We start from the raw sequence: 55,337 nt of genomic DNA, 5'->3' as shown, positions 1-55,337 counted from the left end.
TCGGTTCGCAGCTCGAACGGAACGTTCGGGCTGAGCATAAGGATGTTCCGAGACCTCCAGGAACGCGGATGGATCGGTTCGTTGGTCGGGGAGCTGACGACCACCCTGGTTGGCGTGGCGCTTATCGTCGCTGCGGTGCTACTTTCGGTCTCGGGGGGTGGCCCCCAGCTCGCCCCGACGTCGCACTCCTACCGTTCCTAGGGGCGGGGTGGTCGGCCTCGCGGGCAGGCTCCTCGTGCTGAGGCCGCTGCGCACCTCCTTGATGCGCACCACGCTGATCGCCGGATCCTGGCAAACTATCCCGCGACGCGAATTCGCAGGGGGTGTCGGCGCGACTTTCGATCGACGTACAGTGCCGTCCGTTAACAAACGATCGGTTCGTGCGACCGAACTGTCGAACGCCTGTGCATCGCTGCGGCGAGTTCCTCATGGCGCAGTACCTGGGTTTCGCTTCCGGAAGAAGATTTCACGAACCCCAGCGACACGGTGTTGCGGTGACGTTCGACGAAAGAGAAGAAGGATGGCCCGGCGAATCCCAATCGCGCGAAGTCTCGCCTTCGAAATGACAGAAGCGCTCCTGTGCTCGCGCGTCGGTTACTTCGCACCTTCTAGGTGTGACGTTATCAATTAGGGTGATGACGACCGGTGACGGGTACCGGTACCTGCTGAACTCTGTCGTGTCCGGTGACGGCGACCGCGACGCCTCGTCTGTGTTGACGCGGTATTACGCGGAGGCCGGGACTCCTGGCTCGATGTAGCGCCGAGGGGGTCGCTACTGGTCGGTTCCGACGTTGTGTTCAACCCAGTCGCGCAGATGCTTCAACGGGGCGGCTGCGCTGTGTCCGAGGTCAGTAAGTTCGTACTCCACGCGAGCGGGAACCTCGGGGTAGACGGTGCGAGTGAGCAGGCCGTGGTCTTCGAGACGCTTGAGGGTCTGGGACAGCACCTTGGGGCTGACGCCTTCCAAGCGTCGTTTGAGTTGCCCGTTGCGTTGCGGCCCGTCTTCGAGCGCACCGATGGCCAGGGCGCTCCACTTGTTGGCGAGCAGGTCGAGCATGTCGCGGCACGGACACATGGCCGCGTACACGTCGTTCCGGTCGCACTCATCCACGGTCTGACTCATACGTTCATGGTATCCGATGGGTACTAGGTTGCCTTGACGGTAACCAGTAGGTCTGGGGAACCATAATTGGCATGACGGCTACGACTGCGATCGGATACGAGAAGAACCTCCCCGCCACCGACCCCGAGGCGCTGACCGCCCGCGAGGTCGAGGTGCCCGAACTTGGACCGCATGACTTGTTGGTCGAGGTCGAGGCGGTCTCGGTGAACCCGGTCGATGTGAAACTGCGGGAAGGCGCTCCTGCGAACGGGTTCAAGGTGCTCGGCTTCGACGCCGCCGGTACGGTGCGCGAGGTCGGCTCAGCGGTGACGCTGTTCGCTCCGGGTGACGAGGTGTACTACGCGGGCAGCATCGACCGGCCAGGTACGAACCAGCGCCTGCATGTTGTGGATGAGCGGATTACGGGGCGCAAGCCGCAGGTGCTGTCGTTTGCCGACGCTGCTGCGCTGCCGCTGACGGCGATCACCGCCTGGGAGACCCTGTTCGAGCGGCTCGCCCTTACCGAGGACTCGACCGGCACCCTGCTGGTGATCGGCGCGACCGGCGGAGTCGGATCGATCATGCTGGCACTGGCCGACGCGCTCCTGCCGAACGTCACCGTGATCGCCACCGCCTCCGACGATGAACGCTCCGCCTGGGTGCGCAACCTGGGCGCGGAGCATGTGGTGAACCACCGCGACGACCTGGCTGAGCAGGTGCTCGCCGTCGCGCAGGATGGCGTGGACTGGCTGTTCACCGCGCATTCCGCGGGGCAGATCGAAACCTATGCGCGGATCGTTCGAGCGTTCGGGCATATTGTCGCCATTGACGACGGTCCGCGCGACGTGTTCCCGCTCAAGGGCAAGAGCATCGCTTGGCACTGGGAACTGATGTTCACCCGCCCGCTCAGGCAGACCCCGGACATGATTGAACAGCACCAGCTCCTGAACACTGTCGCTGACCTTGTAGATCAGGGCCGCATCCGCACCACGGCCACAACGACACTCGCGCCGATCTCACCGACCACACTCCGCGAGGCGCACGAGTTGGTCGAGAACGGCCGCACAGTCGGCAAGGTCACCGTCCACAGATGGGAGTAGACTGAAACCGCGCGCACGCGCATGTTCACAGGCGAGTGCGTTTGCAGAACCTCGGCTAGCCGAGGTCGACATTCTCAGTCACGTAATCGGCAGGCAGCCAGAGCGGTCGAGACCCGATGCGGTCAAGGTTTCGCACGCGCAACGAGCCATCGCGACGAACCGCGACGACCCGCCACCGCGAACCGTTGCGCACCCAGTTGCCTCCCGATCGCAGTCGGCGGTCGTTCTTCCGGGTGATGACGACGTCGCCGACGGATGCTGCCACGTCATCGCGCAGCGGCGCTTCGGCATTGGCATCCACGACGCCAGCGAGGATCAGTTCGGCACGCGCACGTCGGTTGAGCGCACCGACCGCTTCCCCCGTATCGGCGACGAGCACCGACGACATGCCGGCGGCCATGTCTCGTAGCCACGCACTGTAGGCCGCATCGGACATTGCATCGGCATCGCCGCCAACGATTCTGTCGTGCGCGCCGTATGCCTCCAGGGCCTTCGGTCGCCCGCTGCGGAGGTCGAGGGATGCATCCTTCTCCCACGCGTTCCGGAAGCGGTGGACGTCTACGAGCTCGGGAGGATCGGAACTTGCTTCGACCAGCATCCGGAACGCGCCGCCTGCATCGACCGACTGCAGTTGCGCCCAGTCCCCCACGAGGAGGACCTTCGCACCCGTTTGCATCGCGACTGTGCAGATGCGGTCAAGCGTCAGGGTGCCGGCGAGGGACGCTTCGTCGATGATGACGAGCTGGCCGGCGCGCATCGCCGCGTGCCCCAGGCTGTTGTCGTGCAACCACTTGGCCGTGTTCTCAGTGGCGATACCGAGGTCGTCGGCAAGTTCGCGAGCGGCGGCAGCGGAAGGCGCGAGCCCGATGACCGAGCCGCGCCCGTGCTCGTGCTCCCACGCGAGTCGAAGAGCATGCATTGCCGTCGTCTTGCCGGCACCGGCCGGGCCGATCAACACATCGAGCTTGCGCGACGAGGTTGCGATCGAATGCAGGGCATTGCGCTGATCCTCGCCGAGGACGATCCCGTGATTGCGGCGCGTTCGCTCGGCGTGTTCGAGGGTTGCAGCGCCGACGACCGGTCCGTCGGTCGATTGCGACGCGGCGAGCAGTCGCTCCTCCGCATCGAGGAGAGCGATCGATGAGTATCGCTCGGAGGTCCTCGGACGGAAGACGCTCGTGCCATCCGCACGTCGGAACTCGGCGGGCGAGAGTGCAAGTTCAGGCGGCGTGAGCCGAACGGAGCGTTGCTCCGCGGCATCCGTGATCATGCCCACTATCGCCTCCCGGTCTTCGGTTGCGATGAAGCGCCACCCCATCGTCTGCCTCGCGGTTTCGGCGTAGAGGTTCCAGTGACTCCAGGTAGAACGGCGTTCGCTTGCGGCCGCGACCACGCGCGCCGCGAGTTCGTTCAGGATGCTGTGCGACACGTCTTCCGCGCGCGAAGGCGTCGGGGCATCCGCGTCTCGGATCACGGCTCGAGCCCATGTTGTCGCGTCGCTCCCGAGCAGTCGACTCGCGCGGATGCGCCACTCGTGGGTGAGATCCGCGAGCGATCGGAGTTGCTTGTCAGGGCGAGTCGACAGCGTCGCCTGCTGGCGTAGCCGGATGACCGTGACCTTCGACGGCGCGCGCCTGTGCGCAGCGATGTACTCGTCGATGAGCCGATCCTTCTCAATGTCGATGTGACGCGAGCGCGACGAGAACTCGGCTACGAGATCCTCGGGAACGGTTGCGATCGCCCAGACGGCGTTGCGATCGGCTTCGCGCTCGCGCCGCTCCCACTCGACGCCGAGCGCACGCGTCAGGTGGTCGGCGAACACAGCGTTGTGCAATTCGGAGAGCGCCACTGTTGCTGCGTGCAGCGGTCGCCCGTCAAGCGAGCGCCACTTGCCGTCGAACACGGTGCGCACCTTGTTGCTCACCACGACGTGCGTGTGTAACTGCGGATCGCCGGCTCGCGAGTCGAAGTGATCGAAGGCGGCGGCGATCAGTCCCGTTACCTCGACCTGTGCAACGGCGCCGTCGCGCACTGCTTCGCCAGTGCGTGTGGCGGCGAGTTCGCGCTCCATGAATGCGAGCACTTCATGGATCGCCCTGTGATGAGCATCCGCGATCTTCGCCTGAGTATCGGCGTCGGCGATCGCCCACAGCACGGATGCCGACTTCGGCAGCGAGAAGGTGAAGTCGTAGCCGGCCACGGCGCGGCGGCGGGTCTGCTGCGAGGTTGTCGACCCGGGTGAGGTCCTGCCATCCGGGTCGGATTCGGAGGCCGCATACTCGGGATACGCCCGCCCGAGAGGAGCGCCAGTTCCGGGGTCTCGCCCCATTCCCAGCAGCAGCTCGAGTTGGGCTTCGGAGACCCGCGATCCCGCATCGATCCGCCCGTCGGCAAGGGCCAGCAGCCCGCTCCCGAGCCACCGCCCAGGTGGCGTCCCCGCCTCTGCGTAGTAGCGGGTAAGCGGGGTGGAAAGGGGTCGTTCTCCATCGGCCGCGGCAACCGTGCGGAGGAGGTACTTGTAACCATCCCCGGCGCTCATCACCCGCATCGACACCGACACCCTGGCACCGCCTCTCCTCTGCCAGAGAGGTGCGCCGCCATGCCCGCGTCAGCGAGCACGGCCCTCGATCTGCAAGACGTGTGGAAGTTTCGGTTGTTGTCGCCGGCGACACGAGTGACCGGTGCTGGCTGAGGCACGCCCTTCGCAATCCTTTCGGCGCCGCATCAGCTTCATGCGGCCGCCATCCAGTCCAAGCGACAGTCGAATCGCGGGCGCTCTCGGTGCGCCTTGCCACGTTTTCGAACCTTCGTGGAGAGCTGGCAACACGGGCGTCGTTTGCAAAGACAGTGCGTGACCACCGTCACCACGCGCCATTCTCTAGGCCTGGAAGTGCCTGCGTCCATGGTCGTTGGACTGCTTTGAATTGAGTTATCGGCGAAAGGCTCGATTCTAGGTCCGCTCTTCGAGGGCACGCGAGATCTGGCGGAACTCGTCTGGGGTGAGCTCGCCGCGCGCGAGCCGTTCCTCGGCAATCTGCCGTGCGGAACTCGTGGCGACCGGCGGCATGTGACCCGTCGGCGACGACGAGCCGCCGCTAGATGCGCGGACGATCAGCACGATCAATCCGGCCAGGATCAAGACGAGCAGGATACCGCCGATCCACATCCATCCCCATCCGAAGCCGTGTCCGTACATCATGAGATGTCCCATCCGATCGGCCGCTCGGCCGGTTCACACTCTGATCCTCCTCCCCCGGTCGCATCGATTGAGGGCCGAAGGTCCCACGATCCCGCAACGACCGCAAAGGTTTGCAGCCCGCGGCTCAGGCTTCTTGGGCAGCTGTGGTGCGCATCGTTTCAGGCTTTCGAGTGCGGGTGACCGTAGCGGTGGGGGTCCGCGTCGAAGGCGCGGGCACAGCCGAGTGAGCAGAAGTAAAACGTGGCCCCATCATGCTCGCGCGTGGTAGCCGCCGTTGCCGGGTCGATCTCCATCCCGCAAACCGGATCTGTGACGAGTGTCGGGCCGTCGGTGGTGCTCTCATCGTGGCGTGACATGGGAGGTCCTTTCAGTTGTTGTGATGTGCCTTCCTAGCGACCATTGCTCGGCAGGGCCGTCGGTGCGGGATTGTTCGCTGTCGTGGGTGCGGCTGGCGCGGGGAGGCGCAGGCGCTTCAGCATGAGCGCGTTGACGGCGACGATGACGCTCGAGCCGGACATGGTGATTGCGGCGATCTCGGGTGTGAGCATGATGCCCAGCGACGGGTAGAACACGCCTGCGGCGATGGGTAGTGCGACGGCGTTGTACCCGATGGCCCACCCGAGGTTCTGCCGCATCTTGCGGACGGTGCCCTTGCCGATCCGCAGCGCGGTTGCCGCGTCGAGGGGGTCGGAGCGCATCAGTACGACGTCGGCGGTCTCGATCGCGACGTCGGTGCCGGCTCCGATCGCGATGCCGAGGTCGGCCTGTGCGAGGGCGGGGGCGTCGTTGACGCCATCGCCGACCATAGCGACTTTCTTGCCTGAGCGTTGCAGCTCGGCGATCTTGGCGGACTTGTCCTCCGGGAGCACTTCGGCGATGACCGTGTCAATGCCCAGCAGCGCGGCGATCCGCTTCGCGGTCGGTTCGTTATCGCCGGTGAGCATCACCACCTCGATGCCGGACTCGTGCAGTGCGGTGATCGCTGCCGCGGCGGTCTCGCGTGGCGCATCGGCGAGGGCAATCACGCCCGCGGCTTTGCCGTCGACGGCGAATGCGATGGCGGTTCGTCCGGTGGCGGCGAGTTCGTTCTGTGCTGCGGCGATGGAGCTGATGTCGATTCCTTCGTCGGCCATCAGTCGGGCGTTGCCCATCACCACGCGGCGGCCATCGACCGTTGCAACGGCACCGAGGCCGGTGACGTTGCGGAATGAGCTGGCGGTGCGGCGGGGAATGTTGCGGGCGTCGGCGTAGGCGACGACGGCTTTGGCGAGCGGGTGCTCGGACTCGCGTTCGGCTGCGGCGGCGAGGGAGAGCAGTTCGATGTCGTTCATCCCGATTGGGATGTAGTCGGTCACTTCGGGTTCGCCCTTGGTGAGGGTTCCGGTCTTGTCCAGCACGACAGTGTCGATGTGTGCGGCCGATTCGATCGCTCCGGCGTTCTTGAACAGCACGCCGCGTTTGGCGCCGAGACCGGTGCCGACCATGATGGCGGTCGGGGTTGCCAGGCCCAGCGCGTCGGGGCAGGTGATCACCACGACGGTGATGGCGAACAGGATCGCGGTGGGCACCGGGGCGCCGATCAGCCACCAGACGAGGAAGGTGACCGTGCCGCCGATCAGGGCGACCAGCACCAGCCAGAACGCGGCCCGATCGGCGAGGCGTTGCCCTGGGGCTTTGGAGTTCTGCGCTTCCTGAACGAGAGCGACGATCTGGGCCAGCGCGGTGTCGGCACCGACCTTGGTGGCCCGCACCCGCAGGGTGCCGGTGGTGTTGACGGTGGCGCCGATCACGGTGGATCCGGCGGTCTTGACGACTGGGAGGCTTTCGCCGGTGACCATGGATTCGTCGATCTCCGACGCGCCCTCCTCCACGGTCCCGTCCGTGGGGATCTTCGCGCCGGGCCGGACCAGCATGAGGTCCCCGGGTATGACATCGGAGGTGGGCACCTCGAGCTCTTCCCCGTTTCGGAGGACGACCGCGCGGGGCGGGGCGAGCTCGAGGAGGGTGCGGATAGCGTCGTTCGCGCCGCCGCGGGCGCGCATCTCCACCCAGTGGCCGAGCAGTACGAAGCTGGCCAGCACCGTGGCGGCCTCGTAGAACACTTCCCCGCCGCCGGTGAGGGTGACCACGACGCTGTAGAGCCAGCCGGTGCCGACCCCGACGGCGACCAGCACCATCATGTCCAGGGTGCGAGCCCGAAGGGCACGCCAGGCGCCGTCGAAGAAGATCCAGGCGGAGTAGAAGATCACTGGAAGGGAGAGGATCAGCGAGAACCAGTCGTCGCGAAGCCCGAATGGTGCCGGAACGGTGAACCCGAGCACTTCGCGGCCGATGGGTGACCACAGGATGATCGGCACCGACAAGACAGCGGCAACGATGAACCGGTTGCGCATATCGCGGATCATCGCCGCCATCGACATCCCCGCATGGCTCCCGCCGTGCCCCATCGCATCCTGACTCGTACGAGCAGGCATCCCCTCCCCATGCCCACTGTGGGCATCGCGTCGCAAAGGCTCAGCAGGGGCCACCGCATGATCGTGCATCGGCGTGCCCGCGTCGGCGCCGTGCCCCGGGTGCGCATGTGCGGAAGGTCGGGTGGGCGCCACCGTCACGCCCGCGTCGTGTGCGTGGTCGGGGTCGTGAGCGGGATCGCAGATGTGCTCGGGGACGGACTGCCCGGCGCAGTGGTAGCCGCAGTCGATGATCCACTGCCGCAGCTGTGCTTGTGAGTTGAGCTGCGGGTCGTAGGAGACGTTTGCGGTCTGGGAGACCGGGTTCGCCTCGACATCCGTTACCCCGGGCTGGCGGAGAAGCGTCGATTCGACGATCGACTTCGACGATGCCCAGGAGACTCCCTCGACTTCCAGGACGACGGTGCGCGTAGTTCCGTTCATTTCTGTTCTCCTGCTCCGTGAAGCCGATGCGGCGTGCTCATGAGGTGGGCTCGGTTCTGATGACGACTCGCCAGGTGTTCCCTGCGTCGGATGTGGTGCGGACTCCGCCCTCGTCGGCGATCACGACGATCCCCTCCCAGCTGACGGCGATCGCGGACGCGGTGCCGGTGGCGTGCCCGGCAGTCCTCCACACCGCGTCGGGCGTTGTCGCCCCGGTCCAGATGGTGCCGTCGGTATCGACGCCGATGATCCCTTCCTCCACCGTCGGATCGGCCGTGATGACCAGCAGCGCGGGCGCGTTCGGCACAGGCGAGAAGGTGGTGCCGCCGTCGCGGCTGACCATCAGCCCGTCTGGGGTGGTGGCGGTAACGATGTCGGCCTTCATCGTGTCGATGCTGATGTCCCGTGCCGTCAGCGAGACAAGATCCGCCCAGGTCTGCCCGGCATCGGTACTCTCCGCCAGGACGGCCCGGTCCGAGGGGAGCCCGAGGAGGATCTCGGGTGCGGCGGGGGTGGCGGCGAGCATATGAAAGTCGGTGACGCCCGCCAACGAAACCTGCTCCCAGCCGGCCTCGCTGTAGCGGACCAGGCCCACGTTCGGGGCTGTGAAGGTGTGGTCCTGGTTGGCCGGGTCAGGGTGGCCGGACGCGAGGATCGTATCCCCCTGGACGGTGAGTCCCATCGCATCGAATGTGGTCTTACCGACGAGAGAGACCTCATCGGTGGTGAGGTCGACCAGATAGACACCGGTGTGCGCGCCGACCAGCAGCGCCCCGTCCAGATCGAACGCGACATCGTGGACATGCGGAATGAGGGCGGGCGAGGCATCGCTGTCAGGGGACGCGGTGCAGGCAGTGGCGGTCAGGGTAAGCGTCGCGGCGAGGGTGGCGGCGGCGAGGGTGCGGGCGTGTGTGGTCATAGTGGCGTACTCCGGAGACAGCGGGCCGGCCGTCGAGTGCGGCCGGCCCGTGCCGGTCAGAGTGTCGCGAGAATGTCCTCCATCGTGGCGATCTCGGCAGTCTGGGAGGCGATGATGTTCTCCGCAAGGGTGATCACATCGGGGTTCTGCCCGTCATCGACCTCGTCTTGGGCCATCTCGATCGCACCCTCGTGGTGCACGATCATCTGCTCCAGGAACAGGCGGGAGGCCTCAGCACCGGTGGCGTCCTCGAGGGCTTGCATGTCGGAGTCGGACATCATCCCCCCGTGGTCCATTCCGTCTATATCCCCCATCGGGGTGCCCCACTCGTCAAGCCAGGACTCCATCAGCTCAATCTCGGGGCCCTGAGCTGCCTTGATCTGCTCAGCGAGAGTGAGCACGCGTTCGTCGATGCCGTCCTTGGCGAGGATCATGTCGGCCATCTCGACCGCTTGCTCGTGGTGCGGGATCATCATCATCGTGAACTGCATGTCGGCGTTGTTCACGTCGGCGGCCGGAGATGCGGATGCCGATGAGCCCATTCCGGGCATGTTGTCCATCCCGCCACTGCTGGTGGTGCTGGCGCAGCCAGCGAGGGCGAGCAGGGCGGTCAGGGTGATCGCGGCGGTTGCCGCAGCACGGTTGTTCATTAGGTCTCTCCTCAGTCGTATATGAGGCGCACGAGCCGGTGCCCGGGCGCGCGAATGCTGTGCCCACCCGCAACGGGGTCGGCTGACAGCACTCCTCAGGTGCGACTGATGCAGAGAACCAGAAGGGAAGGTGGTCGAGGAAGGACGGTGGCACGGGCGATCAGGGCCGGGCCCGCGCGCAGCGCGGCCCCCCAGGTGATGCCCACGCGCGGGAGGAAGAGCAGCAGCGAGACGATCAGGAGCGCGAGGACGCAGGCCATCGCCAGCATGCTGGCGTGCCCGCCGCAATCCGCGCAGTCCCCGTCGGTCGCCGGCTGGCTGGCGCCGTGGTCGGTGATGCCCACGCTGCCTGTGCCGTGCTCGTGCATCGCCGCTGTCGTGGGTGCGGCGGTCTCAGTGTGACTGTTCAGGGAGTGCATCGCGAGCAGCCCGACGATGATCGCGGCGGTGACAGTGATGAGCAGCAGCAGCGAGTGGCCCAGTCCGCGCGGGCCGGGACGCAGACGCTGCGCTAGAGCGATCATCGACATGTCACCTCCCTCTTTTCCAGGGTAGACCGGCTCAGACCGGCTGCGGGGTGCGGTCGGCCGACGCGGGCGCCGTAACAGCGGGTGCGGGGTGGGGGCGGAAGCTGCGCAGGCGGAGGCTGTTGGTGACCACGAACACGGAGGACAGCGCCATGGCAGCCGCGGCAACTAGCGGGTTGAGTAGGCCGAGCATCGCGATTGGGATCGCGGCGATGTTGTACGCGAATGCCCAGAACAGGTTGCCCTTGATGGTGCCCAGGGTGCGGCGGGACAGCCGGATCGCGTCGACCACGACGAGCAGGTCGCCGGAGGCGATCGTGACATCGGACGCGGCGATTGCCGCGTCCGTGCCGCCGCCCATTGCGACACCGAGGTCCGCGGCGGCCAGGGCTGCGGCGTCGTTGACTCCGTCGCCGACCATGGCGACGACCCGGCCGGCGGATTGCAGCTGACGGATCACCTCGAGCTTCCCGGCGGGGGTGACGCCCGCGCGGACATCGTCGATGCCGACCTGGTTGGCGATGTGCTGCGCGGCGCCGGCGTTGTCGCCGGTGAGTAGCACCGGCGAGAGGCCGAGGGCGCGGAATCGTGTGATTGCTTCGGCGCTGGTGGGCTTGACGGTGTCGGAGACGGCGATGGTGCCGAGGAATTCGCCGGCGCGGGCGACCGCGATCACCGTGGCCCCGGCCGCTTCCAGAGCCTCTGCCTCTGTGCGGTGGGTGATCGGCGGGTGCACGCTCCACTGATCTTCAACCCACAGCGGCCGGCCGGCGACCACGAACGCGCCGTCGACGACGGCCTGCACACCGAACCCGGCATGGGACAGGAAAGACTCGGCCTGCGGCGGGATGCCGTCGGCAGCGGTGACGATGGCGCGGGCGACGGGGTGCTCGGATCCCCACTCGGCCGCCGCCGCGGTGGACAGGAGATCCTCGGCGGTAACGCCGGGTGCGGGTGAGACGGTGGTGACGGTCATCGTGCCGTGGGTGATGGTGCCGGTCTTGTCCAGCACGATGGTGTCGACCTGGCGGGTCTGTTCCAGCACCTGCGGTCCGCGGATCAGGATCCCCAGTTGCGAGCCGCGGCCGGTGCCGACCAGCAGCGCGGTCGGTGTCGCCAACCCCAACGCGCAGGGGCAGGCGATGATCAGAGTCGCGACCGCGGCGGTGAACGCGACCTCGAGTGACCCGCCGACCAGCAGCCACCCCACGAACGCCACGATCGCCAGGACGATCACGATCGGAACGAACACCCCGGAGACGCGGTCGGCGAGGCGTTGCACCTTGGCTTTACCGGTCTGGGCTTCGTCCATCAACCGTTGCATCCGTGCGAGTTCGGTGTCGGCGCCGACCCGGGTGATCTCCACGATCAGTCGTCCGCCGACGTTGACAGTCGCCCCGACCACGCGGGAACCGGTGGTCACCTCGACCGGGACGGATTCGCCGGTGAGCATGCTCGCGTCAATCGCGGAAGCCCCATCGACGACAAGGCCGTCTGAGGGGATCTTCTCCCCCGGCCGTACCAGCACATGGTCGCCGACGATCAACTGGGACACGGAGACCATCTGCTCCGCGCCACCGACCAAACGGGTCGCGTCTTTCGCACCGAGATGCAGGAGTGCGCGGAGCGCTTCGGAGGAAGACTTCTTCGCCCGGGCCTCCGCGTATCGGCCGGCGAGGATGAATACCGTCACCAGAGCGGCGACTTCGAGGTAGATCTCGCCGCTGCCCGCTTCGGGGCTGCCGAACAGGGTGAAGGTCATGTGCATGCCGGGCATCCCGGCCATCCCGACGAACAGCGCATACAGGGACCAGCCGAACGCGGCGATCACTCCGACGCTGATCAGGGTGTCCATCGTCGCGGCCCCGTGGCGGGCGTTCACGAAGGCGGCGCGGTGGAAGGGCCACGCCCCCCACACCGCCACCGGGGCAGTCAGGGTCAAAGCCAGCCACTGCCAGTAGGTGAACTGGAGCAGCGGGATCATTGACATCAGCGCGACCGGCACCGCCAAGGCGGTGCTGATCAGCAGCCGGCGACGCAGCGACACCAGCTCGGGGTCTTCCGCGGGGGTGTCGGTCGATGTGGGCTCGGGCGCGATCGGTGCGGGCAGCACCGCGGAGTACCCGGCGGATTCGACCGCCGCGATCAGCTCCGCCGTCTCGACACCGTCCGCGCGCACACGAGCCTTCTCGGTCGCGTAATTGACGGTCGCCTCGACCCCAGGGAGCTTGTTCAGCTTGCGTTCGATCCGCGTCGCGCAAGACGCGCACGTCATCCCGGAGATCTCGAGCTCCACATCGAGCGCGCTCATGCCGGGCTGCCGGCGAGGGCGTACCCCGCCTCCTCCACCGCGGCGCGCACGCGTGCGGCATCGATCGGGGCAGCGCTGTGAATGGTCACACGCGATGAGCCGCCCGCATTCAGATCGACCGACACGTTCTCGACCCCGTCAATCGCGGTGATCTCCTCTGTGACGCTCATCACGCAGTGCGAGCAGGTCATCCCGTCCACCAGAACATCCTGTGTGGTCGTCGATACAGCAACGCGCGTGTCGGTGGCGGACGCGGTGGAGCAGCAGGTGCAGCCGGTGGCGGAATCTGTCAGGCCCAGGTCGATGCGCTCGTTCGTGGTCATGATGGTGTCCTCTCGGTCGGGGGGTGCGGTTAGGAACGGACCATGCGGGCGATCGCCTCGTTCGCTTCACGGATCTTCTCCGCAGCGACGGCGCCGCCCTCAGCAGTCGCTTCTGCGACGCAGTGCGACAGGTGATCGGCCAGGAGGGACAACGCCACCGTCTCCAGTGCGCTGGTCGCGGCAGAGACCTGCGTGAGGATGTCGATGCAGTACTTGTCGTTCTCGACCATCCGCGCGATCCCGCGCACCTGACCCTCCGCGCGGCTCAGCCGCTTCAGAAGGTCATCCTTGTTTCCCGCGTACCCGTTCATATCTCGATACTATACCCCCCTATGGTATTTTGGGCTGATCGCCACTGATCCCTTTGGTATTGAAAGGCGCTGGCGGAGGATGAGGGAATGAACATCGAGGTCCTGCACCTCGAGGACTGCCCAAGTTGGGTCGAAGCCGGGAGCCGCCTCCGTGAAGCGTTGGATGCGACCGGGGTCGGTGAGACGACCATCACGTACCGACTGCTCGGCACGTCCGCGGACGCAGCCCAGGTCCCCTTCGCGGGTTCTCCCACCATCACGGTCGACGGCCAGGACTTGTTCCCCAATGGCGGGCGCACCGTGGACCTCGCGTGCCGGGTCTATCTGACTCCCACCGGGCTGGCGGGACTCCCCACGACCGAGCAGCTCATCGAAGCGATCGACGCACGTGGACACTGACGCGGCCGTCCGATGTTCCTGCTGCGAGCGAACCCTTCCCCGACGCAAAGTCCACGCGCTGCACGGCACCGCCGGATACGTGTGCCGGCGCTGCGGGCTCTGGATCGCGCTACGGCTCCACAACGACCGACGCGCGGACGACTGACCACTCGCTAGCCGAAGGCCGGATCTTGCTCCCGCCCGACCGCGGCGCTATGTCGACGGGTGCGAATGCCGGTGATGGCTGTCAGGGTAGTGCTCGTGCGCGTGGGTGAGCTCAACGTGCATGTGTGGATGCCGGTGACGGGTGCCGGCTGAGACCGGCTCGGCGTGTTCGTGGTCGTGATGCTCGTCGGGGTGGGTGTGCCAATGGTCGTGCTCGAGCAGCTCGTGGGTGTGTGGGTGTTCGTGCCGCTCCGTGAGATGCAACCAGACCCCAAGCGCCATGAGCGCTCCAGCGATGATCAGCGGGATCGTGAGCGGATCCCCCATCGCGATCGCCAGGACGGCGCCGAAGAACGGGGCGATCGAGAAGTACGCGCCTGCACGCGCGGTGCCGATGTGACGGAGGGCGACGATGAACAGCACCAGGCTGATCCCGTACGCAAACAATCCCGTGACCATCGCCGCCCCGACGTTCAGCAGCGGCGGAAGTGACGCGCCGAGCAGGAAAGCGAGTGTGAGGTTGACCGGTCCCGCAACAAGGCCCTTGACGGCAGCGAGCCAGGTCGCGTCGTGGAGGGCGACCTTTCGGGTGAGGTTGTTGTCAATCCCCCACGCGAGGCACGCGCCGAGGATCGCCAGTGACGGGAGGATGCCGGCGAAGTCGGCCTGGCCGGGCCAGGAGAGCACCACCGCACCGGCGACGATCGCGGCCATACCGAGCGCGATGCGACGGTCGAAGTTCTCCTTGAACACGAACCACGCCAGCAGCGCGGTCGCCACCCCCTCCGCGTTCAGCAGAAGCGATGCGCCGGATGCCGGCATCCCGACCAGTCCGAACATCAGCAGCACCGGGCCGACCACGCCGCCGAAAAGCACCGCCCCGGTCAGAGGCAGCAGCTCCCGGCGTTCCAGACGCACCCGGGGTGCCTGGCGGATCAGCCGGTAGAGGCCGAGGCCGATCCCGGACCCGAGGTAGAGCAGGCCGGCGAGCATCCAGGGGCTCACGTCGGTGAGCAGCAGCTTCGCGATCGGGGTACCCGCACCGAACAGCACCGCTGCGGCCAGGGCGGCCTGAACGCCGGTGTTGCGCAGGGAGGTCAGTCGCACGATTCCACGCTACGCGTGCTCGTGGCGACCGTCATGGTCATCGTGGTGGTGGTCTTCGATTTCGAGTTCACCGGTGAGGGCGGCGACCGGCACGGTGCACGCGTCGCCACGCCACGCTTCGCGCCCTTCCTTCACGGCGAACCCAGCGATGAACAGTGCAGCGAGGGAATCCGCCCAGGCCCAGCCGAACAGGCTGTTCAGCAGCAGGCCGACCAGGAGCGCCGCGGACAGATAGGCGCAGATCAGGGTCTGCTTCGAGTCAGCCACCGCTGATGCGGAGCCCAGTTCCCGGCCGGCGCGCCTCTCGAGCCAACTCACAAAGGGCATGATGGCGAGGCTGATCGCGGCCAAGGCGATCCCGACCGGGCTGTGCTCCGGCTCCCGCAGGCCGGTCAACGAGAGCACGGCGTCGACGGTCACGTAGGCGGCTAGGGCGAAGAACGAGACGGCGATGATCCGCAGGGCGGGCTTCTCCCGCGTCTCGGGGTCGCGGGCGGAGAACTGCCACGCGATCGCAGCCGCGGAGAGGACCTCGACGAACGAATCAAGCCCGAAGCCGATCAGCGCGGCGGATGAGGCGACCCCTCCGGCGATCAGCGCGATGATGCCCTCGACGACGTTGTAGGTGATCGTGAACGCAACGATCCAACGGATCCGCCGACGCAGGATGACTACACGGGCGGGGTCAGTCGTGACGCTCACGCCACCGCCCCCGCACCGCAGCACAACGGGACGGCACAGTCGGGGTCGACGCACCCGGTGCCCTCGTCGACCGCGAGCACAACCTGCACCACCGCGCCGATCGCGTGAGTGAGGTGCGGGTCGGCGATCTCATACCGGGTCTGCCGCCCCTCCGGCGTCGCGACGACAATGCCGCACCCGCGCAGGCAAGAGAGATGGTTGGACACGTTCGTCCGGGTCAGATCGAGGTCGCGTGCCAGCTGCGCCGGGTACCCGGGCTGGTCAAGGAGCGAAATCAGGATCCGCGACCGGGTTGGATCGGCCATCGCACGACCCAACCGATTCATCACATCGACGCGCGAAGACAACGTCAGCATTGACTGACTATACAGCCTCCAGTGACCTATACAGGTCTGACAGCGGGACAGAGCCGCGTGGAGCTCCGTGCAGCGCAAGCCGATCCCCATCTGGGACACTCTTGGTCGTCTGTGAAATGTTGAGGTGGCCCCCGTTGTGACGGCTTGGTTTGGCCCCACCTCATCGTGGTTCTCGTCTGACAGGTTGTCGACGGGGAGGGCTGGGATGGTGTCCTGGGTTGATCTGTTCGCGAGTATCCGCAGGGGATGCTCGTGTTGAGGGGTGTCGCAGCACCCAATCTCGGCACGCCACAACCCGCCCGAACCGCGGCAGCCCTTTAGCCTGAGCCAGTGACGTCCCCCGAGCTGCAGCCCACCCCAGCCGGGACCCGCCCCCGACACCGGTCCCTCATCGTCGTGTTCCTCTGCGGCGCTGCGATCGGCATCCTCGGCGGAATGATCGGACTCGGCGGCGCAGAATTCCGGCTGCCGCTGCTGATCGGGTTCTTCGGGTTCGCCGCTCTCCCCGCGATCATCATGAACAAAGCGATGAGCCTGGTCGTGGTCATCACCGCGATCCCCGCACGCCTGATCGCCGTCCCGCTGACAGAACTCTCCCCCTACCTCTATATCGTCCTGAACCTCCTCGCCGGCAGCCTCATCGGCGCCTGGCTCGGCGCGCACTGGGCCACCAAACTGGCCTCCAAAACCCTCCACCGGGTCATCGCGATCTTGCTCGTGCTGATCGCCATCCTGCTAGTCGTGACGCACTTCTTCGCCTTCGAACCCCTCAACCTCACCGACGCGCCTCGCATCATCCTCGGCGTCGCCGCCGGCGTGCTGATCGGCGTGGTCGCCGCGCTGATGGGCGTCGCCGGAGGCGAGCTGCTGATCCCCACGATCGTGCTGCTCTACGGGACCGACATCAAGATTGCCGGAAGTCTGTCCCTGCTGGTGTCTCTGCCGACCATGCTGGTCGCGTTCGCCCGCTACAGCAGAGACAACAGCTTCGCCGTCCTCGGACAAAACAAGGGCTTCCTCATCGCGATGACCCTCGGATCCATCGCCGGCACGGTTGTCGGCGGACTTCTTCTCGGAGTGATCCCGAGCATCGTCCTCATCCCGCTACTCGTGCTGCTCCTCGTCCTTTCCTCGATCAAGGTCTGGCACCACGAATAGCGCAGCTTTACCAGGGCTGACGGCCACCCCTCAGGGCTACCTCAAGCTGCTCACGAAGCGCAGCGACCTCCGCCCGCTGTGCCGTGACAATAGCTCTCTTACCTGATCCGCCAGGAGTCAAGGTCTGCTGCTCGAAAGCATTTCCGCCGCGAGGCCGCGAATCTGCAATGCGATCCCATCGCGCATTGTGCGCACTCCGTTGATGTCCCACTCCTCGGGATTTGCGAACTCCCACTCGACGAGCCTCCCGGTCACCGGGCCAGGGAGAGATAGACCGGGCTTCATTGTCACCACCACGTCCGCGGTCGCCAGATCCTCTGAGGTGATCAGCCGAGGCCGCGCCGCCGACGTGTCAGCGCCCACCTCCTGAAGTGCCTCGGCGACGACGGGGTTGATCTCGTCCGCTGGACTGACGCCGGCGCTCCTGGCGATGAATTGGTCGGGCGCGACGACTCCCAGCAGGTGTGCTCCAAGTTGCGATCGGCCCGCATTGTGCTGGCAGATGAAGAGGACGGTCGGCGGGGTAGTCATGCGAGAGCTCCGATCGGTTGGTTCGCTCGCGACCATGCCTGTGTCGCCGCTTGAACGGCATCCCACGGTGATCCCAGCGGTGGGGTGTAGGAAAGATCGAGGTCGCTGATCTGGTCGACCGTCAGGCCGGCGAACAGCGCCGTCGCATAGATGTCGACGCGCTTGGCGGTCTCCGTGCCGAGCCGGCCGACCAATTGAGCGCCGAGCAGAAGACCGGAGTCGGTGTCGCCGGTGATGCGGATGCTGATCGGCTGCGCTCCCGGGTAGTAGCGCTTGTGGTCGTCTGCAACGGTTTGCGCACTGGCCGGTGAGTAGCCGGCAGCAACCGCTTCGTGATCGCGAAGCCCGGTGCGGGCGGCAACGACGTCGAAGACCTTGACCACCTGAGTCCCGACAGAGCCCGCGAATCGCGCCGAAGCGCCCAGCGCGTTCTCCCCTGCGATACGGCCCTGCTTGTGAGCAGTCGTGCCCAGAGGGAGATACGTCACACCAAGCAAGCGGTGATGGGTCACGACACCGTCGCCGGCGGCAAATACATGCGGCACCCCGGTGCGCATCTGCTCGTCGACGACGACTGCCCTGCCTGCGCCGAGGGTCGCTCCGGCATCCTCGAGCAGGCTCGTGTTGGGGCGAACTCCCACGACAGCGAGGACCAGGTCGGCGGTGTACGTGACAGATTGCCCCTCCCGCTCAGCCCGAACGATGAGCCCCGTCGCCGTCTTCTCCACGGCGCGCACGGTGGTGTTCGTGTCGACAACGACGCCGTGCTCGATCAGTTCGGCATGCACGAGACACGCCAGCTCCGGGTCGAGCGTGGACAACACCTCGGGGCCGCGCTGAAGTTGGGTCACCGCGATTCCTCGAGCGGTGAAGCCCTCCGCCATCTCGAGCCCGACGTAGCCGGCGCCGATGATGATGGCGCTGCGGGGATCACGTTCGGTGAGGTGCTTGTCCAGGGCGAAGGTGTCGCCCATGGAATGGATGACGTGTACGCCGTCGTCAGGTCCGAGCTGGTCGAGACCGGTGATGCCGGCGTAGGCGGGAAGCGCGCCGGTGCCGACGATCAGCTCGTCGTAGTCGATGACGGACTCGCCGCGTTCGTCTCGCACGGTCAGCTGACGGCCGGCAACATCGATTCCAGTCGCGAGCGTATCCAGTCTCAATCGCATGCCGGTTGCTTCGAGGTCGGCGCGCGTGCGGTGGGCGAGCGACTGCCAGGGCTTCACATCACCCGAGAAGAAATACGGGATGCCGCAGATGGAGTAATTCGGATACGAGTCGGCGACCACGACGGTGACGTCGACGTCGGGGTCGAGTTCTCTGGCGCGCAGCGCAGCGGAGATCCCCGCGTCGCTGCCGCCGATAGCGACAAGGTGCATCCCGCAGTCCTACTTCGTGGCGGCCGGGACGAGTTCGGCGAGCAGGTGCTCGACGCGTGTTCGCACGTCATCACGAACGGCGCGGACGCCGTCGAGACTGAGGTCGGCTGGGTCGGCCAGCTCCCAGTCCAGGTACCGCTTGCCAGGGTACAGGGGGCACGCGTCGCCGCATCCCATTGTCACGACGGCGTCCGCGGCGCGGACGACGTCGTCGGTGAGCGGCTTCGGGAACTCCTCCGACACATCGATGCCGAGTTCGGCGAGCACCGTAACGACGGAGGGGAGGATGCCTTCTCCCGGCTGTGAACCGGCGGAGCGCACGTGGACTCGGTCACCGGCGAGGTGCCGGGTGAGGGCGGCGGCCATCTGCGAGCGTCCGGAGTTCTGGACGCAGACGTACAGCACTTCGGGAACGGGCTTGGCGATGTAGCCGCGGGACTGGGCGAGAGCGGTGAGGCGGTCGCGAGCGAACTTCTCAGCCAACGACGGCAGGTGGGTGGAGACGGCAGCCGTTCGCGCGAGAGCAGTGTAGGACTCGAACACGACGCGCTCCACCGTCTCTTCGCTGACCATCCCGGCGAACTGCTGCGCCAGCCGTTCAGCCGCACGATGCAGAACGGAGTCCGGCGACAGAAGAGCGTCCTGACCCCTGCGGCCTGTCACGCGTGCACCCGCTCAGGCAGCAAGTCCTCGACCAGCGCCTGCACGCGGCGGCGGATCTCGTCGCGGATCGGGCGCACCGTTTCGATGCCCTGGCCTGCCGGGTCATCCAGCACCCAGTCCTCGTAGCGCTTTCCGGGGAAGATTGGGCACACGTCGCCGCACCCCATCGTGATGACCACGTCGGACTCTTTGACCGCGTCGACTGTGAGCACCTTGGGTGTGTTGTTTGCGATGTCGATGCCCTCTTCGGCCATCGCCTCGATCGCGGTGGGGTTGATTTGGTCCTTCGGTGCGGACCCCGCCGAAAGCACGTCGATGTCGCCACCGCCGAGTTCGCGGAGGAATCCCGCGGCCATCTGTGAGCGACCCGCGTTGTGGACGCAGACGAAGAGAACGGTGGGCTTGTCAGACATGGTTTCTCGCTTTCTGTGCCCTCGAAGCATAGAGGATCATCTATGTATGAATCTACAACGGGCGGTGAACGGACGGTGTCATCGCGTGAGGACGACGGGGAGCAGATCGTGCACTCTACGGGTGATCTCATCTCGGATTGCCCGAACTTCGCTGAGCGGGCGACCTACGGGATCATCGACGTCCCAATCGAGGTAGGTCGTACCGGGATACGTCGCACAGACGTCGCCACAGCCCATCGTGATCACAACGTCTGCTGCTCGGACCACGTCGTCCGTGAGGGGCTTCGGGAACTCGCCAACGAGAGGAATCCCGATCTCATCGAGGGCGGCGACGATCGAACTGCGGACGTCGTCCGACGGCGCGGACCCGGCGGTGCGAACGCGAATGCTCTCTCCGGCAAGGTGACGAAGCACGGCAGCGGCGATCTGTGATCTGCCGGCGTTCTGAACGCAGACGAATAGCACCTCGGGGACGTCGGTCACCCGTACCGCGGTCTCGATGCGGTCTGCCGTGAACGCCGCGGTCCGGGAGCCAAGGAGTCGAGGGTTTGAGGTGGCCTTGAGCAGGTCGTGGGTCTGGATGACGTAGCGCTCGACCTCTGCGCGGTCTATGGCGCCGTCGAATCTGACGACGAGGTTGTCGATGACTCGATCGAGGTCGACTTCGTGAACCTCATCGAGCGATTCGTCAAGAAACAGTGCGCGAATGCGTTCACGGTGTTCCGGCGCGATCGCGTACCAAGTCTGGCGTCCAGACGGTTCTCGGGTCACGATGCCCTCGTCGAGAAGCGCCCGCATGTGGTGGCTCACAGTGGGCTGGCGTAAGCCGAGCGTCTCAGCCGTGCGCCCGACCAGGACGCGGCCGTCGTCTGTGGCGAGCATCAACCGGAGAATTGCCGCGCGGGTCGGGTCCGCAAGCACTGACACACTGCGCGCCGACACCACCGCACTCATAGATGGGAGTCTATCCACGGTAGGATCGTGGCGTGCCATCGCCGCTTCCCACCCCAGCCAGCTCGGGATCGAATCCCCCGCTGGGGCGTTCGGCCGCCGAAGACCTGGCCCGGACGCTTCGGGCAGTCGCGGATCCCACGCGCCTGCAACTGCTCAGCGTCATCCTCGACTCCGCAGACGGGCGCGCAACGGTCACCCAACTCACCGAGGCGCTGGGACTGCGCCAGCCCACCGTTACGCACCACGTGCGAATCCTCGTCGAGGACGGGCTTCTCGAGCGGGAACCAGACGGAAAGTTCGCGTGGCTGTCCGTGGCCGCCGATCGTCGGCCGGCAATCGAGGACCTCCTGCGATGAGCTCCGAACCCCCGCACCGCGTCGGTCGACCGCTCGACCTCGCGGCCGCGCAAACCCGCGCCGCACAAGCCGCCGTGCTCGGTGACACGCCGACGCTGCGGGTGCTGAGCGCTCTGGCCGCGGGTGCACCGGCGGACGAACTCGTCACCGTTTTGCAGGTCTCCCAAGCAAGCGTCTCGGATGCTCTTTCCACGCTTGAATCGGTCGGCATCGTGCACCGCGACACTGCCGGTGGGCACACGCTCACGGCTGAAGCGTGGGTGCGGTTCGGTCGCCTGCTGGTCAGTGGAGTGCCGGCGCTTCCCGCACCCGCGAACGAGCCGCCCATATCGGCGCTTCCGGACACGATCGAGAGCGTCGCCCGAGACCTGTCGTATCGCTTCAGTTCGACCTTCAATGCCGAGACGGTCTCGCGGTATGTCGCAGAGAGCTACCTGCTGCTGAGTCAGCGAGCACGGGTGCGGACACATTTGGCCGCGTTGACCGCCCGTTACGCAGCCGACCGGTTGGACGCGCTGGCCTCCGTGCGGGGACTGACATTGCGAGGCACCCCTGAGGTGCTCTTCGTCTGCGTTCAGAATGCGGGGCGGTCGCAGATGGCCGCAGCGTATCTCCGTCATCTGGCGGGGGGTGCCGTTCACGTACGCACCGCCGGCTCCGAACCTGCTGCCATCGTTCATCCACGAGTCCTCGAGGCGCTGGACGAGGTAGGAATTCCTGTGTCGGACGACTTCCCGAAGCCGCTCACCAACGAAGTCGTCCAGGCTGCCGACTATGTCGTGACGATGGGCTGCGGCGATGCGTGCCCTGTCTATCCGGGCCGGCGCTATATGGACTGGGAATTGGATGACCCACTCACGCTGGACGACGTCGGGCTTCGCGTCGTGCGCGATCTCATTCGCGTGCATGTGGAGGACCTGCTCGTCGAAATGGGTATCGCCGGTCAGCCGGCCAGCCGGTAGCCGACACCGCGCACCGTCTCGATGACCGCCGAACCCCCCTGCTCGGCAACTTTCGCGATTCGCGCACGCAAATGGTTGATCACGACCCGCACCGCCGCCTGCGGATCGGCGGGGGCTCCCTGATAGCCGGCAGCAAGCTGATCAAGCGGCACCATGCGCGGATGACTCTGAGCAAGCTCGAGCACGACGGCGAATTCCCGGGGACTGGCATCGATCTGATGACCAGCCCACTCGATCCGGTGTCGCGCGGCATCCACCGTCAGCTCCCCGATCTTGATTGGCCCTGTCGCCGGGCCACCGGTCGGGATCACCCGCAAGGTTCTGGCCAACCGTTCCGGAGTGAGCGGCAGGTCTACGGTGCCGCGGACACCCGCCCGCAGCGCCGCGCTCACCGTTGCCGCATCTGTCGTCGGCGTCAACCCGAGGACAACCGAGGAACTGCACGTGGCCACGGCAAGATCGAGCAGATCGCGCAACTGGGTGCACGGAATCTCCGGCGAGACCACGAGTGTTGCCGTCCGGTCGTGTACAACCTCTGTGAGCGCCGCCAGAACGTCCTCGCGGAGCACGATCGAAAGCCCGAAGCGCCGAAACTCTGCCGCGCCACCGCGCAAAGCCGTGGCATCGGGTGCGAGCAGGACAACCCGCGTGGACCCGACGATCGGATCTGCCGTCAGAGTCATCCGAACCTGCCGCTGATGTAGTCCTCGGTGCGCTGGTCGGTCGGGTTCTCGAAGATCTGCGATGTCGTGCCGTACTCCACCAGCACGCCAGTACGGTTGCCTGTGGTCTCATCCGGGAGCGCGGTGAAGAATGCAGTGCGGTCCGCGACCCGGGCCGCCTGTTGCATGTTGTGCGTCACGATGATGATTGTGTAGTCCAGGCGCAGTTCGTGCATCAGGTCCTCGATGCGGCTCGTCGCGATGGGATCCAGCGACGAACACGGCTCATCCATCAAGATGATGTCCGGCTTCACCGCAATCGTGCGGGCGATGCACAGACGCTGCTGCTGCCCCCCGGACAGGCCGAATGCAGACTGCTTAAGCTTGTCCTTCACTTCGCTCCAGAGCGCAGCGCGCGTGAGTGATTCTTCGACGAGGTCGTCCATCGAGTCAACCTTCATGCCCGTCACGCGGGGCCCGTAGGCGATGTTGTCGTAGATGGACTTCGGGAACGGGTTGGGCTTTTGGAAGACCATCCCGATTCGCCGGCGAACCTCGATCGGGTCGACGCCCTTGCCGTAGATGTCCTCGTCCTGGAACAGCACCTGCCCCTCCACGCGGGCGCCGATGACGAGATCGTTCATCCTGTTGAGCGAGCGCAGAAGTGTGGACTTGCCGCATCCTGACGGTCCGATCAGTGCGGTGATCTCGTTCTTGCCGAAGTCCAGATTCACGCCGGTGACCGCGCGGAATTCGCCGTAGAAGACGTTGACGTCTTCGCAGCTGATGATGCCGCTCGGGGTTTCGCGCAGAACCCTCACCTCCGCGGGATGGAAGTTGGGGTGCGGCTCGTCGTGGTCGCTCGTGGTCGTTGTCGGGTCGCTCATGGCTACCACCGTTTCTGGAACTTGTTGCGGATGAAGATGGCGACACCGTTCATCAGGAGGAGAACGATGAGCAGGAGCACGCTGGTGGCCGCAGCCAACTCGTGGAAACCTTCCTGCGGTCGGCCGGTCCAGTTGAAGATCTGGATCGGCATTGTCGTGTAGCCACTCATGAGGCCATTTGGATCGAAGGTGATGTACACGAGCGCGCCGAGCACCAGGAGTGGCGCCGCCTCACCCAGTGCACGCGAGAGGGCGATGATCGATCCGGTCGCGATGCCCGGTACGGCCGCGGGAAGCGTCTGCCGCCATGTCGTCTGCCACGCCGTCGCGCCCAGCGCCAAGGATCCATCGCGGATTTCGCCGGGGACTGCGCGCAGCGCCTCGCGGGTGGCGATGATGATGACCGGCAGGATCAGCAGTGTCAGAGCAAAGGCCCCGCCGATCACGATGTTGGTGTCGGCGACGCCGAGCATCTTCAGGAACGCCAGCGCGAGCAGGCCGTAGACGATCGACGGCACAGCGGCGAGGTTCTGTACGTTGAGTTCGACCAGCCGGTTGTACCACTTGCGATTGTCGGCGAACTCCTCCAGGTGCACCGCCGCCGCGATTCCTACCGGAAGCGACAGGACAGCAGTGGTGATGATCACAAGCACGGAGCCGAGGATCGCTGGCCGCGCGCCGGCATTGTCGGGCGTCGCGGCGGGGTAGTTCGTGATCAGGTCGAGTGTGAGCTTGCTCTGGCCTTCGATGAAGATCGTGATGAGCAGCGTCACGAGCACGCCGAAAGCGATCAGCAGGGACAGCCACAGCAGGATCAGGAAGATCAGCGCTGAGGGGCGCAGCTCTCCGTTCTTCCCCTTGCCGAGGGGCTCCGCGATGGGAATCGGCCGCTGGCTGTGCGCGGTGACAGACATCAGTAGGCCTCTCTGAAGCGGCGCACGAAGCGGATGCTGATGAAGTTGATCGCCAGCGTTATGAGGAACAGCAGCAGCCCGACTGCGAACAACGTGTCGTACTCCAGGCTTCCGACCCGGGAATCTCCCAGCGCCGCGTTGGCGATGAAGCCGGTCATCGTCTGTCCTTGCTCCAGTGGATTGGTGACCATGCGCGCCTGGCTGCCCGCTGCGATCGCGACGATCATCGTCTCGCCGATGGCCCGCGAGATGCCCAGCACGATGGCCGCGACCACACCCGAGAGGGCAGCGGGAAACACCACGCGAAGAGTTGTCTGCATCCTGTTCGCACCGAGCGCGGCGCTGCCCTGTCGCATCGCGACCGGAACGGCCGACATCGCGTCCTCCGAGATGGACGCGACCGTGGGAATGATCATGACCCCCATCACCAGCCCGGCGGCGAGGACACTGAACGCGCCGGTGGGCAACTGCAGCCACTCCCTGAACACCGTCGCCTGAACGAACTGGAGGGCAAAGAAGCCGTAGACCACTGTCGGCACGCCGGCCAGGATCTCTAGCAGTGGCTTAAGGACGGATCGGACCTTCGGCTTCGCGTACTCCGAAAGGAGGATCGCCGCTCCCAGGCCAAAGGGGACGGCGACCAGCAGCGCGATCCCGGTCGTCCACAGCGTTGCCGTGACCAGTGGGAGCACCCCGAATGATGCGTCGGCAAACCGAGGCGCCCAGCGGGTTCCGAACAGGAACTCCCAGACGGGCACTTGCGTGAAGAACTCCAGGGCGGGCAGGAGCAGTGCGATCAAGATCCCGATGGTCGTGAGGATCGTCGCGATCGCCGCAATCCTCAGGACCGCCTTGATCACGGCCTCGCCCGGGCGAGGCTTGCCCGCGAAGTGACTCTTGGGCCGGGGGCCCGAGGAGGTGATCCTCGGGCCCCCGGTCTTCTCCGTGACAGCTGTCATGAGGAGGTTCTACTCAATCTGGAGCAGCGTCAACTCAACCGAGCGACGCGAGCTCCTCCTGCGCGGTCGTGATCTGCTCGTCCGTGAGGGGGACGAACAGAGCCAGCCCGGCTGCCTCGACGGAGTTCTCAACGTAGAAGTCGACGAATGCCTTCACCTGCGGCTTGTCCGTGTAGGACGCGTGGCTGACGTAGATGAAGAGGGGACGACTGAGCGGCGTGTACGTGCCGTCCTGAACGGTCTCCGTGCTCGGCGCGACTCCGTCAACGGATGCCGCAACGATGACGCCTTCGTTCTCCTCCACGTAGCTCAGACCAAGGAAGCCGATCGCGCCCACGTCACCAGCCACACCCTGAACCGTGATGTTGTCATCCTCGGACGGGCTGTAGTCGGTGCGGATTGCTCCCTCTTCGCCATTGATCGCAGCGGTGAAGTAGTCGAAGGTGCCCGAGTCGGTGCCGGCACCGAACAGAACGATCGGCTCGTCAGGGAAGCTCGGGTCGACATCCGACCAGCTGTTGACGACGCCCTCGGACTCGGGACCCCAGATGGTGGCGAGCTGCTCGACCGTCAGGTCGGTAGCCCAATCGTTCTCCGGGTTGATGATGACCGAGAGGCCGTCGTTGGCGACGACGACCTCGGTGTACTCGACACCGTTCGCCTCGCACTCAGCGGCTTCCTCGTCCTTGATCGGGCGGGACGCGTTGGAGATGTCGGTTTCACCGGCGCAGAACGCCTTGAAGCCACCACCTGTTCCCGACGTCGCAACTGTGACATTGACGCCGGGCTCGGCTTCCTTGAAGAGATCTGCTGCTGCAGAGGTGAGCGGCTCGACTGTCGACGATCCGTCGGCGACAACGGCGCCGCTGAGACCGCTGCTGGAGCCGTCCGGGTTGGTGGTCGCCTCGCCGCCGGCGGACTGACCGCCACACGCGCTGAGGGCGAGTGCGGCAGCGGTGATCGCTGCGAATGCCGCGAGCTTTACTGTGGTCTTGTTCACGATGCGCTTTCGTTCAGGCCTTGAGGGCCAATCTCGGACCGCTGGTGCAGCGAGTCAGATAGACGGGCTTCTATCCGATTCACATAGAAGACTCTCTATGTGAACGAAGGGTGAACGCAACTCGTACGTCAGAGGTCGCGCGGGCCGATTCTTAGCGCGCGCATCCCGAGATCGGTCAGCACGATGGCGTCGTGTTGGCGTCTGACCCACTCGAGGTTCTCAAGCCTCCACAAGATCTGACCAGTCATGCGTGGCAAGGCCGACCGGTGGCGCGCGGCCAACTCGGGGTGCCGTGACGCCCACTCTGCGGCGATCGATTCGGGCGACATTGGCTGATTCTCAGAGATGATGGCCAGGACGAGCGACCGGACAGCGCTGAGGTGCCGCCTGATCTCCGTGTCAGCCATCGCTGACTCAGTCGTCACCATTCACCGCGCTGCGTCGCTCGATCAGCACGGTGTCGCGCCACTGTCCGGCGTGTGCGCCGAGAAGCGACCGCGCGATCCGCTCGCGGGCCCCGATCACGCGGAACCCCGCCGCTTGGTGAACGCGGAGGCTGGCGGTGTTCTCAGGGAAGATGCTCGACTGGATCGTCCAGAATCCCGCCCGATCGGACGCGGCGACGAACGCATCGAGCAAGTGTCGGCCAAGTCCTTGGCCGCGCGCGTCGCGGTGGACGTAAACCGAGTGCTCGATGACTCCCCGGTACGCGGTACGCGTCGAGACTCGTGACGCAGCTGCCCAACCGAGTACGCGTCCGCCGTCATCGACCGCGACCAGGCGCGGCTCGGTGATCTTGCCGGCGTCGAACGCCTCCCACTTGGGCGTCTGCGTTTCGAAGGTCGCTTCGCCGTCCTCGATGCCGTGGCGGTAGATCTCCTCGACAGTCGGCCAGTCGGACGGGACCATGCTGCGGACGGTCGTCACGAGCAGCATCCGCCTCCGTCGCTCGCGTCGGTGGAGCAGACCCCCGTGGCGGGGAGCACGAGTTCGACGTTGGATGCCGAGGCTGTGTCGTCTGCCAGCCACGCGGTGACCGAACGGACCTGCTCGTATCCGGTGGCGAGGAGGAAGGTCGGTGCGCGTCCGTAGGACTTCATCCCGACGACGAAGAAGCCCTTCTCGGGGTGCGTGAGTTCGCGGAACCCGTGCGGCTCGACGGTGCCGCAGGAATGCACGTTCGGGTCGATCAGGGGCGCCAGTCGCTTGGGGGCCTCGACGATGTCGTCGAGCTCGAGGCGGATCTCGCGCAACATCTCCAGGTCGGGGCGGAACCCGGTGGCGTTCACAACGATGTCCGTGACGTGGCTGACGACCTCGCCGCGGCGGTGCCCGACGAGCTCAACGCTGTCGCCGGTGCGATGGGCACGGATGATCTCGAACCCATCGAGGACAGTGATCCGCCCGTCGGCGACCGCCTGGTCGACTCGGCTGCCGAGCCGTGCACGGTCGGCGAGTTCGTCGTCTGCCGAGGAGGAGACTCGCACCGCCTGCGCGTTGCGGATCAGCCAGGTCACGGTCGTGCCGGGCTCCTGCCGGGCGAGTTCCACAAGACCGAGCAGAGTGTTTGCGGCGGAGTGGCCGGCCCCGACCACGGTCGTGTGCCGCCCGGCAAACATGGCACGGTCTCGGCCGAGAACATCCGGCAGCGCGGCCGTCACCCGATCGGCGATCTCCGTCATGCCGAGCAACTCGAGCCCGCCCGACGACAGCGAGTTCGGCGACCGGTATGTGCCGGAGGCGTCGATCACCGCGCGAGCGGCGACGTCTTCGATCTCCCCATCTGCGGTCCTAGTGCGGAGCGAGAACGGCGTCGCGAAGCGTGCCCTCGTGCGGGTGCGGTCCATTCCCTCACGGGTCACCCCGATGACCTCGACTCCGGTGCGCGTGCGCGTGGCGATCGGCTCGAGCGCAGCCAGCGGCGCAACGTACTTCTCGACCAGCTCGGTGCCGGTCGGAGCGCGCTCAGGTTCCGGCAGCTCCCATCCCTGCGCCTCGAGCAGTCGCCGCGAGGCCGGGTCGACCAGGTGCTTCCACGGCGAGAACAGCCTGGTGTGGCCCCATGCGCGGACGCTGGCTGCCGCCTGCTCGCCTGCCTCGAAGATGACGAAGTCGATGCCACGCTCTAGAAGATGTGCGGCAGCGGCCAGTCCGATCGGGCCGGCACCGACGATCGCGACAGGTAGCGTTGCGAGTCGGTCGTTCTGTTCAACACGGGGCGTCAGGTCGAGCAGGGTCACAGCATCCTCCAGCAGAATATCGATGAACGTCGATACCCGATTGTGCACCGCTCTATCGACATCTGTCAATATCTACTATTGTCGATGTATGACCACGATGCTCGAGGTGACCGACGTGACCGCAGGCGGCTGCTGCACTCCCCTCCAGCGTGAGCCGCTCACTGCCGAAGAGGCGGAGCAGCTCGCCACGACGATGAAAGCTCTCGCCGACCCGGCCCGCCTCCGGCTGCTGTCGATTGTCTCGGCATCGGAAGGCTCTGAGGCGTGTGTGTGCGACCTGATCGAGCCGGTGGGGCTGAGCCAGCCGACGGTGTCACATCATCTGAAGGTGCTCACCGCGGCGGGATTCCTCACTCGCAGCAAGCGCGGCACGTGGGCGTACTTCAAGCTCGTCCCCGGCGCTCTCGACCGCGTCTCGCAGCTGCTCATCGCGTCGTGAGTCCGGACACCACTCGCGCCCTCGCCGGCGAGTTCCTCGGCAGCGCGCTCCTCGCTGCGGTCGTCGTCGGCTCCGGCATTGCTGCGCAGACATTGTCGCCATCCGATACCGGTCTCGCCCTCTTCGAGAACGCGTTTGCGACAGCGCTCGGTCTGGCCGTTCTGATCCTGGTCTTTCAGACGGTGTCCGGAGCCCACTTCAACCCGGTGGTATCCGTCGTCGACGCACTGCTTCACCGCAAGGGGTGGGCCGTGACGGCGGCGTACATCCCTGCGCAGGTGCTCGGCTGCATCGCCGGCGCGATCCTTGCGAACCTGATGTTCGCCGAGCCCGCCGTCGCATGGAGCTCGAATGACAGAGCCACGTGGCCGCATCTTCTCGCGGAGGTCGTCGCGACTGCCGGTCTCGTCCTGGTGATTTTCGCTCTCGTCCGCACCGGACGGTCGCACCTGGCCGCTCCAGCCGTCGGCGCCTACATCGGCGCCGCGTACTTCTTCACCTCGTCCACGAGCTTCGCCAACCCCGCGATCACGGTCGGACGCGCCTTCAGCGACACATTCGCCGGCATTGCACCCACCTCCGTCCTGCCATTCATCGGAGCGCAGCTGGTCGGCGCCGCCCTCGGCTGGTTACTGATTCGCGCCTTCTTCCCCGTCGCGACCGCCGCACCGGCGGCGTCTGGCGGCTGATGACCGTACTCTCGCGACCGCGCACGGGACTGGCCGCCCTCGCGATCGCGCAGATCGTCGCCTGGGGCGTTCTCTACTACGCCGTCCTGGTCGCCGCGCCCGCGATCGCGGTTGACACCGGTTGGGACGAGCAGTCCATATTCGTCGCAATCACCGCAGGTCTGTTGACATCCGCGGTGTGTGCGATCCCCGTTGGCCGGTGGCTGGACAGTCACCCTCGGCGCGTCATGGTCTGCGGTGCGATCATCGCCACCCTCGCGCTGTTGGGCGCATCAGCATCGCCGAGCATCTGGGTCTTCGTGGCCGCCTGGATCGTGTGCGGTGCCGCCCAAGCCGCTGTCCTCTACCAAGCCGCGTTCACGATCATCACGCACCGACACCAGGAAGGCCGCCGCGGCCCCCTGACCCTCGTCACGCTTGCCGGCGGCCTGGCTTCCACGATCTTCGCTCCGACTACCGCATGGCTGGTGGAACTGACCGGCTGGCGGGTGGCATTCGTGGTTCTTGCCGTGGTCCTCGCCGCCGTACTCATCCCGACGTACGCCCTCACGGTGGAACGCAACTGGGCTCACCTCGGCAGCCAGCCAGGCAACGCCGCAGAGGCTCGTCAGGTGCTTCGCACCGTCCGATTCTGGGTGTTGGCCAGCTCACTCGCTTTGATGTCTTTCTCGCTGTACGCGGTCACCCTGTCCGCGGTACCGGCGTCTGTGCAGAAGGGCATGGACCTTCAGACGGCATCGTGGGTGCTCGGCCTCATCGGCGCGGGCCAAGTCCTCGGCCGACTCCTCTACCTCGGGATGCCGCGCACAGCGGCCCCCTGGATCGCTCCGGCGGTGGTCGGCTTGCTGGGAGCCACCGTTCTTGTGGGGTTTGCCGCCGCAGGCCGACCGATCTGGATCTTCTCAATCGCGATCGTCGCGGGAGCGGTGCGTGGTGCGCTCACGCTCGTGCAAGCGTCCGCTATCGCGGACCGCTGGGGATCGCGGTCCTATGGCCGGCTCAATGGCATGCTCGCGGGTCCCGTGGCCGCGCTCACCGCACTCGCGCCTGGCGCGGCCGCGATATTGGCGGCATCCCTCGGCTCGTACTCGGCGATGGGCTTCGTCATGGCGGCCGGATGCGCCGTCGGCGGCTTGCTTGTCATTCGGCGGTAGGACTCACGCGAACTGAGGAATGCCGCCGGTCAAGGCAGAAAGCCGGGCTACTCCGATCGGCTCCTCCGCCAGCAGCGGGACGATCGCCACACGATCCGACAACTCGCGTACTCGGACGATCTGCGTGACCTCGTTGCGCGCGCGTGTGCGCAGGAACGCCGACTGCGGATGCGCAGCGGCGATGGAGTTGTTCACTACCCACGCCCAGGGGTGGATGCCAGCCCGCTTCAAATCCTCCTGGAGACCGGCGGCTTCGAGCACGGGTGTCGTCTCCGCGAGCGTCACGAGAATGATCTTGGTCTGCGCGGGATCCTGGAGTCGCATCAACGGCGTCGAGTACGACATGTTCGCGGCACCCATCTGTCGTGCGATCTCGCGGTGGTACGAGCCCGCAGCATCCAGCAGCAGGAGCGTGTGACCGGTGGGGGCCGTGTCCATGACGACGAATTTCCGACGCGAGTCATGCACCGCGCGCGAAAATTGCTGGAATACGGCGACCTCGGCTGTGCACGGCGACATCAGATCTTCGGCAAGGGCCGCACGGCCCTCCTCGTCCAGATCCTTTCCCTTCGTCGCCATGACGTGAGCTCTGTACTGCTCGAGGGCGCTGTCCGGATCTATGCGGGTGACCGTGAGGCCATCGACCTCTGCACCGAGCGTGTCCGTCAGGTGGGCGGCCGGATCGGTCGTCGTCAGGAGCACCTCATGGCCGCGCTCTGCCAGGGCAAGTGCGACGCCCGCAGCGATCGTCGTCTTGCCGACTCCACCCTTGCCCATACACATCACGAGCCCGTGCCCACCACGCTCGATCTCCTCCACCAGGGCCACCAGAGGCGCATCAGGCACATCCGCGAGATCCGTCACGCGGGGGGCCGTCGTTTCGGCAGAGCCCGACCTGAAGAACGAACGGAGGGCATCGAGACCAACCACGTTGTCTGCCTTGAGCTCCAGCACGTCGCGCGGTAGATCTGCGATCGCGGCGGGTACGGCCGTCATCGCGGAATCTTCTCGCTGGCGCAGCGCATCCGCGATGGGCTCCTCACCAGCACTCTCGGGAAGAACTCCGTTGATCACGACGAATCCGTTGGTCATCCCGATCGCCGTCAACTCCGAGAACGTGCGCTCGATCTCCTTCAACGCGGAGGACTGCGGGCGCGCGACCAGGATGAGCCTGGTGCGGGCGGGGTCGGTGAGGGCTTCCACCGCGGCTGCGTATGTCGCGCGGTGCTTGTCGAGTCCCGCGAGCGGGCCGAGACACGACGCATCGCCACCGGTGGAGAGGAACTCGGTCCACGACCCCGGCAACTGAAGAAGCCGGATGGTGTGCCCGGTGGGTGCGGTGTCGAAGAGGATGTGGTCGTACTGCCCGTACGCACTGTCGTCGGTCAGGAGCTGGGTGAACTCGTCGAAGGACGCGATCTCTGTCGTGCACGAGCCCGAGAGCCCTTCGGTGATGCTTGCGAGTTCCTCAGCTGGCACCATGCCGCGCACAGGCCCGATGATGCGCTCCCGGTACGCCTCGACCGCCTGCTCGGGATCGATCTCCAACGCAGCCAATCCAGGCACGTCAGGGATCGCAGTGACGTGGTTACCGATCGTGAGGCCGAACACCTGGCCCAGGTTGGATGCCGGGTCGGTGCTCACGAGCAGCACGCGCCGCTCAAGGGCCGCGAGGCGGACCGCTGTGGCGCATGCGACCGAGGTTTTGCCGACGCCGCCCTTGCCGGTGAAGAACAGGAACCGCGGAACGTTCTCGAGGAATCTCATCTCATAGACCATCATCCTCGGAACCCTCCCAACGCCCCAGGCCGAAGGTCCCTCCCCGAGAAGACGCCCCGCGGAACACAGACCGCAATCGTCCTCACACTCGCAACCAACAGACAACAAACGGCTTCGGGACATCTCACGACAACTCGGGAAGTTGCATCGGGTCGAGCGCGCCCTGCTGACAGAGCGCGATGAACTGGTCGGCGCATTGCGCGCTGTCGAGGTCTCGTGGGCGGAGCTGGCCACGTGCTCCGGATTGAGTCGCCACGCGCTGAGCAAACGAACTGACCTTGGCAGATATTGCGTGCCTGACTGGCTCAAGTTGACGAGCCCGGGGCTGGCTAGGCTGAGTGAGCCCGTCCGTCGGCGTAACCCGGGCGCAAGGGGTCGTTGGTGCGTAATTCGCTGCGGATTGGTGCGTGGAGGTTTGTCGCCACGTTCGGCGTAGTCAGCCTCCTCGCGGACATCGTCTACGAGGGCGCGAGGTCGGTAACGGGACCGATCTTGGCGGTGCTCGGCGCGACCGCGATCGTCGTTGGCGTAATCACGGGGATCGGGGAGGCGGCAGCACTACTCCTGCGACTTGTGTCTGGTCCGCTTGCCGATCGGAGCCGCAGATTCTGGGCATGGGCCATCGCGGGATATGCGCTCACCGTGATCGCCGTTCCCGCGCTCGGCTTTGCCCAGACGCTCGCTGTCGCGGCAGTGTTGATCATCCTCGAGCGGGTGGGCAAAGCGATCCGCTCCCCAGCGAAGGATGCAATGCTGTCGTTCGCCACAGCACAGACCGGCCGCGGCAAAGGCTTCGCGGTCCACGAGGCCATCGATCAATTCGGTGCCGTCCTCGGCCCGCTGCTCGTGGCCGGGATGCTTGCACTCACCGGAGTTCAGTACGGCCCAGCGCTGGCCGTGCTCGCAATCCCGGGCATCGCTGCACTCGGCTTGCTGTTCTGGCTGCGGTCGCGAGCGCCGCAGCCCGAACTGTTCGAGTCCCGGAGTCGCCCGCAGACTCCGGACCTCCCCGACGACGTATCGGCGGGCACCCGCGTTCGGCTGCCCCCCGCATTCTGGATCTATGCCGGATTCAGCGCCGCAACGATCACAGGGTTCGCCACCTTCGGGCTCATCTCATTCCACATGGTTGAGGGCGGCATCCTTGCACCCGCGATCGTCCCCGTCGTCTATGCCGCGGTGATGCTCGTCGATGCCCTGGTCGCGCTCGCAACCGGATGGATATACGACCGCATCGGGCCACGCGTCCTGCTGGCGCTTCCGGTGCTGTGTGCGGTCATTCCCGTGCTCGCGTTCGGCGACGCGATGTGGGCGGTCGTGGCCGGTGCACTGCTTTGGGGTGCTGCGCTCGGCATCCAGGAATCCACCCTGCGCGCGACCATCGCCGACCTCATCCCGCGCTCCCACCGCGCGACCGCCTATGGGGTTTACGCTGCCGTCCTCGGCGTTGCCGCTGCCATCGGCGGCGCCCTGGCGGGCGTGCTCTACACGGAGTCTCTGACCGCTTTGGTGGTGGTTACGGCTGTCATCCAGGCGGCCGCTCTGATCTTCTTCGCAGTCTTCCTCTCGCGGCGCAAGCTCCCGGTAGAAGCGGTCCACGAAGAGCCCGGCCAAACCACCGACGAGCGCATCGACAACGACGCGTAACTCTTCTGCGAGCTTGGAGCGCAGGCCACCGCACGTGAATTCCCTACCCAGGGGCACACCATCCGGCTCGTTATCTCTTGCAGTGCCGCGTAAAGGCGTCAACCTGGGCAATTGCGCAACCAGCTGTTGCGCGAATCGGTCATAGGCCTTTTATCGGGCGGCCGATATCGGCCGCCGAGAGAAGGAACGCTCGCTCCTCTGCCGGGAGCTGTGTCGACGACCGCTGCGCCCCGATGCAGTCCATCCCCAATCGGTATCGTGGACGCACAAGGGCTGACTCTCCACCCAGGTCGGATCACCCCAGGCGAGAGCTTCGGCGCGCCAACATCAGTCAGTTGTCACCTCGGCAGTAAGCCAGGCAGCAACCGTGGACCGCCAACGGTCTTGATCAGAGTTCCATGTCATCGTGTGGTCTGCGTCGAAGAGCTCGAGCCGAACGAGATCCGGACGCAGCACTGCGAGCTTGCGAGAGACGGCAGACGGCGCTGAGTCGTCGTCCTCTCCGTGGAGGATCAGCGTAGGCACGGCCAACTCCTGCGCTCGTGCGATCCAGTCGAGCTCGCGGAAGGGGATGCTGCCATGCAGGTCGACTGAACGAGCCAGCAAGGGCGATGAGAGCCACGGGAGCGCGAGGAGCCCCGCCGCGGCGGGCAGCCCGGCCCGGGCGCAGTTCGCCTTGATTGTCGCGACCCAGTCGAGAACGGGCGACTCGAGTACGAGCGCGGTTATCAGCTGCCGGTATTGCGGTCGTGCGGCGAGTTGGAGTGCGACCTGGGCGCCCATCGACCAGCCGAAGAGCACGATCTGTCGCGCGCCGTGATCGATGGCGTACTGGATCGCGGCGTCGGCGTCGTCTGCTTCGGTGGCGCCGAGTGTTGACCGACCGCTACCGCTCTTCGGGCCTTCGCCGTCGTTCCTGTAGGTGACGACGAGCGAGGTGTAGCCCTGCTCGGTGGCGACCTGGACGCCGCGCAGCGTTCCCGCCCGAGGGCTGCCAAGCCCATGGACATGAACGGCCCAGGTCGTCGAGTGCTCGCCGCTGCCATCAACGCGCCACGCCGGCGCCATGCCAGAGGGAGTGGAGATGCCGACATCGTGTGCAGTGAGTCCTGCATCGGCTGGCGTGATGAAGTAGATGCCACTCCACGACCCGCGGTCACCGGCCGACGGTGTGACACCGGGCGCTGTACCGGTAACCATGCGTGCGACGCGTCCAGGTCCTCGATCGAAAACCTCGCCAGAGAGCTGTAGCCAGCCGCCGCCCGGGAACAGCAGGGCGAACACACCGGATGACTCGGTTTGGTCGGTTCGATCGAGCTCGATCGCTTGCCGGTCGCCATCCCGTTCGACGCCGCGGATGGTCAGGTCGAATCTGCGCGAGCTCGGAGCGGCGGTCAGTCGACGTGCGATCACTAGTCCCAGGCCCGCTGCTGACGCCAGCACGGCGGCCATCGCGCCTGCCAGCGCAATCGGGACTCTCACTTCGCTCCTTGTTGCGACTCGCGCCGGGTCGCCGACCCCACCGGCTCGTGAATGCGGGCTCTGTCGCCTCCAAGGAGATGCCGCTCCGCAGCCTCGAGAACGAGTCGATCGCGCGCGCTCAGGGAGAAAGTCACTCTTGGGTCGATCATCGCATCGCGAATCTCGACGACTTGCCGATGCAACTGCGCCTCGAGACCCTCGGTACGCACGGGTGCGGCATCCGACTGGCTCAATCCGGGCCGGACGATCGTTGCCGCTCGCCATGCGGGCGAGAGTTCGTTGACCAGGCTGCGGGTGCGCGTTGCCCTGCGGCGAGCGCGCAGGTAGCGCACTGTCGGTTGCCCTGCGAGCCCGACGCAGAGGAACAGGAATGTCAGGAGGTAGAGCGGGGCGTACGCGATCGAGACAGCACTCATCACGTCGACTCGCCCGACGAGATGCGCGATATCCATGATGAGGACCACGACACAGAAGATGACTCCGAGGAGTGCACCGACGACGAGAGAGCCGGCCGGTAGACGCTGGACACCAGTACTCAGCCGATACTGGCGACTCGCGAGGACAGCCATAGTGCCAACGACGAGCCCGTAGTACGTGAACTGGATCATCGAGTACGCAGCTGCCGCGGGCTGCGCTCCGAGATCAATCATGAAGTTGGTCGTCGTAGCGCCACGGTCGATGAGAAGGAAGGCGACGACGACGCCACCCAGCGCAACAAGGAGGGTTGTGGGGCCGAGAGCAATGCGGACAGGGCCGGGCTGATACTCCCCCGCTTTCATGATCCCTCGGCCAAGGAAAAAAATCCCGACCATCAGCGCGCAGTCCCCGATAAGCGTGGCCCCATTCGAGCCACCGAGGAGTGCGTCGAGGGGCTGGTAGACCGCATCAACATTGATTGTCATCGCGACGGCGATCGTGACCGCGGCGTAGGTGATGCTCCGTTCGGCTCGTCCTCGGCGCAGGATGAGCAGGCTCGCCACGAGTAGCCACATCAGCACTGCGACGAAGGTCTGCATCACCCGAAGATCTCGAGGTAACGCGATTCGCCGTATACCGAGCCTCGGATCGCCGCAGCGAGATGGTCAGCCAAGGCCTCAGCCGCTATCTCGGTGTCAGAGTCCAGATCTCGCCGAGTGAGCAGCCGACGCCGAGTTCGGGCGGGGATGTCGGGAAGCAGGAAGTCTTCGGTCGAGCATTCGTCGTCGTCTCCATGCCCGAGGATCATGTGGGCGAACTCGTGCAGGACGAACTGCTGGCGATGGAGGACGGAGTCGCTGTGGGCGTGAAGGACGAGATCTTCGCTCTCGGTGATGAGCCACACCGCGCAGATGCCGTCGTGGTCGCCGAGATCTGCAAGTTCCACGATTCGGAGTGTGCGCTGACGGTGATCCTGGATTGCCCCGACGAGATCGTCAAAGGTGAAGGTGCTACCCAGCGCAAGGTCTGCGACGGCCGTCGACACGGTCTGCTCGATATTCACGATGTCACTCCCGTCCGGGGAGCATGTGCCGGTGGGGGGCCACAAGGGACCGGCAAGGGCACTGCTCAGGTATGTGTCATTTCCTCGTCCAGGAATCTGCTGATCGCCTGAAGAGCCTTCGGGGAGATATCTCCCAACGTGCGCGCGGCGTATGACTTCACCTTCGCTGCTCGCATCGCCCGCACAAGATCCAGCTGCGCGGTGACCTTGTCCGGGGTCGCGACGCCGTCCTCCCCGAGCAGGAAAGCGGCATCCACGTCGAAGAACGCAGCCAGCCCTTCGAACAGCGCGGGATCTTGCACGTAGCGATGACCGTTGACCATGTATGTCCATCGAGATCTCGACAGGTTGATGCCGCGCTTCTCGAGGAACGCCGCAATCTGGGCGTAGGTCGGTTCGGAACCCGACTCGGTGATCGCGACGTCGAGGAGCAGCCTGAGGCGCTTCGCGAGGTCTTCCGCGGCCACTTTGCTCTCGTCTTCTGTCATTTCGGTAGACCACCCTTCCCCTCGGGTGAGGCAAGGCTTGTCGTTTCGGAGCGCCCCTCGACGGGCGTTGAGAATGCTTAATGTACCCGTTGGTCATGCTCAAATCAACCGTTGCGCATGATCAATGTCGGTGCTAGAAACAACTCCTAAGCAATTTGAGCATGCTCAAAGAGGAGGTCATCGCCCAGGACGGATCAGCGGAGTTGCCGGCACTCCACCCCCACACAGCCCGCGCGCTGGCGCGCCGGAATTTCATGAGGGCGCGCGCTAGAGCCCGAGCAGTTATACGACCGTCTCGGGTCGGTCGTTCGCGCGCTCGCCCGTCGGCTCCGGTGAGATGGCGCGTACCTCCCACAGGAAGCCGCTGCGTCGGCTGATCAGAAGGAGGTGCGCACACCATGACTAACGAACACCCCGCCGTCGGTGCCACTGAGGCGAAGCTTGAACGGCTGCACGCTCAGCTGGCGGATGCTGTGGCCAAGCTCGTGACGAGCGATGACTGGGTGCGAGCTCTTGAGTTCACCGCGCGATTCCGCTCTCGTTCGTTCAACAACACCATGCTCATCTGGATGCAACACCTCGCTGCGTTCGAGCAGGGCAGAGTGGCTGAGCCCACGCCGACGTACGTCGCCGGGTTCAGGCAGTGGCTCTCGCTGGGAAGGTCCGTTGACCGCGGCCAGACCGGCTACATGATCTTTGCGCCTGTCGACGCTCGGTTCGCTTCGCCCACCCCGCAGGTCGTCGAGTCATGGCGTCGTCTTGCGCCTCGCGAGGTCCCGAGAGGCGACGACGAAGTGCGCACGCGACTGGTCGGCGTGCGGCCTGCATACGTGTGGGATGCCTCGCAGACGAGCGGTGCCCCGATCCCCCACGTGCCCACTCCACAGTTGCTCGCCGGAGAGGCGCCACAGGGTCTCTGGGATGGTCTTGCATCCCTAGTACACGAACACGGATACACAACGCGCATTGTTGGGAGCGATCGCGATATCGGCGGGGCCAACGGCATGACTGACTACCTCACTCGGAGCGTTGCCGTTCGGGGTGACATGGACCCCGCGGCGCGCACGAAGACGTTGGCGCACGAGCTGGCGCACGTGATGCTGCACGGCCCCGACAACGCGGATGCCGCACTCCATCGCGGGATCGGGGAGGTCGAAGCGGAGTCCGTTGCTCTGATGATCGGAGCGGCCCACGGCCTCGACACATCGGGCTACACGATCCCGTATGTGGCGACCTGGGCAACATCCGTTGATGGAAAGACGCCGGTGGAAGTCGTGCAAGCCACTGGTGAGCGAGTGAGGACGGCAGCCGTCGCGATCCTCAAGGGACTGCCGACGATGCAAGTCGGCTCGGGCGACCCGCCGGGTCTGACGAGGGAATCGCGGCGGGGTGCACTTCAGCCTCTCGTTGCTGGCCCGGTGGAAGAGTTCGATGATGTCCGCTTTACGAGGGGTCGGCGCTCCTTCGCCCAATCCGCTATCTCGGCAAGGGATCTGTGATGGACACCGTCGCCCTGTTCGCCGGAATGATCGGCCTCTCGCCGCGGGAGGGAGCCTCTCGATTCGCTGCGGCAGGAGTCCCGATCTTCCCCTGCAAGCCATCGGAGAAGCGGCCACTCACAGAGCACGGGTTCCACGACGCGACCTCTGACGGCAGCCAGATCACCCGATGGTGGTCTCGATGGCCAGAAGCGAACATTGGCATGCCGACCGGGCGGGCTTCCGCCGTCGAGGTCGTAGACATCGACGTGCACGGGCGGGTGCGCGGATTCGCTGCCTTCGAGCTCGCTCGCCGGGAAGGTCTCGTGGATCGCTGGCAGGCGCTGGTGAAGACCGCATCCGGTGGGATGCACGCCTACTACCCCGCAGACCCTGATCGCGTTCAGGCATCGTGGCAAGCCGCTAGCGCCGGCATCGACTTCCGGGGTGAGGGCGGCTACGTCATCGTGCCGCCGTCGCTGGTGCTGTTCGAAGGTAATCGGTCCGCGTATGAGCTGATCGGCGCTGGACGCGGGGACGCCGTGTCTATCGACGGATCGGCGCTTCGACAGTTCCTTGACCCGAGGCCGACCCCTGCTGCGACAATGCCCGCGGAGGCCCGCCACGTTGACGCGGAGCGTATCGCGGCCTGGATGGCCGCACGGGCTGAGGGCGAACGAAACAGCGCCCTGTACTGGGCCGCATGCCGGCTCGCGGAGAACGGGATCACCGATCAGAGCGCGCGCAATGTACTCGGACCCGCGGCGGAGCACGCGGGGCTGCATCAGGCTGAGATCCTGACGACCATCCGGTCTGCGTACCGAACGGTGGTGGGGCCGACGCCACCCTTTCGCATCAGTGGTGGCAGCTCAGCATCCCGCTCGCTCAGCGGGCAGGTGATCTCGTGATCCCCGGTGCTACGGACCCGCGGTCAGGACGGATTGCCGTGTGGACCGCGGTTCTCGGCACCGTCTTCATTGCTGTCGGCGCGTTCTGGTTGTCGTTCACCGCTCTCGCGGATCTCGCACGCCGGTCCGGCATTGCGCCGACCCAGGCGTGGGCGTGGCCGCTCATCGTGGACGGGATCATCGTTGTGGGAACCGTTGCCGTCGTCGCGCTCGCCGGACAGCGGGGTGCGTGGTATCCGTGGATGCTGCTCATGATCGGCGCTGCGGTATCGGTCACCGCAAACTCGATCCATGCCGTCGTCGCGGCCGATGCCAATGTTCTTCCCGTGCTTGCAGCGTCGGTTGCCGCAGTACCGCCGCTGGTGCTTCTCGCGATCACTCACCTGACGGTCGTTCTCACCCAGCGATTCCGGCTTCACGTTTCCTCCACAGCAGAGACGCCACGAGACCTGTCCACAGAAGTCGTTCCGATTCGCTCGCTGGTCGAGGTTCCGGAGAAGGGTGCCCGTAGAAGCGTTGCCGCGCTGATGCGTCAGCGCGGGATGTCGAACAAGGAGATTGCGAGCGCCACGGGAGTTCATCCGTCGACAGTCGGCCGGTGGTTCGCGGGGACGATCGGCACACCTGAGGTTCAGAAGGAGGTTACGTCATGAACGAATACGAGCGAGTCGAGCGACCCGGCCTGCCGCTTCGCTTGGACGCGTCCGAGCGTGAACGTGAACTCGTCGATAAGCGGTCACTCGAAGAGGTCTCCGAATTGGCGCGGCACGGCGATCCTTCGCTTGCGAGGCAGCCGCTGTCCCTATCCGGCGCTGAGCGGGTTCGAAGCGAGGTGGTCTGGATGCGCCCCACGGAACTCGTTCCTGCCGTCACCGGGCGCGTCGCGGGCCAGGGAATCGACCTCGAGTCCTCCCTCGCCCGGCGAGCGCGCGCTTTCCCGACGCAGGGGGTTGCGGCTACTCGCCGCGCAATCCGAGAACGGGCCCTTCACCTCCCCCCGGTGGAGGCGTTCGGAAACGGCCGCGCCGATCACGGGTCCGTCCGTCGTTCTGGAATCGGTCGGTAGCGAGGTTGCCATGTCGAGCCAGGGTTCCCGCTCAGCTGCCGCCGCATTGGTGCACTCGCAGCGCGTTGCGGACTCGTCCGAGTCGGCGAGCGTGCCCGCCGCGTTTGAGAGCTCCGAGGGGCTGCGCGAAGTGCTCAAACGCCTCGCCGCGCAGGACCACGGCGCCTGGCGTCGCGACGCCGAAGCCGCAGCGCTCATGGAGCATGTCGTTCGGCGTTACGCAAAGCTGGCGCGCAAGCACGGACTTGATCCATGGGATGCCGCGGCGGCCGCATTCGACGCAATGCGCTCGTCGGCGGTGCGCAATGCCGACGACCCCTGGGCGGTAGTCACTCGGGCCGTGCAGGTGACGCTGATCGCGGAGGAACGGGCAAACGGCCTGCTGTGCTCGGTCTACCAGGCGCGCCGACCCGAGTTCTCGTCGTTCCATGACCCCGAGCGATTCAGTGACCGAGAGAACCCCCTGAGCGACTATCACCCGGCACTTCGTGTGCAGTCGATCGAGGACGCGCCTGATGACGGCTGCTCATCTGACGGCGCCGGGATCGGTGAGGCAGTCGAGAATGCGATCGCCTTCATGACCCTGCTCGGCTGGCCGCGCACGCCCGCTCGTACCGCGATGGAGTACATCTGCGCCCGGCTCAGTGAGGTTCCCTCGCGCGCGACCGCCTGGGAATCGCTCCGGCGCGACGTTCACGGACGAACCCTCCTCGACCTGTCCTCCGCATCGTGGAACGGTTTGCTCCGCGCCGTCCTCGGCAACCCAGAACCGGAAGTCGCCCGGACGACGGCCGGTCGCGGCATCCTGCTCCGCCTGCTGATCGGTGAACCGCTGCGTTCTCTCCTGACGGATGATGACCTCGTCCTCGCGGTCAGTCTCGCCGCCCCCGCCGAGCGATCGAGGCGGTGACCGTGGGAACCAGAGTGGGCCACATCGAGCTCGAACGATCGATCGAATCGATCATCGTCGGGAAGCGGCACCGTACCGAATTCGGGGACATCGATGAGCTTGCCGAGTCGATCAACCGCGACGGCCTGCTACAGCCGGTCACCGTGACTCCGGAAGGCGTCCTGGTGTGCGGCGCTCGTCGGCTCGAAGCCCTGAAGCGGCTGGGTGAGAAGACGATCAAGGTGTGGGTGAGGTCCGGGATCTCGGATCGGCTCGCCGAGCTGTTGGCAGAGCAGGCAGAGAACGTCCTCCACAAGCCGCTCACGCCGACCGAAGCCGCAGCGCTCTACACCGAGTTGAAGGATCACATCGCCGACGACGCGACTCGCCGGCAGGCCGCGACGCGCTTCAGCCGTCCGGATGCTCGGGATGGAAGAGACGGCGGTGCCACCGTGGCACCACCGCAGTTCAAGTTCGGCAAGAGTCGCACACAGGCGGCGCAGTTGGTCACCGGCAAGGCGTCGTACACCACGCTGGAGCGGATCGCCGAACTGCAGCGCCTTGTCTCTGACCCAGGTGCAAACCCTGCCCTGCAGGAGAAGGCGACTGAAGAGCTCCGGTTGATCGACGAGGGCGGCAGTGTCGCGGCGTCACACGCGCGATTCCGACAGTTCCTTGATCCGGGGCCGCAGCAGCAGTTCGAGGACTTCGAAGCACCCGACGACTTCGAGCCGCCCGACGAACTCGAGCAGTTGGCGAATGCGGCTCTCGCACGAGTCAAGGAGGCCAAGCGCAAAGGCCGAACATCCAGGTCTCGTGCTGCTACCGCACATGTCTTTCCCGTCCGTGCGTTCGTGCGTGTGTGGGAGGACCTGGATCTCTGGTGGACCCATTTCGACGTCGCGGCTGTGGCTACTGAACTGACGGACGAGCAACTCGAGCAGTTCGAAGCGACGCTCGCTTCGACCGTGGAGTTCTTCGCGGCGCTCCGCAGCGCACGTTCGCAGCTAAGGCGGGAGATCGCGTGATGGCCGCCACCGTGCGTCCCGGGAGGCGCCTCATCGTTCTGCTATCGGTTGGTGTCGGTGTGATGGCAGCGCTGGTCGGCGTCGGGTTGTACGGCCTGATGTTGGCGCCGACGCCCAGCACGCCAACGACCTCGGTCGAGCCGACGGCCCCGACTGCCGCGACCGTCGATCCTGAACCGAGCGCCTCGAGCGCAACGCTTCCCCCGATCCGCTCGACATCGGATGCCGAGTCCTTCGCGCGTGACGCGGCTTTCGCGCTCATCAACTGGGACGCCGCCACCGACTTCGATCCAGCCGACTACGCACAGGTGATCGTCGACGCAGGGGATCCCTCTGGTACCGAGACTGCCGGGCTTGCGTCCGATGTCCGCACCTATCTGCCGACGACGGACGCGTGGTTGACGCTGCGCACCTACGGCACGCGCCAGTGGCTCACCATCGATGAGGCGTTCGTGCCGGCATCCTGGAGCGACGCGGTCGATCAAGCGGCACCTGGCCAACTACTCCCCGGAACCATCGCGTACACGATCACGGGAACACGCCATCGGGCCGGCATCGTGGGGACTCAGACCCAGGAGACGTCTCGACCGATCGCATTCACCCTGTTCATCGCGTGTGAGCCGAGTTTCGACGAGTGCCGCTTACTGCGGCTCTCTGAGGTGGACAATCCGCTCCGGTGACGGACGCCGAACATGAAGAAGCTCGTGGTCGCCCTCGCCGTCGCGGTTCTTACCCTGCCGTTCGCAGGATTGATCGCAGTCCCGCTCGTTCTCTCCCCCGCCGCGCTCGCTGCCTGCCAGACATCCGGCCCGCTCGTCGTCACCGACGTGCCGGAGAACGTGACCGCGATACGGAGCGACGGGGTGTCGGTGACGCTCGGGCACACACAACTCACCCGTGCCGCGACGATCATCACGGTTGGCAGCGGCATTGAAGGTGTCGGGCGGCAGGGGGTGCTGATCGGGCTGATGGCCGCGCTCACCGAGTCGACCCTACGGATGCTCGCGAACGCCGCCCATCCCGCATCACTCAGCATGCCCAACGACGGCGTCGGCAGCGACCACGACTCCCTCGGCCTGTTTCAGATGCGGCCGACCGCTGGTTGGGGCACTGTCGATGAGCTCATGAATCCTGAATACCAGGTGCGCGCATTCTTCGGCGGAGCGGAGGGACCCAACTTCCCCTCCCCCGCTGGGCTCCTCGACATCGCGGGCTGGCAGTCAGCTGATCCCGGCTCGGCTGCGCAAGCTGTCGAGCGCTCGGCCTTCCCCGACCGCTACCAGGATTATCAGCCCGTCGCGGAAGCCATCCTCGTCGCGCTGACCCGGCCGATCGCGTCGGTGACGGGAGGGGGCGCACCGCTCGATTCCGTTCCCGAAACAACCCGCATCGTCTTTCCCCTCCCGAGCGATACGTGGGTGCGGGCCAGCGGGTACGGCTCCCGCACGGACCCCATGACCGGCCAAACTGCGTTCCACGCGGGCACTGATTTCGCTGCTGTGGATGGCACACCCATCTTCGCGATCGCTGACGGGATCGTCAGCTGGGCAGGGCCGTATGGGGGTTACGGACAGCTGATCGTGATCGAGCACACTGTCAACGGGGAACGGGTGGCGTCAGCGTACGCGCACATGTGGGCGACCGGCGTACACGTGTCGGTTGGCGAGCGCGTCACCGCCGGTCAGCACATCGGCGACGTAGGGTCATCCGGCAAGTCCACGGGATCGCACCTGCACTTCGAGATCCGTCCCGGCGGAGCGTTCGAGCCGGCCATCGATGCAGACCCATGGCTCGCCGAGCATGCGGCCGAAGGATTGGATGCCGCGACCTCTGGCAGAACGGCTTGCGCGATAGGCGCACGAGCGTGACCGGAATGGACATCTTCCCGGATTTCGGTGCAGTTGGAGGTAGTGGTGACCTCCGCGCGATCGTTGGTGCGCTCCTGATGTACGTCCTGATTTTCGCGGTTCTCGCGATTCTCATTTGCGCCGTCACATGGGCGATCGCGTCGACGAGCGGGAACTACCAGTCGGCCATTCGAGCCCGTACCGGCCTTCTTGTTGCTGTCGGCGCAGCGGCACTTGCCGGCGCGGCGGTCGCCTGGATCAACTTCCTCATCGGGGTCGGCCAACAGCTTTAGCCAGAGTGCGTGCACGGACTGCGCGGGTCGACGGATCTCGGGGACGCCGCACGCACCTTGTACGCAGGTTCGTTTCTGCGCAGACAAGGAGCACGACCGTGATCGACATCGTTCCCAACGGGTCGGGACTTCCCGGCATCGAGCAACTCCGCGTCATCGTGGGCGCAGTGATGACAATCGGGCTCATTCTCGCCGTGCTCGCCCTCATCATCGCCGCTGTCGCGTGGGGGTATGGAGCCAACTCATCGAACCCCCATCTCGCCTCACGGGGCAAGCTCGGCGTTCTGGTGGCGTGCGGCGCGGCACTCATCTGCGGGGCGTCGGTCACGCTCGTGAACTTCTTCTGGGGTGTCGGCCAGTCCGTCTGAGCGAGACGCGGCCGATCGAGAGGAACGACGCGAGTGGGCGGGGTCTGCGATATCCCGGCGATCGCCGAGGTATGCCAGACCGTCGGGTCGGGTGTCACTTCGCTCGTTGCCGCGCCCTTCGATTGGCTCGCCCACACGCTCGCCGCAGCCGCCGCGTGGTTCTTCGAAGCCGTCTGGACGGTGTTCGACACCACCACCCTCGTCGACGTCACCGGTGACCAGTACACCCAGGTGTATAACCTGCTTTTCGGCGTCGCGCTGTTCGTCATGCTCGTGTTCTTCTGCCTGCAACTGATCACCGGATTGGCGCATCGCGATCCGACTGCGCTCTCCCGGGCTGCTGTAGGGCTCGGCAAGTCCGTGCTCGGATCGTTCGTCGCAATCGCGCTGACGGCGACGCTGCTGGAGGTCACGGATCAGCTGGCCATCGGGATCGTCCAGGCAACCGGAAACACGATGGAGGGAATGGGCGACAGAATCGCCCTGATGGCCGCAGGGCTGGTCGCGATCAACATCGCGAGCCCCGGCGTCGGCGCGATCATGACGATCTTCCTCGCAGGACTCGCGATCGCAGCCACCGCGATTGTGTGGTTCTCGCTCCTCATCCGCAAAGCCCTGCTCCTGGTGGCGATCGTGTTCGCGCCGATCGCACTGGCCGGATTCTCCTGGGATGCTACCCGCGGCTGGTTCGGCAAGTGGGTGGCGTTCGTTGTGGCCCTCGTGTTCTCCAAGCTCGTGCTCGTCGTCCTCTTCCTCGTCGCGATCAACCAGACCGCGGCGCCGATCGACCTTGATCTCGCCTCCATCAGCGATCCCGTGGCCGGAGTCGTACTCATGCTCGTCGCAGCCTTCGCGCCATACATGACCTACAAGTTCATCTCGTTCGTCGGCGTCGATATGTACCACGCGATGTCGACCGAACAGGAGGCTAAGGGAGCGCTGAATCGGCCCGTCCCGGTGCCGGTTACCCCCGCGACTGCGAAGTCTGCGAAGTCGATCCTCGACGGAGGTGGCACCTCGAGCGGGTCGGCGGCCCCGGTGGCAACGAGCGCCGCCGGCAGCGCCACCGGATCGGGTGCCGGCGCGGGAGCGTCCGGGGCAGCAGCGTCAGGCGCAGGAACTTCAGGAGCTGCGGCGGCCGCCGGCCCGGCCGCCGCAGTCATCGTCGGCGGTCAGATGGCTGGCAAGGCTGCCTCCGCCGGACCCAAGCTCGGCAACGCCACCGGATCAGCAGCCATGGGACATGCCGAGGGTGCCATTCCGGCAGACACACCACCGGCACCGACAGCCTCGCCGGCTGCCGGACAACCGATCCCACAGCCGCGCACACCGAACCCGCCCCCGCGACCGATCCCCACTCCGCGCGAAAGGACGACAGTATGACAGCGAACAACCCCCCGCGCGCGAACCAGCTGCACCCGGTTCAGTTCTCCCGTCTGTCCAAGCGAGGCGTGATGCTCGGCCTCTCCCTGGCACAGTTGGTGACGCTCGCCATCGGACTGATCGCGTTCACCAGCGCCGTGTACCTGGGCGGCGGCATCCTCTTCGGCCTCACCTCACCGATCTGGGTGACAAGCGTCGCTCTTGCCTTCGTCCCCGTGGGTGGTCGGAAGCTCATTGAATGGGTGCCGATCTCAACGCGCTGGGTGTGGCGAAGCGTCGGCGGCCAGCTGCAATTCCGTGCGGACTTGGTCAAGCCGCGCCCCGCGGGCACGCTCGCACTCCCCGGCGACGCCGCCGCGCTCCGAGAGTGGGTCGACCCCGAGACGGGCGCTGCCATGATCCAAGACCCTCACGCTCAGACGCTCACGGCGATCGCCGGCATCACGCATCCGGCTTTCATTCTTCTCGACAGCGGTGAACAGGAGCGTCGGGTGGCAGGCTGGGGGCGCGTGCTCGCGACGGTCTGCCGATCGGGCCGCATCGCGCGCGTGCAGATCTCCGAGCGCACTTTGCCCAGCTCCGGAAGCGGGCTCGCCGAATGGTGGGCCCGGCATGGTGTCGACGATGACTCTTGGCCCGCGGTCACCTACAAGGAGCTCATCGAGCGCGCCGGCCCTGCAGGCGAACGACACGAAACGACAATCGCCCTCGCGCTCGACATGCGCGCGGCGGCCCGCCAGATCCGCGCCGCCGGGGGTGGCATGAAAGGGGCCGCGAGCGTACTGCGTCAGGAGATGACCACGTTCGCGGCAGCACTGCGGGCAGCCGACCTAACGCCCACAGGCTGGCTGAGCCCAGGCGAGGTCGCGGTCGTGCTGCGCTCCGCATACGATCCCGCGGCCGCTCCCGCGCTCGAAAGACACGGGGACATCGGTCGATCACTCGCGACGGCCGGCCCCATCGCAGTCTCCGAAACCTGGGACCGGCTGCGTACCGACTCGGCCCACCACGCAGTTCTCTGGATCTCGGAGTGGCCGCGGTCGCAGGTGTACCCCGGCTTCCTCTCCCCCTTGCTGCTGACCTCGGGCATCCAACGCGCATTCACTCTGACGTGCACGCCTGTCCGTGCCGACCTCGCCGCGCGGGACATCAGGAGAAAGAAAGTGGGGCTTCTCTCGGATGCCGCGCAGCGGGCGAAGGTCGGGCAGATCGAGGATGCCGCGCGCACCGCCGAATACAACGACGTCGTGCAGCAAGAGTCAGACCTCACGGCTGGTCACGGCGTGTTGCGCTTCACCGGGCTCGTCGCAGTGTCGGCGCCGAGCGTCGACGAGCTGGATGCCGCAGTCGCGGCGATCGAGCAGGCCGCCGTGCAAGCTGCCTGCGAAACACGGAGGCTCGTGGGTCAGCAGGCGCAAGCGTTCACAGTCGCCGCGCTGCCCCTGTGCCGAACCGTATGACGCGCGGGGACGCCTCGCTCACCTGACTGAAGACTTCTGTTGCAAGGGGACATGCAATGCCTACATTCCAGGATCCTGTCGTCGATGGCGAGGAAGCGTGTCACGCATTGCGCGCTCTCGCGCACGCCACGCGCACATTCGATGACCCGGCACAGACGTACGAATTGGTCGGGGACCTGCTGGGCGGCCTGAGATCGCTCGAACAGGTGCTCGATCAGCTCGCGTTCGCGCACACCAGCTCGGACGCGATCGCCCGAACTGACGACGGCGACCACTGGGCCGGGGTCGAGGAAGCCCATGCAGCCGCCCTCGCGTTGCGCCGTGCGTCGACCCTTGTCGCTCGGGCCGGCCTGGCCCTGGATCGGGCATCTCAGCACTCAGGCCGAATTGCATGGGGCTCCTCCGCCGTCGCCGCGCCGGCGGTCTCGGAATCGCTCGCGCCCCGCGTCAATCCGAACGACTCGTTTCAGCGCCCTGGCCACTTCGCCTTCCAGGGGTCTGGTGCGAAAGTTCACCGCCGCAACGGGTTGTCGCTGTGAACGCGCAAGGGGGTGAGCGCATACACACCACAACGCTCGTGGACCCGGCAGGCGAACGCAGGAAGGAGCGTCGCGCCCGACGAAAGGCATCCCAGCGTCTCAGTGCCGCCACTCGCGCCGCCACCACCGCATCCGACCGTGCCGAGGCCGAAGCACAGCGCGCGGATCTACGCGCGACGGCCTACCTGCCCGCTTCCGGCGAGTCGCGCCCCACGGCGCTGCGAACCCCCGGCCGTCTGCGGATACCGCGCCACCAGGACACCAGTGCGACGCTCGCCGGAGCGTATCCGTTCCTCGCCGAAGGCGGGCTCGGCTCGCAAGGCGTCTTCGTCGGCCAGGACCTCTACTCAGGTGCGTCATTCGTTTACGACCCGTGGGTGCTCTACTCACGGGGGATGATCACCGCGCCGAACATCGTCCTGGCAGGCATAGTGGGCTCCGGCAAGTCGTCGCTCGTGAAGAGCCTCTACACGCGTTCGATCCCCTTCGGCCGTCGCGTCTACGTACCCGGCGACCCGAAGGGGGAACACACGGCCGTCGCCGAAGCCGTGGGCGGGCAGGCAATCGTGCTCGGGCATGGCATGGCGAACCGACTCAATCCGCTCGATGAAGGGCATCGTCCATCCGGCGTTTCCGACGAGAGCTGGGCCGGTCAGGTCGCCTCTCGTCGCCGCGACCTCATCGGCGCCCTGACCGAAACGGTGCTCGAACGACCACTCAGCCCGCTGGAGCACACCGCGATCGACCTCGCTCTTGCGGACACTGTCCGCTCATGCGAGACCCCCATCCTGCCGATGGTCGTAGAACGTATCCTCTCCCCGGACGCATCTCAGCAATCCGACCGACGCCTCGTCGAGGATGGCAGGGTCGTCGGGCACGCCCTGCGTCGGCTGGTCGCGGGAGATCTCGCCGGACTGTTTGACGGTCCCAGCACCGTCACATTCGACCCGAGCCTGCCGATGATCTCGCTCGACCTGTCACGCGTTGCCGAGAACACGACGCTCGTGTCCGTCCTCATGACCTGCTCCTCCGCTTGGATGGAGTCCGCGCTCCTCGACCCTCACGGTGGGCAGCGCTGGGTCATCTATGACGAGGCCTGGCGGCTCATGTCGCATCCAGCCCTCCTGCGACGGATGGATGCTCAGTGGCGGCTCGCCCGCCACTACGGAATCGCGAACCTGCTCGTCTTCCACAAGCTCTCCGACCTCGACAACGTCGGCGACCAGGGCTCCGCGATGCGCGCGATCGCCTCATCCCTCCTCGCCAACGCGGAGACGCGAATCATCTACCGGCAGGAAGCGGACCAACTCGGAGCGACTGCGACCGCGCTGGGCCTCACCGGTACCGAGCAGAGCCTCCTGCCCGGCTTGGCAACGGGCCAAGGTCTCTGGAGGATCAAGGACCGCAGCTTCGTGGTTCAGCACCAGTTGCACCCCGCGGAGCTCGCAGCATTCGACACCACGAGCCGGATGACGGAGGGCGTGAGATGACGACAGCGCACGCTGTTCGACGATCCACCGACGCGATCCGCGTGCCGGCGGTCCTTCCCGTGATCGCCATGACGATCTCGGCGGACGGCACGATGACCGTCGCCGTCGATGGGACGCCGTTCGAACCGCCTCGGTTCGGGCCACCCTGGGCCCGCGCTTCCTTTGCGGAAGTCATAGACAGGGTCCTGCTCGCTCATGGGTCGCCGGTGCGGATCGTGGTCTACGAGGCCGACGGCACTGTCTTCACCGACATCATCACCCGACCGCTGCAGGGATCGGTCGCCCTGACTGCACCGCCGCAGGTCCGGGACGGAGGGTCGAGAGCTCCGGCGGAGCCACGGGCCGCAACCGCAGCACTTATCGATGCTACGCCCTTGATCGAGCCGCCTCGCGTTGTCTACGGCGAAGAAGGCTTCCTCCCGGGCGAAGAGGTGGCCCTAGCGATCATCGTGCGTCACATCAAGGCTTCTGCGGACGGGTCCGCTCGAGCGTCGCTGGAACCGGGGCTCTGCCGCGTGACCGCCGATGGCGAGATTGTCCTCGTGGGGAGAATCTCCGGCACGTGTGTCTTCGGGATCGTCACATGACGGCTCCCCACGGTGTCGGTGTCTCCGGCTCCGACGGGCTGACCAACGTCGCGTTGCTCGCTCTCGGCGGGGCCTTTGCGATCGCCGGCATCCTGCGTCTGGGCGGCAATCTCGCCGCCTTCTTGTCGGGAGCTGAGCAGCCGACAGGTGGTCTGGCAGCGGGGCTCGGTGTCTTCGGCTCCCCCGCTGACCCGGGGGCGGCACTCGGATCTCCGGGGCTCAACGCCGTGGCGTACTGGGCTGTCGTCGTGGCGTTCGTGGCGCTGCTCATCGTTTCGGGGTGGTGGGTGTGGCGCGTCATCCGGAACCACACTCGTCACGCCAGGTCCGACCCGAACCGGATTGCTGGGATCGCGACGTCGGCCGACGTGCGCCGCGCTGCCTCCGATCGCTCGTTGCTGAAGCGCGCTGCCCACCTTCGCGCGTCCGTCGCGAAGCCGCGATCCGAGGACGTCGGTTATCTCGTGGGCGTGGCACGAGGAACGAAGGTGTGGACGTCGGTCGAGGATTCGATCCTCGTGATCGGCCCTCCCCGGTCAGGCAAGGGCGCCCACATCGTCATCAACGCGATCCTCGATGCACCTGGTGCCGTCGTTACGACCTCCACCAGGCCGGACAACCTCACGACCACCATTCGCTCGCGCATGAGACGTGGGCCCGTCGCCGTGTTCGATCCGCAACATCTTGCTCCGGGCGTACCGGCGGGCCTGCGGTGGTCGCCGGTACGCGGCTGCGAGCTCCCACTCACCGCGATGATTCGCGCCGCGGGACTCGCAGCCGGTACAGGCCTGTCGAGCGTTGGGGTGGAGAACGGCGGTTTCTGGGAGGGCAAGACCCGTACAGCCCTGCAGTCGCTGCTGCACGCCGCGGCGCTCGACGGCCGCTCACCTGGTGAGCTCTTTCGCTGGACGCTCGATCCGGCCGCGGCGAAGGATGCCGTCGCGGTCCTCACATCCAACCCGGCGGCCGCAACAGGATGGGCCGAGTCGCTTGAGGCGATGATCGACGCCGACCCCCGAACGCGTGACTCGATCTGGCAGGGCGTCTCCCTGGCGTTGGCGGCCCTGGCCGACCCTCGTGTTCTCGATGCCGTCAGCCCGAGCGAGGACGAGCAGTTCGATCCGGAGACCTTTCTCCGACGCAACGGCACCCTGTACCTGCTCGCGACGGGCGCTGGTGCCGGCGCTTCCTCCTCCCTGGTCGCCGCACTGGTCGAAGACCTCGTAGAGACAGCGAGGCGGGTTGCCGCGAGATCCCCCGGCGCGCGCCTCGACCCCCCGCTGCTTCTCGCGCTGGACGAAATAGGCAACCTCGCCCCTCTGCCGTCGCTGCCTGTCTTGATGGCCGAAGGCGGAGGCACCGGTGTCACCACGATGCCGGTGCTTCAGTCGCTTGCGCAGGCCCGTCAGCGGTGGGGCGACAACGCAGCCACGGCGATCTGGGACGCGAGTATCGCCAAGATCGTGCTCGGCGGCGCCTCAGGATCTCGAGACCTACAAGACATCGCCACCCTGATCGGCGACCGCGACGAGGTCACCGACTCGATCACGATCGGCGAACGCGGCATGCGCTCCAACCAGCGATCAACGCGCCGGGTCCCGATCATGCCCCCAGACGTCATTCGCACACTGCCGTACGGCACGGCCCTCCTACTGCTCAGGTCGGCGCCACCAATCGTCACGCGGATGCGCGAATGGACTGCCCGCCCTGATGCCGCAGAACTTCGAGCCGACCGTGTTCGCGTCGAAGAGCAACTGCGGAGGGGATAGGCGACGCACCTACCAGGTGATGGCCGACCTGCGGCCCTTTGGTAGGAGCATCCGATGACTATCCACACCCAGCAGTCTCTCTCCGGGTTCATCGCGTCCCAGCCTCAACTCGCATTCAACGCGAAAGGCGAAGCGCGCTTCTGGGTGCGCATCGGGCAGGAGCACTTCGAACGCAATGAAGACGGCACCTTCACTCAGACTGAGACCACGTATCACGACCTCGTCATGTTCCGGCGCAACGCGGAGCGGGCCTACGCGATGTTCAACAAGGGCGACGTATTCATCGCCGAGGGCTACACGCATACCTCGACGCGGGAAAACGACGGCGAAACAGTCGAGACCGAGGAATTTGTCGCGAAGCGTCTCGGCCACGACTCCGCGCGCACGAACTACACCCTGCAACGCCGACGCAACGGGCTTCCGCCGGTGGCGGCATCCGCCCCGTCCGCTGCAAAGCCCGCCGTCAGGCCCGTGGCCCTCTGAGGCACCCGATGACTGCCGACCAGCCCCTGCAATTCCCCGGGTACGAGTTCGAGCCACCGACGCCGGACGGCCCTGAAGGTGCGGCCGATCGCCTGCCGAGCGTGCCCCGCCCGGTGAACTGGAACGTGCTCACCTCGGATCGAGCGGCATTCGAGTGGGTCGAGCTCGACAGGTGGGTGACCTGGCTACGACGCACCTACGGACTCGGACCGTCGATCATCCCGCCGCTGTGGCATCGACACTCCGAACTCGTCTGGGAACTCTCCGCCCTGCACCTGCACTGGCTCTGCGCCTACGACGAGGAGCAGCATGGCTCCGCTCCCCTCGGCTGGCACCAGGACTTCGCCGAGGCGCGCGAGCGACTGCACGACTGGGTCGCCGCCTGCGGCTCACGTCTCGACCGCGACAGGGCGACACGTCAGACCGCGTGGCCAGGGGAAGATCCCGCCCCGGCAGTCGAGGACGTCACGATTGAGGACCGTGGAGCCGACTTCCGCAGATTCGTCGTCGAGGACGTGGCGCGGCGTCGCGCCGTCGAGGACGCATTCATGGCGGAAGCCGCCGACTCGAATCATCACCCATGAACGCGTTCGGGTGAGGTTTGCGAGCGCTGCCCGTGCGACCGAGGATCACCGCGCATGTCGGCGTGCTGGGCATGCGATCGAGGTTGGAATCGCTGGTCGAGACCTTCGTGAACCTCGCAAGCCTGGTCCAACTCATCGTCGGGCTCGCCCGCTGATCGACCCAACCGAACGCTCCTGCGCTCTCGCGAGGCTCCACCTTCGGGCAGCGCCCCGACCCAGTCGCGTTGGCGACGAGCTATGTCGGATCGGGCGGCTACCGTTCGCATATGACCGCAGAGGGTGACTACGCCGGCATTCGCTTGGTGGCCATTGACGATCCGACCGAGCTTGCTGCCGTCGAAGCGCTGCGTGCGCGTCTGGGCAAGGTGCCCGCCGCGGTGGAGCGCTGGAATCGCGTCGCAAAGGTTCGCCCCAAGCCGGGGTCACAGATCGCCCTCGACGACATCGCGAGCGGGTGGCGACAAGTCAGCCACAGCGTTTCCCACCAGCTGAATCACGCCGCTGACACCCTCCACGCGCTCACGGTCCTCATCCCACCCGAGGGGCCGCTACGCCTACCATCCGTAGCCCACTACCCGGTCGCACGGTCCGCTCTTGAGGCAGCCTCGCTCGCGCTCTGGATCGTCGCCCCAGACGACCCCCGAGAGCGCATAGAGCGCCACCTGCGGAACGCCTGGCGCGAACTCTGCGCCGACGCAGAGATGCGCGCAGTCATGATCAAGGGCATCGAGGACGACCCGACTCTTGGCCTCACGTCGATGCTGGACCGTAGTCGGAAGCAGATCAAAGTGTGGAAGAGGAAGCACGTCGTTCAGATCCGCACCACAGCAAAGAGGGTCGGAGTCGACGATCCGACACTCTCCGACAGACGGGTCGGGTTTGCGG

General features: G+C 66.1%; 59 protein-coding genes (1 of these 59 running past the window's edge). 28 read left to right on the top strand and 31 right to left on the bottom strand.

The annotated features are described in order from the left end of the window. Positions 1-772 precede the first annotated feature (772 nt). Positions 773-1,123 carry a winged helix-turn-helix transcriptional regulator gene (locus ACTIFV_RS10295; protein ID WP_024476679.1) on the bottom strand — a complete coding sequence of 117 codons (351 nt, stop codon included), beginning with the start codon at positions 1,121-1,123 and terminating at the stop codon, positions 773-775. 71 nt (positions 1,124-1,194) lie between these two features. Here ACTIFV_RS10295 and ACTIFV_RS10290 point away from each other — a divergent pair, with 71 nt between their 5' ends. Further along, positions 1,195-2,202, top strand: coding sequence for a zinc-binding alcohol dehydrogenase family protein (locus ACTIFV_RS10290; RefSeq protein ID WP_024476678.1), 1,008 nt, complete (start codon positions 1,195-1,197; stop codon positions 2,200-2,202). Positions 2,203-2,257: 55 nt separating this feature from the next. Here the strand turns inward: ACTIFV_RS10290 and mobF are convergent, their stop codons facing one another. The 10 genes from mobF to ACTIFV_RS10240 all read right to left on the bottom strand — a co-directional run bounded on the left by mobF (position 2,258) and on the right by ACTIFV_RS10240 (position 13,336). Further along, positions 2,258-4,750, bottom strand: coding sequence for a MobF family relaxase (gene mobF / locus ACTIFV_RS10285; RefSeq protein ID WP_439592699.1), 2,493 nt, complete (start codon positions 4,748-4,750; stop codon positions 2,258-2,260). Positions 4,751-5,152: 402 nt separating this feature from the next. Next, entirely contained in the window at positions 5,153-5,401 is a 249-nt protein-coding gene (locus tag ACTIFV_RS10280) for an SHOCT domain-containing protein (protein ID WP_439592686.1), read from the bottom strand. Between the two features lie 158 nt (positions 5,402-5,559). Next, positions 5,560-5,757: a YHS domain-containing protein gene (locus tag ACTIFV_RS10275; protein WP_439592685.1), complete on the bottom strand. Its 198-nt coding sequence runs from the start codon at positions 5,755-5,757 to the stop codon at positions 5,560-5,562. Between the two features lie 33 nt (positions 5,758-5,790). Beyond that, a complete protein-coding gene (locus ACTIFV_RS10270) occupies positions 5,791-8,295 on the bottom strand; it encodes a heavy metal translocating P-type ATPase (protein ID WP_439592684.1) in 2,505 nt (834 codons plus the stop codon). A 37-nt stretch (positions 8,296-8,332) separates the two neighbouring features. Beyond that, positions 8,333-9,214 (bottom strand): WD40/YVTN/BNR-like repeat-containing protein, encoded by an 882-nt coding sequence (locus tag ACTIFV_RS10265; RefSeq protein WP_439592683.1) that lies wholly within the window; start codon positions 9,212-9,214, stop codon positions 8,333-8,335. A gap of 56 nt (positions 9,215-9,270) precedes the next feature. Then, complete coding sequence (locus tag ACTIFV_RS10260) at positions 9,271-9,864, bottom strand: DUF305 domain-containing protein (protein WP_439592682.1); 594 nt, start codon at positions 9,862-9,864, stop codon at positions 9,271-9,273. 95 nt (positions 9,865-9,959) lie between these two features. Next, positions 9,960-10,394 carry a DUF6153 family protein gene (locus tag ACTIFV_RS10255; RefSeq protein ID WP_439592681.1) on the bottom strand — a complete coding sequence of 145 codons (435 nt, stop codon included), beginning with the start codon at positions 10,392-10,394 and terminating at the stop codon, positions 9,960-9,962. 31 nt (positions 10,395-10,425) lie between these two features. Then, positions 10,426-12,702: a heavy metal translocating P-type ATPase gene (locus tag ACTIFV_RS10250; RefSeq protein WP_439592680.1), complete on the bottom strand. Its 2,277-nt coding sequence runs from the start codon at positions 12,700-12,702 to the stop codon at positions 10,426-10,428. Next, a complete protein-coding gene (locus tag ACTIFV_RS10245) occupies positions 12,699-13,025 on the bottom strand; it encodes a heavy-metal-associated domain-containing protein (RefSeq protein ID WP_439592679.1) in 327 nt (108 codons plus the stop codon). The genes ACTIFV_RS10250 and ACTIFV_RS10245 overlap by 4 nt, the downstream gene beginning before the upstream one ends. A 29-nt stretch (positions 13,026-13,054) precedes the next feature. Next, positions 13,055-13,336 (bottom strand): metal-sensitive transcriptional regulator, encoded by a 282-nt coding sequence (locus tag ACTIFV_RS10240; RefSeq protein ID WP_439592678.1) that lies wholly within the window; start codon positions 13,334-13,336, stop codon positions 13,055-13,057. An 87-nt stretch (positions 13,337-13,423) separates the two neighbouring features. On the opposite strand from ACTIFV_RS10240, the gene ACTIFV_RS10235 reads away from it, so the two are divergent. Further along, positions 13,424-13,735: a thioredoxin family protein gene (locus ACTIFV_RS10235; protein WP_439592677.1), complete on the top strand. Its 312-nt coding sequence runs from the start codon at positions 13,424-13,426 to the stop codon at positions 13,733-13,735. A gap of 192 nt (positions 13,736-13,927) precedes the next feature. On the opposite strand, the gene ACTIFV_RS10230 is transcribed toward ACTIFV_RS10235, so the two are convergent. Genes ACTIFV_RS10230 through cmtR form a run of 3 tightly spaced genes read right to left on the bottom strand, consistent with a single transcriptional unit; the run spans position 13,928 to position 16,044 of the window. After that, the gene (locus ACTIFV_RS10230) at positions 13,928-14,986 is read right to left on the bottom strand and encodes an EamA family transporter (protein ID WP_439592676.1); all 1,059 of its coding nucleotides are present in this window, start codon (positions 14,984-14,986) and stop codon (positions 13,928-13,930) included. A gap of 9 nt (positions 14,987-14,995) precedes the next feature. Then, positions 14,996-15,688: a cation transporter gene (locus ACTIFV_RS10225; RefSeq protein ID WP_439592675.1), complete on the bottom strand. Its 693-nt coding sequence runs from the start codon at positions 15,686-15,688 to the stop codon at positions 14,996-14,998. Beyond that, positions 15,685-16,044: a Cd(II)/Pb(II)-sensing metalloregulatory transcriptional regulator CmtR gene (gene cmtR / locus ACTIFV_RS10220; RefSeq protein WP_439592674.1), complete on the bottom strand. Its 360-nt coding sequence runs from the start codon at positions 16,042-16,044 to the stop codon at positions 15,685-15,687. Before cmtR ends, ACTIFV_RS10225 begins: the two co-directional genes overlap by 4 nt. Positions 16,045-16,374: 330 nt before the next feature. Between cmtR and ACTIFV_RS10215 the strand changes: the two genes are divergently transcribed. Continuing rightward, entirely contained in the window at positions 16,375-17,202 is an 828-nt protein-coding gene (locus ACTIFV_RS10215; protein ID WP_439592673.1) for a TSUP family transporter, read from the top strand. A gap of 117 nt (positions 17,203-17,319) precedes the next feature. Here the strand turns inward: ACTIFV_RS10215 and ACTIFV_RS10210 are convergent, their stop codons facing one another. The 5 genes from ACTIFV_RS10210 to ACTIFV_RS10190 form a co-directional block, all read right to left on the bottom strand. After that, positions 17,320-17,733 (bottom strand): low molecular weight phosphatase family protein, encoded by a 414-nt coding sequence (locus tag ACTIFV_RS10210; RefSeq protein ID WP_439592672.1) that lies wholly within the window; start codon positions 17,731-17,733, stop codon positions 17,320-17,322. Continuing rightward, a complete protein-coding gene (locus ACTIFV_RS10205) occupies positions 17,730-19,112 on the bottom strand; it encodes an FAD-dependent oxidoreductase (RefSeq protein WP_439592671.1) in 1,383 nt (460 codons plus the stop codon). Before ACTIFV_RS10205 ends, ACTIFV_RS10210 begins: the two co-directional genes overlap by 4 nt. A gap of 9 nt (positions 19,113-19,121) precedes the next feature. Then, positions 19,122-19,775, bottom strand: coding sequence for an arsenate reductase ArsC (locus tag ACTIFV_RS10200; RefSeq protein WP_439592670.1), 654 nt, complete (start codon positions 19,773-19,775; stop codon positions 19,122-19,124). Further along, a complete protein-coding gene (locus tag ACTIFV_RS10195) occupies positions 19,772-20,188 on the bottom strand; it encodes an arsenate reductase ArsC (protein ID WP_439592669.1) in 417 nt (138 codons plus the stop codon). The genes ACTIFV_RS10200 and ACTIFV_RS10195 overlap by 4 nt, the downstream gene beginning before the upstream one ends. A gap of 78 nt (positions 20,189-20,266) precedes the next feature. Continuing rightward, complete coding sequence (locus ACTIFV_RS10190) at positions 20,267-21,142, bottom strand: metalloregulator ArsR/SmtB family transcription factor (RefSeq protein WP_439592668.1); 876 nt, start codon at positions 21,140-21,142, stop codon at positions 20,267-20,269. 32 nt (positions 21,143-21,174) lie between these two features. On the opposite strand from ACTIFV_RS10190, the gene ACTIFV_RS10185 reads away from it, so the two are divergent. Both ACTIFV_RS10185 and ACTIFV_RS10180 read left to right on the top strand, forming a co-directional pair. After that, complete coding sequence (locus ACTIFV_RS10185; protein WP_439592667.1) at positions 21,175-21,498, top strand: ArsR/SmtB family transcription factor; 324 nt, start codon at positions 21,175-21,177, stop codon at positions 21,496-21,498. Continuing rightward, a complete protein-coding gene (locus ACTIFV_RS10180) occupies positions 21,495-22,460 on the top strand; it encodes a three-helix bundle dimerization domain-containing protein (RefSeq protein ID WP_439592666.1) in 966 nt (321 codons plus the stop codon). The genes ACTIFV_RS10185 and ACTIFV_RS10180 overlap by 4 nt, the downstream gene beginning before the upstream one ends. Here the strand turns inward: ACTIFV_RS10180 and ACTIFV_RS10175 are convergent. The 8 genes from ACTIFV_RS10175 to ACTIFV_RS10140 form a co-directional block, all read right to left on the bottom strand. Beyond that, positions 22,442-23,143, bottom strand: coding sequence for a winged helix-turn-helix domain-containing protein (locus tag ACTIFV_RS10175; RefSeq protein ID WP_439592665.1), 702 nt, complete (start codon positions 23,141-23,143; stop codon positions 22,442-22,444). The genes ACTIFV_RS10180 and ACTIFV_RS10175 overlap by 19 nt on opposite strands. Next, positions 23,140-23,913, bottom strand: a complete 774-nt coding sequence (gene pstB / locus ACTIFV_RS10170) for a phosphate ABC transporter ATP-binding protein PstB (protein ID WP_439592698.1) — start codon at positions 23,911-23,913, stop codon at positions 23,140-23,142. Before pstB ends, ACTIFV_RS10175 begins: the two co-directional genes overlap by 4 nt. 98 nt (positions 23,914-24,011) lie before the next feature. Next, the gene (gene pstA / locus ACTIFV_RS10165) at positions 24,012-24,923 is read right to left on the bottom strand and encodes a phosphate ABC transporter permease PstA (RefSeq protein WP_439592664.1); all 912 of its coding nucleotides are present in this window, start codon (positions 24,921-24,923) and stop codon (positions 24,012-24,014) included. Beyond that, a complete protein-coding gene (gene pstC, locus ACTIFV_RS10160; RefSeq protein ID WP_439592663.1) occupies positions 24,923-25,882 on the bottom strand; it encodes a phosphate ABC transporter permease subunit PstC in 960 nt (319 codons plus the stop codon). Before pstC ends, pstA begins: the two co-directional genes overlap by 1 nt. 34 nt (positions 25,883-25,916) lie before the next feature. Beyond that, complete coding sequence (locus ACTIFV_RS10155; protein ID WP_439592662.1) at positions 25,917-26,882, bottom strand: PstS family phosphate ABC transporter substrate-binding protein; 966 nt, start codon at positions 26,880-26,882, stop codon at positions 25,917-25,919. A 128-nt stretch (positions 26,883-27,010) separates the two neighbouring features. Further along, complete coding sequence (locus tag ACTIFV_RS10150; protein WP_439592661.1) at positions 27,011-27,289, bottom strand: hypothetical protein; 279 nt, start codon at positions 27,287-27,289, stop codon at positions 27,011-27,013. 7 nt (positions 27,290-27,296) lie between these two features. After that, complete coding sequence (locus ACTIFV_RS10145) at positions 27,297-27,818, bottom strand: GNAT family N-acetyltransferase (RefSeq protein ID WP_439592660.1); 522 nt, start codon at positions 27,816-27,818, stop codon at positions 27,297-27,299. Next, entirely contained in the window at positions 27,806-29,122 is a 1,317-nt protein-coding gene (locus ACTIFV_RS10140; protein WP_439592659.1) for an NAD(P)-binding domain-containing protein, read from the bottom strand. The genes ACTIFV_RS10145 and ACTIFV_RS10140 overlap by 13 nt, the downstream gene beginning before the upstream one ends. A gap of 88 nt (positions 29,123-29,210) precedes the next feature. On the opposite strand from ACTIFV_RS10140, the gene ACTIFV_RS10135 reads away from it, so the two are divergent. Genes ACTIFV_RS10135 through ACTIFV_RS10125 form a run of 3 tightly spaced genes read left to right on the top strand, consistent with a single transcriptional unit; the run spans position 29,211 to position 31,404 of the window. After that, positions 29,211-29,561, top strand: coding sequence for a metalloregulator ArsR/SmtB family transcription factor (locus tag ACTIFV_RS10135; RefSeq protein ID WP_439592658.1), 351 nt, complete (start codon positions 29,211-29,213; stop codon positions 29,559-29,561). Beyond that, complete coding sequence (locus tag ACTIFV_RS10130; protein WP_439592657.1) at positions 29,558-30,250, top strand: aquaporin; 693 nt, start codon at positions 29,558-29,560, stop codon at positions 30,248-30,250. The genes ACTIFV_RS10135 and ACTIFV_RS10130 overlap by 4 nt, the downstream gene beginning before the upstream one ends. Next, entirely contained in the window at positions 30,250-31,404 is a 1,155-nt protein-coding gene (locus tag ACTIFV_RS10125) for an MFS transporter (RefSeq protein ID WP_439592656.1), read from the top strand. The genes ACTIFV_RS10130 and ACTIFV_RS10125 overlap by 1 nt, the downstream gene beginning before the upstream one ends. Positions 31,405-31,407: 3 nt before the next feature. Here the strand turns inward: ACTIFV_RS10125 and arsA are convergent, their stop codons facing one another. Then, entirely contained in the window at positions 31,408-33,186 is a 1,779-nt protein-coding gene (gene arsA, locus ACTIFV_RS10120; RefSeq protein ID WP_439592655.1) for an arsenical pump-driving ATPase, read from the bottom strand. Between the two features lie 378 nt (positions 33,187-33,564). Between arsA and ACTIFV_RS10115 the strand changes: the two genes are divergently transcribed. Next, positions 33,565-34,830 carry an MFS transporter gene (locus tag ACTIFV_RS10115; RefSeq protein WP_439592654.1) on the top strand — a complete coding sequence of 422 codons (1,266 nt, stop codon included), beginning with the start codon at positions 33,565-33,567 and terminating at the stop codon, positions 34,828-34,830. 327 nt (positions 34,831-35,157) lie between these two features. On the opposite strand, the gene ACTIFV_RS10110 is transcribed toward ACTIFV_RS10115, so the two are convergent. After that, positions 35,158-36,282 carry an alpha/beta hydrolase family protein gene (locus tag ACTIFV_RS10110; RefSeq protein ID WP_439592653.1) on the bottom strand — a complete coding sequence of 375 codons (1,125 nt, stop codon included), beginning with the start codon at positions 36,280-36,282 and terminating at the stop codon, positions 35,158-35,160. Positions 36,283-36,308: 26 nt separating this feature from the next. Further along, the gene (locus ACTIFV_RS10105; RefSeq protein ID WP_439592652.1) at positions 36,309-37,328 is read right to left on the bottom strand and encodes a hypothetical protein; all 1,020 of its coding nucleotides are present in this window, start codon (positions 37,326-37,328) and stop codon (positions 36,309-36,311) included. 62 nt (positions 37,329-37,390) lie between these two features. Between ACTIFV_RS10105 and ACTIFV_RS10100 the strand changes: the two genes are divergently transcribed. Beyond that, positions 37,391-37,903, top strand: a complete 513-nt coding sequence (locus tag ACTIFV_RS10100) for a hypothetical protein (RefSeq protein WP_439592651.1) — start codon at positions 37,391-37,393, stop codon at positions 37,901-37,903. Here the strand turns inward: ACTIFV_RS10100 and ACTIFV_RS10095 are convergent. Continuing rightward, positions 37,858-38,280, bottom strand: a complete 423-nt coding sequence (locus tag ACTIFV_RS10095; protein ID WP_439592650.1) for a hypothetical protein — start codon at positions 38,278-38,280, stop codon at positions 37,858-37,860. The genes ACTIFV_RS10100 and ACTIFV_RS10095 overlap by 46 nt on opposite strands. Positions 38,281-38,678: 398 nt before the next feature. Between ACTIFV_RS10095 and ACTIFV_RS10090 the strand changes: the two genes are divergently transcribed. The 18 genes from ACTIFV_RS10090 to ACTIFV_RS10005 form a co-directional block, all read left to right on the top strand. Next, complete coding sequence (locus ACTIFV_RS10090; RefSeq protein WP_439592649.1) at positions 38,679-39,779, top strand: ArdC-like ssDNA-binding domain-containing protein; 1,101 nt, start codon at positions 38,679-38,681, stop codon at positions 39,777-39,779. Then, positions 39,779-40,666 (top strand): bifunctional DNA primase/polymerase, encoded by an 888-nt coding sequence (locus ACTIFV_RS10085; RefSeq protein WP_439592648.1) that lies wholly within the window; start codon positions 39,779-39,781, stop codon positions 40,664-40,666. Before ACTIFV_RS10090 ends, ACTIFV_RS10085 begins: the two co-directional genes overlap by 1 nt. A 38-nt stretch (positions 40,667-40,704) precedes the next feature. Then, on the top strand, positions 40,705-41,319 hold the full coding sequence (locus ACTIFV_RS10080) for a DUF2637 domain-containing protein (protein WP_439592647.1): 615 nt from the start codon (positions 40,705-40,707) through the stop codon (positions 41,317-41,319). Between the two features lie 423 nt (positions 41,320-41,742). Then, on the top strand, positions 41,743-42,642 hold the full coding sequence (locus tag ACTIFV_RS10075; RefSeq protein ID WP_439592646.1) for a hypothetical protein: 900 nt from the start codon (positions 41,743-41,745) through the stop codon (positions 42,640-42,642). A 14-nt stretch (positions 42,643-42,656) separates the two neighbouring features. Further along, a complete protein-coding gene (locus ACTIFV_RS10070; RefSeq protein ID WP_439592645.1) occupies positions 42,657-43,649 on the top strand; it encodes a ParB N-terminal domain-containing protein in 993 nt (330 codons plus the stop codon). Next, entirely contained in the window at positions 43,649-44,329 is a 681-nt protein-coding gene (locus ACTIFV_RS10065; RefSeq protein ID WP_439592644.1) for a hypothetical protein, read from the top strand. The genes ACTIFV_RS10070 and ACTIFV_RS10065 overlap by 1 nt, the downstream gene beginning before the upstream one ends. A gap of 12 nt (positions 44,330-44,341) precedes the next feature. Beyond that, entirely contained in the window at positions 44,342-45,517 is a 1,176-nt protein-coding gene (locus tag ACTIFV_RS10060) for a M23 family metallopeptidase (protein ID WP_439592643.1), read from the top strand. Between the two features lie 5 nt (positions 45,518-45,522). Beyond that, positions 45,523-45,789 (top strand): DUF6112 family protein, encoded by a 267-nt coding sequence (locus ACTIFV_RS10055; RefSeq protein WP_439592697.1) that lies wholly within the window; start codon positions 45,523-45,525, stop codon positions 45,787-45,789. 98 nt (positions 45,790-45,887) lie between these two features. After that, positions 45,888-46,157, top strand: a complete 270-nt coding sequence (locus ACTIFV_RS10050) for a DUF6112 family protein (RefSeq protein ID WP_439592642.1) — start codon at positions 45,888-45,890, stop codon at positions 46,155-46,157. Positions 46,158-46,190: 33 nt separating this feature from the next. Continuing rightward, the gene (locus ACTIFV_RS10045) at positions 46,191-47,540 is read left to right on the top strand and encodes a conjugal transfer protein TrbL (RefSeq protein WP_439592641.1); all 1,350 of its coding nucleotides are present in this window, start codon (positions 46,191-46,193) and stop codon (positions 47,538-47,540) included. Further along, positions 47,537-49,000: an SCO6880 family protein gene (locus ACTIFV_RS10040; protein WP_439592640.1), complete on the top strand. Its 1,464-nt coding sequence runs from the start codon at positions 47,537-47,539 to the stop codon at positions 48,998-49,000. Before ACTIFV_RS10045 ends, ACTIFV_RS10040 begins: the two co-directional genes overlap by 4 nt. A gap of 56 nt (positions 49,001-49,056) precedes the next feature. Next, positions 49,057-49,539 carry a hypothetical protein gene (locus tag ACTIFV_RS10035; RefSeq protein WP_439592639.1) on the top strand — a complete coding sequence of 161 codons (483 nt, stop codon included), beginning with the start codon at positions 49,057-49,059 and terminating at the stop codon, positions 49,537-49,539. A 20-nt stretch (positions 49,540-49,559) separates the two neighbouring features. After that, entirely contained in the window at positions 49,560-51,029 is a 1,470-nt protein-coding gene (locus ACTIFV_RS10030; protein ID WP_439592696.1) for an ATP-binding protein, read from the top strand. Continuing rightward, positions 51,026-51,616: a hypothetical protein gene (locus ACTIFV_RS10025; RefSeq protein ID WP_439592638.1), complete on the top strand. Its 591-nt coding sequence runs from the start codon at positions 51,026-51,028 to the stop codon at positions 51,614-51,616. The genes ACTIFV_RS10030 and ACTIFV_RS10025 overlap by 4 nt, the downstream gene beginning before the upstream one ends. After that, on the top strand, positions 51,613-53,385 hold the full coding sequence (locus ACTIFV_RS10020; protein WP_439592637.1) for a type IV secretory system conjugative DNA transfer family protein: 1,773 nt from the start codon (positions 51,613-51,615) through the stop codon (positions 53,383-53,385). Before ACTIFV_RS10025 ends, ACTIFV_RS10020 begins: the two co-directional genes overlap by 4 nt. 54 nt (positions 53,386-53,439) lie before the next feature. Further along, complete coding sequence (locus tag ACTIFV_RS10015; protein WP_439592636.1) at positions 53,440-53,868, top strand: single-stranded DNA-binding protein; 429 nt, start codon at positions 53,440-53,442, stop codon at positions 53,866-53,868. Positions 53,869-53,876: 8 nt separating this feature from the next. Continuing rightward, a complete protein-coding gene (locus tag ACTIFV_RS10010; RefSeq protein WP_439592635.1) occupies positions 53,877-54,452 on the top strand; it encodes a hypothetical protein in 576 nt (191 codons plus the stop codon). A 266-nt stretch (positions 54,453-54,718) separates the two neighbouring features. After that, a protein-coding gene (locus ACTIFV_RS10005) for a hypothetical protein (RefSeq protein WP_439592634.1) crosses the window boundary here: on the top strand, positions 54,719-55,337 show its 5' portion. 341 nt of this gene lie beyond the right edge of the window; only the first 619 of its 960 coding nucleotides appear in the window; the start codon lies at positions 54,719-54,721; its stop codon lies off the right edge, out of view.

The sequence above is a fragment of the Microbacterium sp. genome, assembly GCF_051860965.1.
In the GTDB taxonomy this organism is placed as follows: Bacteria; Actinomycetota; Actinomycetes; order Actinomycetales; family Microbacteriaceae; genus Microbacterium.
This window is presented reverse-complemented; position numbering and strand designations above follow the sequence as displayed.

Excerpts from the sequence above, each read along its gene's own strand:
- ACTIFV_RS10090 (WP_439592649.1), top strand. The coding sequence starts at position 38,679 with ATGACTAACGAACACCCCGCCGTCGGTGCCACTGAGGCGAAGCTTGAA.
- ACTIFV_RS10245 (WP_439592679.1), bottom strand. The coding sequence starts at position 13,025 with ATGACCACGAACGAGCGCATCGACCTGGGCCTGACAGATTCCGCCACC.
- pstA (WP_439592664.1), bottom strand. The coding sequence starts at position 24,923 with ATGTCTGTCACCGCGCACAGCCAGCGGCCGATTCCCATCGCGGAGCCC.
- ACTIFV_RS10105 (WP_439592652.1), bottom strand. The coding sequence starts at position 37,328 with ATGCAGACCTTCGTCGCAGTGCTGATGTGGCTACTCGTGGCGAGCCTG.
- ACTIFV_RS10035 (WP_439592639.1), top strand. The coding sequence starts at position 49,057 with ATGCCTACATTCCAGGATCCTGTCGTCGATGGCGAGGAAGCGTGTCAC.
- cmtR (WP_439592674.1), bottom strand. The coding sequence starts at position 16,044 with ATGCTGACGTTGTCTTCGCGCGTCGATGTGATGAATCGGTTGGGTCGT.
- ACTIFV_RS10240 (WP_439592678.1), bottom strand. The coding sequence starts at position 13,336 with ATGAACGGGTACGCGGGAAACAAGGATGACCTTCTGAAGCGGCTGAGC.
- ACTIFV_RS10180 (WP_439592666.1), top strand. The coding sequence starts at position 21,495 with ATGAGCTCCGAACCCCCGCACCGCGTCGGTCGACCGCTCGACCTCGCG.
- mobF (WP_439592699.1), bottom strand. The coding sequence starts at position 4,750 with ATGCGGGTGATGAGCGCCGGGGATGGTTACAAGTACCTCCTCCGCACG.
- ACTIFV_RS10060 (WP_439592643.1), top strand. The coding sequence starts at position 44,342 with ATGAAGAAGCTCGTGGTCGCCCTCGCCGTCGCGGTTCTTACCCTGCCG.
- ACTIFV_RS10085 (WP_439592648.1), top strand. The coding sequence starts at position 39,779 with ATGGACACCGTCGCCCTGTTCGCCGGAATGATCGGCCTCTCGCCGCGG.
- ACTIFV_RS10275 (WP_439592685.1), bottom strand. The coding sequence starts at position 5,757 with ATGTCACGCCACGATGAGAGCACCACCGACGGCCCGACACTCGTCACA.
- ACTIFV_RS10135 (WP_439592658.1), top strand. The coding sequence starts at position 29,211 with ATGACCACGATGCTCGAGGTGACCGACGTGACCGCAGGCGGCTGCTGC.
- ACTIFV_RS10235 (WP_439592677.1), top strand. The coding sequence starts at position 13,424 with ATGAACATCGAGGTCCTGCACCTCGAGGACTGCCCAAGTTGGGTCGAA.
- ACTIFV_RS10125 (WP_439592656.1), top strand. The coding sequence starts at position 30,250 with ATGACCGTACTCTCGCGACCGCGCACGGGACTGGCCGCCCTCGCGATC.
- ACTIFV_RS10250 (WP_439592680.1), bottom strand. The coding sequence starts at position 12,702 with ATGAGCGCGCTCGATGTGGAGCTCGAGATCTCCGGGATGACGTGCGCG.
- ACTIFV_RS10010 (WP_439592635.1), top strand. The coding sequence starts at position 53,877 with ATGACTGCCGACCAGCCCCTGCAATTCCCCGGGTACGAGTTCGAGCCA.
- ACTIFV_RS10175 (WP_439592665.1), bottom strand. The coding sequence starts at position 23,143 with ATGACTCTGACGGCAGATCCGATCGTCGGGTCCACGCGGGTTGTCCTG.
- ACTIFV_RS10075 (WP_439592646.1), top strand. The coding sequence starts at position 41,743 with ATGTCGAGCCAGGGTTCCCGCTCAGCTGCCGCCGCATTGGTGCACTCG.
- ACTIFV_RS10025 (WP_439592638.1), top strand. The coding sequence starts at position 51,026 with ATGACGACAGCGCACGCTGTTCGACGATCCACCGACGCGATCCGCGTG.
- ACTIFV_RS10210 (WP_439592672.1), bottom strand. The coding sequence starts at position 17,733 with ATGACTACCCCGCCGACCGTCCTCTTCATCTGCCAGCACAATGCGGGC.
- ACTIFV_RS10265 (WP_439592683.1), bottom strand. The coding sequence starts at position 9,214 with ATGACCACACACGCCCGCACCCTCGCCGCCGCCACCCTCGCCGCGACG.
- ACTIFV_RS10190 (WP_439592668.1), bottom strand. The coding sequence starts at position 21,142 with ATGAGTGCGGTGGTGTCGGCGCGCAGTGTGTCAGTGCTTGCGGACCCG.
- arsA (WP_439592655.1), bottom strand. The coding sequence starts at position 33,186 with ATGATGGTCTATGAGATGAGATTCCTCGAGAACGTTCCGCGGTTCCTG.
- ACTIFV_RS10095 (WP_439592650.1), bottom strand. The coding sequence starts at position 38,280 with ATGACAGAAGACGAGAGCAAAGTGGCCGCGGAAGACCTCGCGAAGCGC.
- ACTIFV_RS10100 (WP_439592651.1), top strand. The coding sequence starts at position 37,391 with ATGGTCAGCCAAGGCCTCAGCCGCTATCTCGGTGTCAGAGTCCAGATC.
- pstC (WP_439592663.1), bottom strand. The coding sequence starts at position 25,882 with ATGACAGCTGTCACGGAGAAGACCGGGGGCCCGAGGATCACCTCCTCG.
- ACTIFV_RS10195 (WP_439592669.1), bottom strand. The coding sequence starts at position 20,188 with ATGTCTGACAAGCCCACCGTTCTCTTCGTCTGCGTCCACAACGCGGGT.
- ACTIFV_RS10290 (WP_024476678.1), top strand. The coding sequence starts at position 1,195 with ATGACGGCTACGACTGCGATCGGATACGAGAAGAACCTCCCCGCCACC.
- ACTIFV_RS10110 (WP_439592653.1), bottom strand. The coding sequence starts at position 36,282 with ATGGCCGCCGTGCTGGCGTCAGCAGCGGGCCTGGGACTAGTGATCGCA.
- ACTIFV_RS10270 (WP_439592684.1), bottom strand. The coding sequence starts at position 8,295 with ATGAACGGAACTACGCGCACCGTCGTCCTGGAAGTCGAGGGAGTCTCC.
- ACTIFV_RS10055 (WP_439592697.1), top strand. The coding sequence starts at position 45,523 with ATGGACATCTTCCCGGATTTCGGTGCAGTTGGAGGTAGTGGTGACCTC.
- ACTIFV_RS10205 (WP_439592671.1), bottom strand. The coding sequence starts at position 19,112 with ATGCACCTTGTCGCTATCGGCGGCAGCGACGCGGGGATCTCCGCTGCG.
- ACTIFV_RS10260 (WP_439592682.1), bottom strand. The coding sequence starts at position 9,864 with ATGAACAACCGTGCTGCGGCAACCGCCGCGATCACCCTGACCGCCCTG.
- ACTIFV_RS10150 (WP_439592661.1), bottom strand. The coding sequence starts at position 27,289 with ATGGCTGACACGGAGATCAGGCGGCACCTCAGCGCTGTCCGGTCGCTC.
- ACTIFV_RS10015 (WP_439592636.1), top strand. The coding sequence starts at position 53,440 with ATGACTATCCACACCCAGCAGTCTCTCTCCGGGTTCATCGCGTCCCAG.
- ACTIFV_RS10280 (WP_439592686.1), bottom strand. The coding sequence starts at position 5,401 with ATGATGTACGGACACGGCTTCGGATGGGGATGGATGTGGATCGGCGGT.
- ACTIFV_RS10255 (WP_439592681.1), bottom strand. The coding sequence starts at position 10,394 with ATGTCGATGATCGCTCTAGCGCAGCGTCTGCGTCCCGGCCCGCGCGGA.
- ACTIFV_RS10145 (WP_439592660.1), bottom strand. The coding sequence starts at position 27,818 with ATGCTGCTCGTGACGACCGTCCGCAGCATGGTCCCGTCCGACTGGCCG.
- ACTIFV_RS10040 (WP_439592640.1), top strand. The coding sequence starts at position 47,537 with ATGACAGCGAACAACCCCCCGCGCGCGAACCAGCTGCACCCGGTTCAG.
- ACTIFV_RS10295 (WP_024476679.1), bottom strand. The coding sequence starts at position 1,123 with ATGAGTCAGACCGTGGATGAGTGCGACCGGAACGACGTGTACGCGGCC.
- ACTIFV_RS10020 (WP_439592637.1), top strand. The coding sequence starts at position 51,613 with ATGACGGCTCCCCACGGTGTCGGTGTCTCCGGCTCCGACGGGCTGACC.
- ACTIFV_RS10065 (WP_439592644.1), top strand. The coding sequence starts at position 43,649 with ATGGCCGCCACCGTGCGTCCCGGGAGGCGCCTCATCGTTCTGCTATCG.